The sequence below is a fragment of the Pseudomonas sp. 5Vm1k genome (genome assembly GCF_056161485.1).
The window spans coordinates 115,344-173,014 of sequence record NZ_JBSPCZ010000016.1 but is presented as its reverse complement, the minus strand read 5'-3'; the positions used below and the strand labels follow the sequence as shown (position 1 = coordinate 173,014).

The window sequence follows — 57,671 nt, the reverse complement described above, 5'->3', positions numbered from 1 at the left end:
AGTATCCGCAGGCACGACTCACGAGGTCGTCCTCTAATTCCAAAAATGACAACAAATCATGAGGCCACCATGCTTAAACACGCGGTCATTCCGTTTTTAGTCGGCGCCAGCTTGTTAGCTGCCGCACCTTTCGCCCAAGCGGCGACTAACCTGGTGTTTTGCTCCGAAGGGAGCCCGGCCGGTTTTGATCCTGGTCAGTACACCACCGGAACCGACTTCGACGCCTCTGCAGAAACCATGTTCAACCGCCTGACCCAGTTCGAGCGCGGCGGCACCGCCGTTGTTCCTGGCCTGGCGACCAGCTGGGACATCTCCACGGATGGCCTGACGTACACCTTCCACCTGCGTGAAGGCGTCAAGTTCCACACCACCCCGTACTTCAAGCCAACTCGTGAGTTCAACGCCGACGACGTGCTGTTCACCTTTAATCGCATGATTAACAAGGATGATCCGTTCCGCAAAGCGTACCCGACTGAATTCCCGTACTTCACCGATATGGGGATGGACACCAACATCACCAAAATCGATAAAGTCGACGACAAAACTGTCAAGTTCACCCTGAAAGAAGTTGATGCCGCGTTCATCCAGAACATGGCCATGAGCTTCGCGTCCGTGCAGTCCGCCGAGTACGCTGCCCAGTTGCTCAAGGAAGGCAAAGCCGCCGATATCAACCAGAAGCCGGTCGGCACTGGTCCGTTCGTGTTCAAGAGCTACCAGAAAGACTCCAACATCCGCTACACCGGGAACAAGGACTACTGGAAGCCTGACGACGTCAAGATCGACAACCTGATCTTCGCCATCACCACCGACCCGTCGGTACGTATTCAGAAGCTGAAAAAGAACGAGTGCCAAATCACTCTGTTCCCACGCCCGGCCGACCTCAAGGCGCTGCAAGAAGACAAGACTCTGAAAGTGCCTAACCAGGCTGGCTTCAACCTGGGTTACATCGCCTACAACGTGATGGACAAGATCAAGGGCAGCGATCAGCCGAACCCGATGGCCCAACTGAAAGTGCGTCAAGCACTGGACATGGCCGTCAACAAGCAGCAGATCATCGACTCCGTTTACCAAGGTGCTGGTCAACTGGCCGTCAACGCCATGCCGCCAACCCAATGGTCCTACGACACCACCATCAAGGATGCGCCGTACAACCCTGAGAAAGCCAAAGAGCTGCTCAAGGAAGCGGGCATCAAGGAAGGTACCGAGATCAACCTGTGGGCCATGCCGGTTCAGCGTCCGTACAACCCGAACGCCAAGCTGATGGCTGAAATGCTGCAGTCCGACTGGGCCAAGATCGGTATCAAGGCCAAGATCGTGACCTACGAGTGGGGCGAGTACATCAAGCGCTCCAAAGGCGGCGAAAACGGCGCGATGCTGATTGGCTGGAGCGGCGACAACGGTGACCCGGACAACTGGCTCAACGTGCTGTTCGGCTGCGACTCGCTGCAGGGCAACAACTTCTCCAAGTGGTGTGACAAGAAGTTCGACGGCATCGTAAAAGAAGCCAAGCGCACGACCGACCAGGGCAAGCGCACCGAACTGTACAAACAGGCGCAACACGTCCTCAAAGACGCTGTTCCGATGACACCTATCGCTCACTCGACGGTGTTCCAACCCATGCGCGACAACGTGCAGGACTTCAAGATCAGCCCATTCGGCTTGAACTCCTTCTACGGCGTCAGCGTCAGCAAATAAGATTCGGCAACGGCGGCGTATTTAACGTCGCCGTTGCTTTATCTGCCGGGAATGTAGGAATTCTCTGACAGCCAAAACCACTGCGGACTACCGCAGACGTTTAGGACGTGTCGGCTTTTCCTACGAGTTTTTCAGGCCTTTCCGCATTTACTGCCAGACCCACGGCCCCTACCGTCGGGTTCTGACCAGTTTATGCGTGGGCCCTCGGTTTGCTGCGTGCATTGGTTTGAGATCAATGAAGCCTCCACGTCCCTGGACGGGACGGCGGCTCATTGTTAAACACTAAAAAAGAGGGAGCGTTATGCGCCATACCTTGGTTTTATCCGCATTGCTGGGCACCGGCCTGTTGGCCGCCACTTCCATCAGCCAGGCCGCCAACAACAGCCTGGTCTTCTGCTCTGAAGGCAGCCCCGCCGGTTTCGACACGGCGCAGTACACCACTGCGACCGATAACGATGCCGCCGAGCCGCTGTACAACCGACTGGCAGAGTTTGAAAAGGGCGCGACCAACGTCGTACCGGGCCTTGCAACGAGCTGGGATATTTCCGAAGACGGCCTCACGTACACCTTCCACCTGCGCGAAGGGGTGAAATTCCACACCACGCCCTACTTCACGCCGACCCGCGATTTCAACGCCGATGACGTGTTGTTCACGTTCAATCGCATGCTCGATCCGCAGCAACCTTTTCGTAAGGCTTATCCAACCGAGTTCCCGTATTTCAACGGGATGAGCCTGAACAAGAACATCGCCAAGGTCGAGAAGACCGGGCCGCTGACCGTGGTTATGACGCTCAACAGCGTGGACGCCGCGTTCATCCAGAACATCGCCATGAGCTTCGCCGCCGTCCTGTCCGCCGAATACGCCGACAAACTGCTGGCCGAAGGCAAACCGAGCGAGATCAACCAGAAGCCGATCGGCACCGGGCCGTTCGTGTTCAAGAGCTATCAGAAAGATTCCAACATCCGCTACACCGGCAACAAACAGTACTGGGACCCGAGCCGGGTCAAGCTCGATAACCTGATTTTTGCCATCAATACCGACGCCTCGGTGCGGGTGCAGAAGCTCAAGGCCAACGAATGCCAGATCACCCTGCATCCGCGCCCTGCCGATGTGACGGCACTGAAGAACGACCCAAAACTCAAGCTCATCGAGAAGCCTGGTTTCAACCTCGGCTACATCGCCTACAACGTGCGGCACAAACCGTTCGACCAGCTCGAAGTGCGTCAGGCGCTGGACATGGCGGTGAACAAACAAAGCATTCTCAACGCTGTGTACCAGGGCGCCGGGCAGTTGGCGGTCAACGCCATGCCGCCGACCCAGTGGTCCTACGACGAAAGCATCAAAGATGCCGCCTACAACCCGGAAAAAGCCAAGGAACTGCTCAAGGCTGCCGGCGTGAAGGAAGGTACCGAAATTACCCTCTGGGCCATGCCGGTCCAGCGCCCGTACAACCCCAACGCCAAGTTGATGGCCGAGATGCTCCAGGCTGACTGGGCGAAAATCGGCCTCAAGGTGAAGATCGTCAGCTACGAATGGGGCGAATACATCAAGCGCACCAAGAATGGCGAGCACGACATCAGCCTGATCGGCTGGACCGGTGATAACGGGGACCCGGATAACTGGCTCGGCACGCTTTACAGCTGCGACGCCATTGGCGGCAACAACTACTCCATGTGGTGCGATCCGGCTTACGACAAGCTGATCAAGCAGGCCAAAGTCGTCACCGACCGCGACCAGCGCACCGTGCTTTACCAACAGGCGCAGCAATTGCTCAAGCAGCAAGTGCCGATCACGCCAGTCGCTCACTCGACGGTCAACCAACCGTTAAGCGCCAAAATCGAAGGGTTCAAGGTGAGCCCCTTTGGTCGCAACGTGTTCTCGGGTGTCAGCATCGATCAATAACCGATAAGCCTGAAACGCAGGGGGCGGATTTCGCCCTCACGCAAGCGTGTTGCCGTAATTCGCCAATCAGGCCTACAGCAAACGTTTGCGATACCTTGAATGAGTTCTAAACCAAATAGCCGGATCACCAAAAAAGACCGGCATTAAAAAAAGAAAGAAAGGAGCTTCACCCATGAAACTGAGCAGCACCGCGATTTTGGCCTTGGCCATTAGCAGCATCACCGCCACGGCTTACGCGGAAACCCAAAGCCAGGAATACACCCCGGTCACGGTCAACACCGCCAGCGCCCAAGCCGATGCACCCGGCTTCCTCGAAGGCTCCACGGTCAAAGGCACGACCCGTAACTGGTACGCCAACGAGCAACTGAAACGTGGCGGCAACTTCACCTACCGCAAAGACGGTGTAGCAACACCTACTGATCGCCGGATCAACTGGGTTCAGGGCACCATCGTCAACTTCAGCTCCGGTTTCACTCAGGGCACCGTGGGTGTCAGCACTGAATTGGCGGTCTACAACGCCGTCGCACTGGACCGTGATCGCAAGGACCTGGCGTCCAACAACGGTGGCGCACCGGGTTCGCGTCCAGGCGCCGGTAACAACCGCACCCTGACCAAAGAAGGCGGCGACGCTGAAGGTCAGTGGAGCAAACTGGGCCTGGCCAACGTCAAGTTCCGCGTGTCGAACACCACCCTGACCGCCGGTCGCCAGAACTTCAGCACACCTATCGTCGACAACATCGGCAACCGTGCGCTGCCGTCGAGCTTTGAAGGTGTGAGCCTGCACAGCGAAGAGCTGAACAACCTGTCGTTCGACGCCGGCACCTTCGATCGCGTATCGCCGCGTACTGAAGAGAGCCTGTCGAAATTCCGCTCCGAGTACACCAACAATGGCGCTGAAACCGATCGCGTCAACATCGTCGGCCTGAACTACCAGCCGTTGAAAAGCCTGAAGACCAGCCTCTACGCTTCCCAGGTTGAAGACTTCTGGAACCAGTACTACTTCGGCGCTACCCACGAACTGGGTGACAGCAACGTCCTGAGCCTGACCACCGGCCTGAACTACTACAAAACCGTCGATGCCGGCAAAAAAGAGATGGGCGAAATCGACAACGACACCTACTCCCTGTCGTTCGGCCTGACCCACCAGGCCCACAGCCTGACCTTCTCGTACCAGGAAATTAACGGTAACGAGTACTTCGACTACCTGCATGAAACCAACGGCATCTACCTGGCCAACTCCCTGCTCTCCGACTTCAACGGCCCGAACGAAAAATCGTTCCAGATCGCCTACGGTCTGAACATGGCTGAATACGGCGTGCCTGGCCTGAAGTTCAACATCTACCAGGCTCGCGGCTGGGGCATCGACGGTACTCACTACACCGGCACTGCGTATGACGTGAAGAACATGGACGGCGAACATCACTACGAATACGGCATCGGTACTTCGTACGCCGTACAGAGCGGCCCGCTCAAGGCCACCACTGTTCGTGCGACCTACACCACCCACCGTGCCAGCGAAAACCAGGCCGATGGCAGCATCAACGAGTTCCGTCTCGTGACCACCATCCCGTTCAACATTCTGTAAAAACACCAGCCAACGGCTGACTCATGAAGAGTCGGCCGTTTGGTTTTTTCCTGTTCAACCGATTGCAGAGGGTTCTTGATGAAAATGCTTCCCCTACGTGCGGCCATCGCTGCCGCGTTGCTGAGTGTCGCTGTTGGCGTCTCGGCCAAACCCTTGGTGGTCTGCACCGAAGCCAGTCCGGAAGGCTTCGATATGGTCCAGTACACGACTGCAGTCACAGCCGATGCGGTGGCCGAAACCATCTTCAATCGTCTGGCGGACTTCAAGCCCGGCACCACCGAAGTGGTTCCGGCACTGGCCGACTCCTGGGACATCAGCGAGGACGGTCTGACCTACACGTTCCACCTGCGCAAAGGCGTCAAGTTCCACACCACCGATTACTTCAAGCCGACCCGCGACATGAACGCCGACGACGTGGTCTGGAGCTTCCAGCGCCAGCTGGACCCGAATCACCCGTGGCACAAACTGTCGAGCGTGGGCTTCCCGTACTTTGAAAGCATGGGCTTCAAGGAACTGCTCAAAAGTGTCGAGAAAGTCGACGACAACACCGTCACTTTCACGCTGACTCGCCGCGAAGCACCGTTCCTGGCCGACATCGCCATGGCGTTCTCCTCGATCTACTCCGCCGAGTACGCCGACCAGTTGCTCAAGGCCAACAAGACCGGCGATCTGAACAACAAGCCGATCGGCACCGGCCCGTTCATCTTCCAGCGCTACGCCAAGGACGCTCAGGTGCGGTTCAAGGCCAACCCGGAATACTTCCGTGGCAAGCCACCGGCTGAAGCGTTGATCCTGGCCATCGCCACCGACAACAACGTGCGCCTGCAAAAGCTCAAGGCCAACGAGTGCCAGATCGCTCTGTATCCGAAGCCGGACGACATCCCGAGCATCAAAAAAGACACCAGTCTGAAAGTCGATGAAATGAACGCGATGACCGTTTCGTACATCGCCATGAACACCACCCACAAGTACATGAGCGACGTGCGGGTGCGTAAAGCCATCGACATCGCCTTCGACAAGGCCGCCTACGTCAATGCGCTGTTCGGCAAAGGCAACGCGACCGTCGCGGTCAACCCGTACCCGGACACCCTGCTGGGCTACAACCACAAACTGACCAATCCGCCACGCGACCTGGACAAGGCTCGCGCCCTGCTCAAGGAAGCCGGCGTACCGGAAGGCACCACGTTCACCCTGTTCACCCGTAACGGCGGCGGCCCGACCAACCCTAACCCGATGCTCGGCGCGCAGATGATGCAGGCTGACCTGGCCAAGGTCGGGATCAAGATCGACATCCGCGTCATGGAGTGGGGCGAGATGCTCAAGCGCGCCAAAAACGGCGAGCACGACATGGTTTCTGCCGGATGGGCGGGCGACAACGGCGACCCGGATAACTTCCTGACGCCTATGCTCAGTTGCGAGGCGGCCAAAAACGGCGAAAACTACGCGCGCTGGTGCAGCGAGAAATTCCAGACGCTGATTGATCAAGCCCGAGCTAAAGTGAACCCGGCGGAACGCGCAGCGCTCTATGAGCAAGCCCAGGAGGTCTTTAACCAGGACCAACCCTGGATCAGCATGGCCCACACCCGTATGTTCACCGCAATGCGCAACAACGTAGAGGGCTACCACATTAGCCCCCTCACCACTAATAACTTCGCCACCACCCAGGTGAAGTAGATAAGAAAACTCCCGGCGTCCCTGACCCCAGGGACGCCAGGCACGCCTAACCGGCTGATGAGGTAGCACACAAGATGTTTAGTTTTATTGCCCGCCGACTGGGGTTGTTGATCCCCACGTTTTTCGGCATCACCCTGCTGACTTTCGCGTTGATTCGCATGATTCCGGGCGACCCCGTGGAAGTAATGATGGGCGAACGTCGGGTCGACCCCGAAATGCACGCCCAGGCAATGGAACGCCTAGGTCTGAACAAACCCCTGTATGCCCAATACCTGGATTACATCGGCAAGTTGGCCCACGGCGACCTTGGCGAATCGCTGCGTACCCGTGAAAGTGTCTGGAGCGAGTTCAGCTCTCTATTCCCTGCGACCCTGGAATTGTCCATGGCCGCGTTGTTGTTCGCCGGCGTCCTGGGCCTCCTGGCCGGGGTGATTGCGGCACTCAAGCGAGGATCCCTGTTCGACCATGGGGTGATGGGCATCTCCCTGGCGGGATATTCGATGCCGATCTTCTGGTGGGGCCTGATCCTGATCATGTTCTTCTCGGTGTCCCTGGGCTGGACCCCGGTGTCCGGGCGGATCGATCTGCTTTATGACATCGAACCACGCACCGGTTTCATGCTCATCGACACCTTGCTGGCCGATGACGTCGGCGCGTTCTTCGACGCCCTGCATCACCTGATCCTGCCGGCCATCGTGCTCGGCACCATCCCGCTGGCCGTTATTGCGCGGATGACCCGTTCTTCGATGCTCGAAGTGCTGCGTGAAGACTACATCCGTACCGCCCGCGCCAAAGGCCTGTCGCCAGCGCGCGTGGTGTTCGTGCACGGCCTGCGCAACGCGTTGATCCCGGTACTGACCGTGGTCGGCCTGCAAGTCGGCACATTGCTGGCCGGTGCGGTCCTGACCGAAACCATCTTCTCCTGGCCCGGCATTGGCAAATGGCTGATCGAAGCCATTGGCGCACGGGATTATCCCGTGGTGCAAAACGGCATCCTGTTAATCGCCTGCCTGGTGATTCTGGTCAACTTCGTAGTGGACATCCTCTACGGCTTTGCCAACCCACGCATTCGTCACCAGCGCTGAGATCATCATGACCATGACCACTCCAATTCCATCGGTAGCAGTCGATCAAAGCCTGCTGTACCCGTCTCCGTACAAAGAATTCTGGCAAGCATTCTCCAAGAACAAAGGGGCCGTCGCCGGCCTGCTGTTCATGCTGCTGGTGATTTTCTGCGCGATCTTCGCGCCGTGGGTTTCCCCGCACAACCCGAGCGAGCAATACCGTGACTTCCTGCTGACCCCGCCGTCCTGGCTGGAAGGCGGGCAGATCCAGTTCCTGCTCGGCACCGATGAACTGGGTCGCGACCTGCTATCGCGGCTGATCAACGGTTCGCGCCTGTCCCTGCTGATCGGTTTGTCGTCGGTGGTGATGTCGCTGATTCCGGGCATCCTGCTGGGTCTGTTCGCCGGTTTCTTCCCGAAAGTGCTCGGTCCGACCATCATGCGCCTGATGGACATCATGCTGGCCCTGCCGTCCCTGCTGCTGGCCGTGGCGATTGTCGCCATCCTCGGCCCTGGCCTGATCAACACCATTATCGCCATCGCCGTGGTTTCGTTGCCGTCCTATGTTCGTCTGACCCGCGCTGCGGTGATGGGTGAACTGAACCGCGACTACGTGACGGCCGCGCGCCTGGCCGGTGCCGGCCTGCCACGCCTGATGTTCGTTACCGTGCTGCCGAACTGCATGGCACCGTTGATCGTTCAAGCGACCTTGAGCTTCTCCTCGGCGATTCTCGATGCCGCGGCCCTGGGCTTCCTGGGCCTTGGCGTACAACCGCCAACCCCTGAGTGGGGCACCATGCTGGCTTCGGCTCGCGACTACATCGAACGCGCCTGGTGGGTAGTCAGTCTGCCTGGTTTGACCATTTTGCTCAGCGTGCTGGCAATCAACTTGATGGGCGACGGTCTGCGCGATGCGCTGGACCCGAAACTCAAGAACGCCGCCTGAGGAGATTCAAATGTCACTGTTAGAAATCAAGAATCTCAACGTTCGCTTTGGCGACAAAAACGCCGTTCCGGTGGTCGATGGCCTCGACATCACCGTGGACAAGGGCGAAGTCCTGGCCATCGTTGGCGAGTCGGGCTCCGGTAAATCCGTGACCATGATGGCGCTGATGGGCCTGATCGAGCATCCGGGGATCGTCACCGCCGACGCCCTGAATTTCGACGGCAAGAACATGCTCAAGCTCAGCAACCGTCAGCGCCGGCAGATCGTCGGCAAAGACCTGGCCATGGTCTTCCAGGACCCGATGACCGCGCTGAACCCGAGCTACACCGTCGGCTTCCAGATCGAAGAAGTGCTGCGCCTGCACCTGAAAATGTCCGGCAAGCAAGCGCGCAAGCGTGCCATTGAACTGCTGGAAAAAGTTGAAATTCCGGGTGCCGCCAGCCGTATGGACGCCTACCCGCATCAACTGTCTGGCGGTATGAGCCAGCGTGTTGCGATCGCCATGGCGATTGCCGGTGAACCGAAACTGCTGATCGCCGACGAACCGACCACCGCCCTCGACGTGACCATTCAGGCCCAGATCATGGACCTGCTGCTGGCCCTGCAGAAAGAGCAGAACATGGGCCTGGTGCTGATCACTCACGACCTCGCGGTCGTGGCCGAAACCGCCCAGCGCGTGTGCGTGATGTATGCCGGCCAGGCTGTTGAAGTGGGTCAGGTACCGCAGTTGTTCGACATTCCGGCGCACCCGTACAGCGAAGCGCTGCTCAAGGCGATTCCGGAACACAGCCTCGGCGCCACGCGTCTGGCCACGTTGCCGGGCATCGTTCCCGGCCGTTACGACCGTCCGCAGGGTTGCCTGCTGTCGCCGCGCTGCCCGTACGTGCAGGATTCCTGCCGTCAGCAACGTCCTGGCCTTGACCCGAAAAGCAACAGCCTCGCCCGCTGCTTCTACCCGCTGAACCAGGAGGTGGCGTAATGGCCGTCGTACTTACCGCCCGCGACCTGACCCGTCATTACGAAGTGTCCCGTGGCCTGTTCAAGGGCCATGCGACCGTACGCGCCCTAAACGGTGTGTCGTTTGAACTGGAAGCCGGCAAGACCCTCGCCGTCGTCGGCGAATCGGGCTGCGGCAAATCCACCCTGGCCCGTGCCCTGACGCTGATCGAAGAGCCGTCCTCCGGCTCCTTGAAAATCGCCGGGCAGGAAGTCACCGGCGCCGACAAGGCTCAGCGTAAACAACTGCGCAAAGACGTGCAGATGGTGTTCCAGAGCCCGTACGCCTCGTTGAACCCACGGCAGAAAGTCGGTGACCAGCTCGGCGAGCCGCTGCTGATCAACACCAACCTGAGCGCTGCCGAACGTCGCGAGAAAGTCCAGGCGATGATGAAGCAGGTGGGCTTGCGTCCTGAGCACTACCAGCGTTATCCGCACATGTTCTCCGGCGGTCAGCGCCAGCGGATCGCCCTGGCTCGCGCGATGATGCTGCAACCGAAAGTGCTGGTGGCGGATGAACCGACCTCGGCGCTGGACGTGTCGATCCAGGCGCAGGTGCTGAACCTGTTCATGGATTTGCAGCAAGAGTTCAACACTGCCTACGTGTTCATCTCCCATAACCTGGCAGTCGTCCAGCACGTGGCCGATGACGTGATGGTGATGTACCTCGGCCGCCCGGTGGAAATGGGCCCGAAGAACGACATCTATGAGCGTCCGCTGCACCCGTACACCCAGGCGTTGCTGTCGGCTACCCCGACCATTCACCCGGACCCGAACAAGCCGAAAATCAAAATTGTCGGCGAGTTGCCTAACCCGTTGAACCCGCCGTCCGGCTGCGCTTTCCACAAGCGCTGCCCGTACGCCACCGAACGCTGCAGCACCGAAGAGCCGGCCCTGCGCCTGCTCGACAGTCGGCAGGTGGCTTGCCACTACGCCGAGCAGTTCCTCGACGGCGCGGCATAAAAATGTGGGAGCGGGCTTGCTCGCGAAAGCGGTGTGTCATTCGACTGCGATGTCGACTGACACGACCTCTTCGCGAGCAAGCCCGCTCCCACAGGGATTACAGCTTTACCCGTTGACCAAACCCCTTTTCCTGGATTGCGCATCAGTCTGGTAAAAGGGGTTTTCTTTTGTCTGCGATTTACGACTGGCTATCGCCCTCGTCGTCATCATCGGTGTCCGGCTCGTCGGTGGTCGAATCGTCATCGTCCTTGCTGCCGCCCTGATCTTTGTCACCGCCCTCGGATTCCGACTTGGCGATCATCAGACCGCTGCTGTCATGTCCTGGAACGCCGTTAAAGCCTTGGGGATGACTTGGATTGGCCGCCCATGCCGCCGACGTGCCAAGGGACAGCATCACCAAAACTTTAAGCAACAGCACAATGCGTTGAAAAATGCTCATAGCCGATTCCATCCTTTCTGAGATGCAGCATGGGTGCCTGACGGCGCATGACCCGAGTGCCGTGGCGCTGAATAAAATCTAGTTCCGATCGGCCGGGTTCACCAGATAGGACGCTAACGAAGGACGGGAATTGCCGTTAATGGGCAGATTGGTTTGGAATAAGGGTTATGCCGAATTCGCACCCCTGATCGTTCTCACGCTCTGCGTGGGAATGCCTCAATGGGCGCTCTGCGTCCGCTCTTGGAACGCGGAGCGTCCCGGGTTGCATTCCCACGCAGAGCGTAGGAAAGATCCCAAAACGCCAATCACCTGTGGGAGCGGGCTTGCTCGCGAAGGCGGTGTGTCAGCTACCAATGCATCGACTGATACACCGCCTTCGCGAGCAAGCCCGCTCCCACTGGGGATTTGCTTTGTCAGGGAAATCGGGGAAATAAAAAACCCCGCAGCTTTCGCAACGGGGTTTTTGGTGTAACCAATCAGCGCTTAGTGATGTTCACGCGTTGCACGGAATTTCACGTCCGGCCAGCGCTCTTCCATCAACGCCAGGTTAACTCGGGTCGGCGCCAGGTAAGTCAGGTGACCGCCGCCGTCGATGGCGAGGTTTTCCACAGCCTTGATCTTGAACTCTTCGAGCTTCTTCTTATCGTCGCAATCGATCCAGCGCGCGGAGTACACGGTGATCGGCTCGTAGGAGCATTCGACCTTGTATTCCTCTTTCAAGCGGCTGGCGACCACATCGAACTGCAGCACACCGACGGCGCCGAGGATGATGTCGTTGCTGCGCTCCGGGAAGAACACTTGCGTCGCGCCTTCTTCGGCCAGTTGCTGCAAGCCCTGGCGCAGTTGCTTGGATTTCAGCGGATCACGCAGACGCACGCGACGGAACAGTTCCGGGGCGAAGTGCGGAATACCGGTAAACCCGAGCACTTCGCCTTCGGTGAAGGTGTCGCCGATCTGGATGGTGCCGTGGTTGTGCAGGCCGATGATGTCGCCGGCAAACGCTTCTTCCAGCTGCTCACGCTCGGAGGAGAAGAACGTCAGCGCATCGCCGATCCGCACGTCTTTGCCAGTGCGCACGTGACGCATTTTCATGCCTTTTTCGTACTTGCCGGAGCAGATACGCATGAAGGCGATGCGGTCGCGGTGTTTCGGGTCCATGTTCGCCTGGATCTTGAACACGAAACCGGCGAATTTCTCTTCGACCGGTTCAACGGTGCGCTCGTTGGCAACGCGAGCCAGGGGTTTCGGCGCCCAGTTGACCACGGCGTCGAGCACGTGATCGACACCGAAGTTGCCCAGGGCTGTACCGAAGAACACTGGGGTCAGTTGGCCGTCGAGGAATTCCTGTTGATTGAATTCGTGACAGGCGCCCTGCACCAGTTCCAGCTGATCGACAAAACGATCGTACTCGTCGCCCAAATGCGCGCGTGCTTCATCGGAGTCGAGCTTCTCGATGATTTTCACATCGGTGCGCTCGTGGCCGTGGCCGGCGGTGTACACGATGATGTAGTCGTCGGCGAGGTGATAAACGCCTTTGAAATCGCGGTAGCAACCAATCGGCCAGGTAATCGGCGCAGCCTTGATCTTCAGGACGGCTTCGATTTCGTCGAGCAGTTCGATCGGGTCACGGATGTCACGGTCGAGTTTGTTGATGAAGCTGACGATCGGCGTATCACGCAAACGGCAGACGTCCATCAGCGCAATGGTCCGTGGCTCAACACCCTTACCGCCGTCGAGAACCATCAATGCCGAGTCCACTGCCGTCAGGGTGCGGTAGGTATCTTCGGAGAAGTCTTCGTGGCCCGGGGTGTCGAGCAGGTTGATCATGTGATCGCGATACGGGAACTGCATGACCGACGTGGTAATCGAGATACCACGCTGCTTTTCCATTTCCATCCAGTCGGAGGTGGCATGGCGGTCGGACTTGCGAGACTTCACCGTGCCCGCAATCGCAATCGCCTTGCCCATCAGCAAGAGCTTCTCGGTGATGGTGGTTTTACCGGCATCGGGGTGGGAAATAATGGCGAAAGTGCGGCGTTTCGCGACTTCGGCGGCCTGTTTGGTCATGGGAAATCGCCTGGCAGGTGATTCAAAAAAGGGCGGCGAGTATAGCCCAAAACGTTACCTCCGGACCACCGTTCGCCCTGTAGCAGCTGCCGAGCCTGCGAGGCTGCGTTCGGCGACAAAGTCGTCGTAAAACCAGACGCACGGTGTATCAGGCAGACCGCGACAGGTGACTTGACGACGACTTCGTCGCCGAACGCAGCCTCGCGGGCTCGCGGGCTCGGCAGCTGCTACATCGGGTAATCGAGATCAAGGGTGGCTAAATGCTGTTAATTATGGAACCTTTTAAAAGGTGGAGGCGTCCACTCCCCTGTTACAGCTCTCGTAGCAGGGTTTGAAAAACCTGCAAGTTAGCCTGACGAGGCTGCGCTTATGGCTCGATCTCATGCGGTTCTATCAGCATGAAGAGCTGCTTCTCGCGAACGTTGATATCCCGGCAGCCAGTGATGGCATTGCCACACGGGACTGCGTTCGCCGACCAAGAAAAAAAGGAGTCCGCCTGTGGCTATTCGCTATGGCAAGGGGCTTATTGGAGGTGCGGTTGTCGTCGCACTCCTGGCCCTGCTGGTCCACTGGATTGGCATCAATACGATCGAACATTACCGCGACGATTTGTTGTTTTACCTGCAAGCTCACTTGATTCTCGTCCTTGTTTCCATGCTGGCCGCCCTCATTGTGGGCATCCCCGCCGGTATCTTCCTCAGCCGCCCGACCATGGTGGGCCGCGCTGAACGCTTCATGCAGATCTTCAACATCGGCAACACCGTGCCGCCTCTCGCCGTACTGGCCATCGCCCTGGGGATTCTGGGCATCGGCAGCGGCCCCGCGATCTTCGCCCTGTTCCTCGCCTCGCTGTTGCCGATCGTGCGCAACACCTATGAAGGCCTGAAAAACGTCCAGGGTTCGCTGAAGGAAGCGGCCGTCGGCATCGGCATGACCCCGACGCAAGTGCTGTGGCGGGTCGAACTGCCCAACGCGGTGCCGATCATCATCGGCGGCGTACGCGTGGCCCTGGCGATCAACGTCGGTACCGCACCGCTGGCGTTCCTGATCGGCGCCAACAGCCTGGGCAGCCTGATTTTCCCTGGCATCGCCCTGAACAATCAGCCGCAACTGCTGCTCGGCGCGGCGTGCACCGCCCTGCTGGCCTTGCTGCTCGATGGTCTGGTGACACTCGCCAGCCGCCTCTGGCTCGAACGCGGCCTACGCCCGTCTTAAGCCTCGGCAAAGGAATAATCATGAAAGCTCTACACCTAAAAGGCATGACCTTGATATTGGGCTGCGCCCTGCTGTTGGCAGGATTTGCCCAAGCCGCTGAAAAACCGGTGATTCGCATCGGCGCCCGGGTGTTCACTGAACAAACCCTGCTCGCCGAAATTACTTCCCAGTACTTGCGCACCAAGGGTTACGACACCCAGGTAACCGGCGGTCTGGGCAGCAACCTGGCCCGCAGCGCCCACGAAAGTGGCCAGCTGGATTTGATGTGGGAATACACCGGCGTCTCGCTGGTGGCTTACAACCATGTCACCGACAAGCTCGACAGCGCTCAGTCCTACGCCCGGGTGAAAGAACTCGACGCGAAAAAAGGCCTGATCTGGCTCACGCCGTCGAAATTCAGCAACACCTACGCCCTGGCGCTGCCGGAAACCACCGCGAAGGCTTATCCGCAGATCAACACCATCAGCGAGCTGAACACGGTGATGCAGGCGGAGGCGAAGACTAATCACTTGGTCGCGCTGGACACCGAGTTTGCCAACCGTTCCGACGGTCTGGACGGCATGGTCGATCTCTACGGGATGAATCTGACCCGTAAGAACATTCGGCAAATGGACGCTGGGCTGGTCTACACCGCCCTGCGTAATGGCCAGGTGTTTGCCGGTCTGGTCTACACCACCGACGGTCGCTTGAACGCTTTCAAACTCAAGCTGCTCGAAGACGACAAGCATTACTTCCCGGACTACACCGCCGCGCCAGTAGTGCGTCAGGTCTACCTCGACGCCCATCCCAAGCTTGCCGAAGAACTCAAGCCACTGGCTGAACTGTTCGACGACGCCACCATGCGCCAGCTCAATGCGCGGGTCGATGTCGATCACGAAAGCCCTTCATCCGTTGCCGCAGATTTCCTGCGCCAGCATCCACTGAACTGAGGAGAAGACATGGAATTTCTGAACGCCTTTTCCCATCTCGATTGGCCGCTGGTGCTGCACCTGACCTTGCAGCACATCACCCTGGTCGGCATTGCCGTGACGCTGGCGATTCTCGTTGGCGTGCCGCTGGGTGTCCTGATGACGCGTTTCCCAACGCTCGCCGGCCCTTTGCAAGCCAGTGCCACGGTGCTGCTGACCGTGCCGTCGATTGCGCTGTTCGGCCTGCTGTTGCCGTTCTACTCCAAATTCGGCCAGGGCCTGGGCCCGATGCCGGCGATCACCGCAGTGTTTCTGTATTCGCTGCTGCCGATCATGCGTAACACCTACCTGGCGCTGACTGGCGTCGAACCCGGCATTCGCGAAGCCGCTCGCGGCATCGGCATGACCTTCGGCCAGCGCCTGCGCATGGTTGAACTGCCAATCGCCGTGCCGGTGATCCTCGCCGGTGTACGCACCGCCGTGGTCATGAACATTGGTGTCATGACCATCGCCGCGACCATCGGTGCCGGTGGCCTCGGTGTACTTATTCTCGCTTCAATCAGCCGCAGCGACATGTCGATGCTGATCGTCGGCGCCGTGCTGGTCAGTCTCCTGGCCATCTTCGCCGACCTGCTTCTGCAATGGCTGCAACGCACGCTGACTCCAAAAGGACTGCTCAAATGATCGAACTTCAAAACCTCAGCAAGACCTTCCAAAGCAACGGCAAAGATGTAAAAGCCGTGGACTCGGTAAGCCTGACCGTCAATGAAGGCGAAATCTGTGTGTTCCTCGGGCCATCGGGTTGCGGCAAAAGCACCACGCTGAAAATGATCAACCGCCTGATCAAGCCGACCTCCGGCAAGATCCTGATCAACGGCGAAGACACCACCGACCTCGACGCGGTGACCCTGCGTCGCAATATCGGTTATGTGATCCAGCAGATCGGTCTGTTCCCGAACATGACCATCGAGGAAAACATCACCATCGTTCCGCGCCTGCTGGGCTGGGACAAGCAGAAATGCCACGACCGCGCCCGCGAGTTGATGAGCATGATCAAGCTCGAACCCAAGCAGTACCTGAATCGCTACCCGCGTGAGTTGTCCGGTGGTCAGCAGCAGCGGATCGGCGTGATTCGCGCACTGGCGGCAGATGCGCCGCTGTTGTTGATGGATGAGCCGTTCGGCGCGGTCGACCCGATCAACCGCGAGATGATCCAGAACGAGTTCTTCGAAATGCAGCGCGCGCTGAACAAGACCGTGATCATGGTCAGCCACGACATCGACGAAGCGATCAAGCTGGGCGACAAGATTGCAATCTTCCGCGCCGGCAAGCTGTTGCAGATCGATCACCCGGACACCCTGCTGGCGCACCCGGCGGATGATTTTGTCAGCAACTTCGTCGGCCAGGACAGCACGCTCAAGCGTCTGTTGCTGGTGAAAGCCGAAGACGCGGCGGACAACGCGCCGTCGGTGAGCCCGGAAACCCCAGTGGCTGAAGCCCTGGAGTTGATGGACGAACTGGACCGTCGTTATGTGGTGGTCACAGACGGTGAGAACAAGGCGCTCGGTTATGTACGACGTCGCGACCTGCACCGTCAGACCGGGACTTGCGCTCAATACCTGCGCGAGTTCAATGCCACCGCGGCGTTCGATGAGCATTTGCGCATCCTGTTGTCGCGCATGTACGAGTTCAACCGCTCATGGCTGCCAGTAATGGATGCCGAGCGGGTGTTCTTGGGGGAAGTGACTCAGGAATCGATTGCCGAGTACCTGAGCTCCGGCAAGTCCCGTGGCGGCAAGACCAGCATCGTTTCGCCGGCCGAGACTGCTGTCGCCTGATCTGACGCCTTCGCGGGCAAGCCTCGCTCCTACAGGGGCAGTGTCGTACGCAACATCACGGCACGCCGCTCCCCTGTAGGAGCGAGGCTTGCCCGCGAATGAGCCAACTCGGTTTATCTGAATCCCGCCAAAATCCCCTCATCCGGGGAACATCACACTGTCATGCAGGTCGGTTACATCAGTAGCTGTCAGGGACCGCACGACGGAAGCGTGCAAAAACGCGACATTTTTTGTTGATCTCAAGCCCCTCACGCCCTAAAGTTCGCGCCGAACGTCCATGCTGGAAACGATCCATCCGGCTCAAGTACTGACGACGAGACAGCAAGGCCAAGGGAAGCACCATTTCCCATGGCCTTTTTGCTTTCGGCGACATGCCTTGGGAAGTAGGCGAACCAAAGTGGGGATACGGAGGACGTTCATTTGCACCCATTGTTAATTTCAGTTTGCCAGTAGGAGATCCCAGCATGTCGATCAACGTCGAAGACTATTACGCGCGCGAAACCTTCCAGAGATTGAAGGCCTTCGCCGACACCCAAGAAACCCCGTTCGTGGTGATCGACACCGCGATGATCAGCCAGGCCTATGACGACCTGCGCGCCGGTTTCGAATTTGCCAAAGTCTATTACGCGGTCAAGGCCAACCCGGCCGTCGAAATCATCGACCTGCTCAAAGAGAAAGGCTCGAGCTTCGACATCGCGTCGATCTATGAGCTGGACAAAGTGATGGAGCGCGGCGTTAGCCCCGACCGCATCAGCTACGGCAACACCATCAAGAAATCCAAGGACATCCGCTACTTCTATGACAAGGGCGTGCGCCTGTTCTCCACCGACTCCGAAGCCGACCTGCGCAACATCGCCAAGGCTGCACCGGGTTCGAAAGTCTACGTGCGCATCCTCACCGAAGGCTCGACCACTGCTGACTGGCCGTTGTCGCGCAAATTCGGCTGCCAGACCGACATGGCCATGGACCTGCTGATTCTCGCTCGCGACCTGGGCCTGGTGCCTTACGGCATCTCGTTCCACGTCGGCTCGCAGCAACGCGACATCAGCGTCTGGGACGCGGCGATCGCCAAGGTCAAAGTGATCTTCGAACGCCTGAAAGAAGAAGACGGCATTCACCTGAAGCTGATCAACATGGGCGGTGGCTTCCCGGCCAACTACATCACCCGCACCAACAGCCTGGAAACCTACGCCGAAGAAATCATCCGTTTCCTCAAGGAAGATTTCGGTGACGACCTGCCGGAAATCATTCTGGAACCGGGCCGTTCGTTGATCGCCAACGCCGGTATCCTGGTCAGTGAAGTGGTACTGGTCGCGCGTAAATCCCGTACCGCCGTCGAGCGCTGGGTGTACACGGATGTGGGCAAGTTCTCCGGCCTGATCGAAACCATGGACGAAGCCATCAAGTTCCCGATCTGGACCGAGAAGAAAGGCGAGATGGAAGAAGTCGTCATCGCCGGCCCGACCTGCGACAGCGCCGACATCATGTACGAGAACTACAAGTACGGTCTGCCGCTGAACCTGGCAATTGGTGATCGTTTGTACTGGTTGTCCACCGGCGCCTACACCACCAGTTACAGCGCGGTTGAATTCAATGGCTTCCCGCCGCTGAAATCGTTTTACGTGTAAGTACTACTGGTAGAACTGAAAAAGCCCATGACGAGTCATGGGCTTTTTTGTACCTGAAATCCGCCCCCGCCCCCCCTGTAGGAGCTGTCGAGTGCAACGAGGCTGCGATCTTTTGACTTTGATTTTTTAAGAACAAGATCAAAAGATCGCAGCCTCGTTGCACTCGACAGCTCCTACCAGCTCCTACCAGCCCCTACCAGCCCCTACCAGCTCCTACAAAGGTTTGAGGTCGTACTCCAGTTCGGCGCAGCGGTGGGCATAATCCGCCGCCAACGCTCGAATGTTCGAATCCGTTGCGCTCGCCAATGCCTTACTCGCGACCCGCAGGAAATTCAGATTCCCGCCGACCAAGGCCTTGCGCAACCAATCCAGCGCTTCTTCAATATGGCCTTCATCTGCCAACACCGCCGCATAACTGAACTGCCCACGAAAATCCCCGCCGAGCGCCGAGCGGCGATACCAGTCGCGCGCGGCCTGCGGGTCCACAGGACAAACCCGCCCCTCTTCCAGATAACGCCCCAGCAGGTTCATCGATTTCGCGTGGCCCATTTCAGCGGCACGGCGATAAAGATTCAGCGCCTGCGTCTGGTCTTCAGCCACGCCACGACCAGTGGCCAGCAGATTGGCGTAGTTGTACATCGCCCAGTCCAGGCCCTTTTCAGCCGCCAGTCGATAATGCCCCGCAGCCACTGCAGCATCGGCGGTGCAACCCCAGCCATGTTCATGACAACGACCGAGCATGTTGCGCGCCATCAGGTGTCCGCCATTGGCGGCAATCCCGAACCAGCGCACGGCCAACGGCTGATCCTGCTCGATACCCTGCCCGTCCAGCAGAATCTGCCCGAGCAATGCCTGGGCATCGAGCACGCCTTCGCGAGCAGCGAGCAGAATCGCCTGGGCTGCCCGCGCCGGACTTTCCTCAAGCATCGCTTTGAGCCGATCACCGTCGAGGACTTCCTCGCGGCGCAGTTGATAACTCATACCTCGACCCAGCGACGCAGCAGGTTGTGATAAGTGCCAGTGAGGCGGATCAGCGACGGGTGATCGGGCATGTCCTGGGTCAGTTGCTGGATGGCGCCGTCCATCTCGAACAGCAAGGCGCGCTGGCTGTCCTCGCGGACCAGGCTTTGGGTCCAAAAGAACGACGCGTAGCGGGTGCCGCGGGTAACAGCGTTGACCTTGTGCAAGCTGCTACCGGGGTACAGGACCATGTCGCCGGCGGGCAACTTGACCCGCTGGGTGCCGAAAGTGTCTTGGATTTCCAGTTCTCCGCCGTCGTAGTCCTCCGGCTCGCTGAAGAACAGCGTCGCCGACAGGTCGGTGCGCACCCGCTCAATGCTGCCCTTGGGCTGGCGCACGGCGTTGTCGATGTGGAAGTCGAAACTGCCGCCCGCCGTGTAACAGTTCAGCAATGGCGGGAAGACTTTGTGCGGTAACGCGGCTGACATGAACTGCGGATTTTTCCACAGGCGTTCGAGCATCGCTGCCCCGATTTCCTTGGCCAACGGGTGACCTTCAGGCAGTTGCAGATTGTGCTTGGCCTTAGCCGACTGGAAGCCGGCGGTGATCTTGCCGTCCGCCCAATCCGCCTGTTCCAGGGCCTCGCGAATGCGCTGCACTTCTTCTTTCGCGAACACGCCGGGAATGTGCAGCAGCATGGGACGACACCTGATGGTCAAAAGGGCGTCAATGGTATTGATTCTTATTGCCTGTGTAAAACCCCGCAGACGAACGAGACAGCAAAAACCGTAAGGATAAATTGTAAAGAATGTAAATTTGTCGCGAATAGTAACGTTTCGCAATTGATACAAATACCTGTTTACCCTATATTCCGCGGCCTCAAATCCTTGGGGAGGGGAATTCACATGTCACGCCAACAACTACAATTACCGGTCAGTTCACCACGTTTGCTCGCGTCTGCCATCGGCATGGCGATCACTGCCGGCTCTGCAGGCCACATGGTTTTCGCCGCCGAGAAGACTGACGAAAAAGCCTCGGGCAATGCGATTTCCCTGGACGCCACCAGCGTTGTTGGCGAGCAACAAGACACCTCCTACAAGACCGATACCTCGGCCTCGAAAAAGTACACCGCACCGCTACGCGAGACGCCGAAAAGCGTCACCGTGATCCCGCAACAAGTGATCCGCGACACCGGCGCTACCAGCCTGGTCGATGCGTTGCGCACCACGCCGGGCATCACCTTTGGTGCCGGTGAAGGCGGTAACCCGGCCGGCGACCGTCCGATCATTCGCGGCTTCAACGCTGAAAGCGATGTGTTCGTCGACGGCATGCGCGACCCGGCCTCCCAAAGCCGCGAGATCTTCGACGTTGAATCGGTGGAAATCAGCAAAGGCCCGGGCTCGGCCTTCACCGGCGCCGGTTCCACCGGTGGCAGCCTGAACCTGGTGAGCAAGACCGCCAAACTGGGCAACTTTTACAATGGCGGCTTCACTTGGGGTTCGGACCAGACCAAGCGCACCACCCTTGACCTGAACCAGCAGATCAACGATACCTCGGCCTTTCGCCTGAACCTGATGAAGCACGAAGCCAACGTCGCCGGGCGTGACGGCGTGGATGTCAGCCGCTGGGGCGTGGCGCCAACCTTCGCCTTCGGCCTGGGCACCGACACCCGCGTGACCGTCGGTTACTACCACGTCGAAACCGATGACATGCCGGACTACGGCGTGCCGTTGACCTTGAGCCCGAACCGCAGCAAGTACCACGTAGACAAACCGGCCAACGTCAATAAAGACAACTTCTACGGCCTCACCGGTCGCGACTATCGCCAGACCGAAAACGACAGCGGCACAATCAAGATCGAACACGATCTGAATGACGACCTGACCGTTTCCAACAGCTTCCGCATGTCCCGTTCGACACTGGACTACATCGTCACCAACCCCGACGACAGCAAAGGCAACGTGGCCAAAGGCAGCGTTTACCGTGGCGCCAAAAGCCGTAACTCGACGTCCAGCGGCTGGGTCAACCAGACCGACCTGAACGCCAAGTTCAACACCGGCGCTATCGAGCACAGCCTGGTCACCGGCCTGGAGTTTTCCTATCAGGACACCCACAACCGTCCGTACGTCCTGACCTCGACAGCCGCCGGCACTTCCTGCAACCGCGCGCTGTTCAACTCCGGCGACTGCACCAATTTGTACAAGCCAACGCCTGGGGATAACTGGTCGGGCACCATCACCGACAGCGCGGCCTTCACCGACACCGACACCAAAACCGCTGCGGCCTACGTGTTCGACACCCTGAAGTTCAACGAACAATGGTCCCTGAACCTGGGCCTGCGTTACGACAACTACCAGGTCCAATCCAGCGGTCACGCCAACGCCAGCAGCACAGCGCCAGCAAACGACTTCTCCCGTGAGAACACCAGCGACCTGATCAACTACCAGATCGGCGTGGTCTACAACCCATTGCCTAACGGCAGCGTTTACGCGGCCTACTCCACCTCCAGCAACCCATCCGGTGAAACCAGCGGCAACGGTGGCCTGGAACTGGCGGCGAACAACAGCGATCTGGACCCGGAAAAAAACCGCAACTACGAGATTGGTACCAAGTGGGACTTCTTCGGTGACGACCTGTCGCTGACCGCCGCACTGTTCCGCACCGAAAAAACCAACGCACGTATGAACGATCCGGATGGCGCCACCACCCAAGTGCTGGACGGCGAGCAAACCGTCAACGGTCTGGAACTGACCTACACCGGCAAGCTGACCCGTAACTGGAAAGTCTTCGGCGGCTACACCTACATGGACAGCGAAGTGGTCAAGACCACCCTCGCGGCCGATAAAGGCAACCACATGCCGAGTACGCCACGGAACAACTTCACCCTGTGGTCGACCTACGACCTGATCCCGGAAAAGTTGACTGTTGGCGGCGGCGCGACCTTTGTCGATTCGCAGTTCGGCAACGTCGCCAACTCGGTGGAGATTCCGTCCTACTGGCGTTACGACGCAATGGCCAGCTACGCCCTGACCAAGAACGTCGACCTGCAACTCAACGTACAGAACCTGACCGACAAGCGTTATTTCGACCAGGTATTCCAGACGCACTACGCCCACGTGGCAGCGGGCCGTACCGCCCTGCTGAGCGCGAACTTCCACTTCTGATTGCCAGCCACACCCGCAATCCCCTGTAGGAGCGAAGCTTGCTCGCGAAGGCGTCGTGTCATTCGACATCGAAACTGCCTGACACACCGCTTTCGCGAGCAAGCTTCGCTCCTACAGGAACTGCAACTGACATTAGGACCTGGCCCCGTTCATTCAATTGAACGGGGCTTTTGTGCGTAATAAAGAATGTTTCTCGACAACCCACGGCATAATGCGCGCCGTGATGAATACTTTCGAACGAACAAGGCGAGCGACGTGTTGAAGAAAACCCTGTTCCAGTTGCACTGGTTTTTTGGCATCAGCGCCGGACTGGTCCTGGCCCTGATGGGCATCACCGGGGCAACGGTGTCGTTTCAGGATGAAATCCTGCGGACACTGAATCCTTCTGTGTTGCAGGTCGAGAAGCAGGTCGCCGGCGTGCTGCCACCCGCCGAGCTGGTTGAGCGCATCGAAGCCACCTCCGGCAAGAAAGTCTCGATGCTGTGGGTCGAGACCGACAGCGGCAACGCTGCGCGCGTGATCTTCACCCCGCCACCGGGCGAACGTCGCGGAGAGATGCGCTACTTCGATCCGTACACCGCCGAGTTCCTGGGCGACGCCACCGGTCAGGACTTCTTCGGCCTGATGCTGCAATTGCACCGCTTCCTGGCCATGGGCGATACCGGCCGGCAGATCACCGGCGCCTGCACCCTGATCCTGGTGTTTTTCTGCCTGTCCGGTCTCTACCTGCGCTGGCCGCGCCAGTGGAACAAATGGCGTGCCTGGCTGACCCTGGACTGGAAGAAAAAGGGCCGCAGCTTCAATTGGGACCTGCACTCGGTGGCGGGCACCTGGTGCCTGGTGTTTTACCTGTTGGCCGCGTTGACCGGGTTGTCCTGGTCGTACGAGTGGTACAACAAAGGCCTGACTCAGTTGTTGTCCGATGCACCGCAAAACGAGCGGGTGCGCAACCGTGGCCCGGCCCCGAGCGGTCCTGCGCCGAGCGCCGATTACGCGGCGATGTGGAGCAGCATCTACAGCGCCGCCGGCCCGAACCTGTCCGCCTACAACATCCGTATGCCGCCCCTCGCCGGCCAACCGGCGACCGTGTTCTACCTGCTGAACACTTCGCCCCATGACCGCGCGCTCAACGAGATCAGCCTCGATCCCGCGACTGGCATCGTCAAACGCCACGACCGCTACAGCGACAAGAGCTTCAAGGCGCAACTGCTGACCAGCATCTACGCGCTGCACACCGGCAGTTATTTCGGCATCGTCGGGCGGATCATCCTGACGATCACCGCGCTGACCATGCCGCTGTTTTTCGTCACAGGTTGGTTGCTGTACCTGGACCGTCGGCGCAAGAAACGCCAGATCAAGGACGCACGTAACGGCCTCGTGCAACCGGGCAGCGATGCGCCGGCGTGGCTGATTGGTTTCGCCAGCCAGAGTGGCTTTGCCGAGCAACTGGCGTGGCAGACCGCCGGGCAATTGCAGGCCGCCGGGTTGCCGGTGAAGGTGCAGCCGCTGGCGAGTGTCAGCGAGCAGGATTTGCGGGATTCGAGCAATGCACTGTTCGTGGTCAGCACCTTTGGCGACGGTGAAGCGCCGGACAGCGCCCGGGGTTTCGAACGCAAAGTGCTGGGCCGGGTGTCGAGCCTGGAAAGCCTCAACTACGCGGTGCTCGGTCTTGGTGATCGCCAGTATCAACACTTCTGCGGTTTCGCCCGACGCTTGCACACCTGGCTCGGCGAACACGGCGGCAAGACCCTGTTTGCCCCGGTGGAAGTCGACAGCGGCGACCCTTACGCCTTGCGCCACTGGCAGCAGCAACTTGGCCAGTTGACCGGACAGGCGCCTGTGGACACTTGGCAAGCGCCCAGCTACGACAACTGGACGCTGGTCAGTCGTGAACTGATGAACCCGGACAGCAGCGGCTCACCGGTGTACCTGGTCGGCCTCACCGCGCCAAACACCAGCAGTTGGCTGGCCGGTGACCTGGTGGAAGTCATGCCACGCAATTGCCCGTGGGCCATCGAGCACTTCCTCGATGGTCTGGGGATTGACGGGCGCGCCAGCGTCGAACTCGACGGCCTGTCGCAACCGCTGGACCAGGCCCTCGCCAGCCGCCAACTGCCCGAGAACCGCGCACATCTGGTGGGTCTGCATGCCCAGGCGCTGGTGCAAGCATTAGTGCCTTTGGCGATGCGCGAATACTCCATCGCTTCCATTGCTGCCGACGGCGTTCTGGAGCTGATCGTGCGTCAGGAACTGCACCCTGATGACAGCCTCGGCATCGGCTCCGGCTGGTTGACCGAACACGCGCCCGTGGGCGGCAGCATCAGCTTGCGGGTGCGGCGTAACAGCGGCTTCCACCTACCGAGCGAACCGGTGCCGATGATCCTGCTGGGCAACGGCACCGGCCTGGCCGGGCTGCGCAGTTTGCTCAAGGCGCGGATTGCCGACGGCCAGCAACGGCATTGGCTGCTGTTTGGCGAGCGCAATCGCAAGCATGACTTCCTCTGTCGCGATGAGCTCGAAGGCTGGTTGATTGAGGGCGACCTGGAGCGACTGGACCTGGCATTTTCCCGGGATCAGGCCGAGAAAATCTACGTTCAGGATAGGTTGCGCGAGTCCGCCGCCGAGCTGAAGAAATGGCTGGCCGACGGCGCCGTCATCTACATCTGCGGCAGCTTGCAAGGCATGGCCTCAGGCGTGGACCACACGCTCAACGAAATACTCGGGATCGAAGAAGTAGACCGCCTGATCGAACAAGGCCGCTACCGCCGCGATGTCTATTAAGGCCACCCCTCACCCCAGCCCTCCCGAAACGTCGGACCGCCCCAAAGGGGAGAGGGAGCCGACCGAGGTGTCTTGCGCTATACATCGACCTGAAAAGCCGAGTCGAACTCAGGTATGGAAAACAGCAAAGATCAGCTAATTGGCGGAGAGTCGAACTCAGGTTTTGAACAACATGAAGATCGGCTCCCTTTCCCCTCTCCCCTCTGGGGAGAGGGCTGGGGTGAGGGGTCGATTTCAAGCCAACCCCAAAATCCCCGACTACAGTAAAACCTCCATCCCCTTCACAAGGACGTGAAGCATGCCCACCCGCCCCACCCTCGACCAACGTCAGTTCGCCCGCCATCTACGCACCAATCAAACCGACTGCGAACTCCTGCTCTGGCAGAAACTACGCGCTCGACAAATCGCCAATCTGAAATTCCGCCGACAGTTTCCGTGCCCGCCGTATGTGCTGGATTTCTACTGTGCCGAGTTGAAACTGGCGATAGAACTTGATGGAGGGCAGCACTTTGAAATAGCGGGAAAGATTCATGACCGGCGGCGCACGCTTTACCTTCAGCAACGCGGGATTGAGGTTGTGAGGTTTAGCAATCTGGAGGTGATTGAGCGGATGAGCGATGTGTTGGAGCAGATCATCAGGATTGCTGCGAATCGGATGCCGTGATTCTGATCTGGAATCCACCCCTCACCCCAGCCCTCTCCCCATAGGGGAGAGGGAGCCGACCGAGGTGTCTTGCGTTATACATCGACCTGAAAAACCGAGTCGAACTCAGGTATTGCAAACAACGAAAATCAGCTCAGCGATTTAAAGTCGAACTCAGAATTTGAACAGTATGAAGATCGGCTCCCTTTCCCCCTCTCCCCTTTGGGGCGGTCCGACGTTTCGGGAGGGCTGGGGTGAGGGGTGGATCTTGAAGCCATCCACATCAAACCGGCTGTAACTTCTGCTCAAACACCCCCACCCCATCCAGATCCCGCAACACAACACTCATCTCCCCGCTCTGCCCATCAATGTTCACCTCACCAAAAAACTGAAATCCGGCAAACGGCGAGGTGTTCTGCGCCGGTGGTGCTTTCTCGAACACCACCTCAGTCCCAAAGGTTTTATCCAGCGGATTGGGCCCGAAGCTCCCGGCATTCAGCGGCCCGGCGACAAACTCCCAGAACGGCTCAAAATCCTGAAACGCCGCGCGATCCGGGTGGTAGTGATGCGCGGCGCAATAATGCACATCCGCCGTCAGGAACACGAAATTGCGCACCTGCTGAGCCCGTAGAAAACCCAGCAGTTCAGCGATTTCCAGCTCACGACCCTGAGCCGGTCCCGGGTCGCCGTTAGCCACCGCTTCCCAACGAGCGACACCCGGACTGACTTCACCATCCGGCACGCCGAGGCCTATGGGCATGTCAGCGGCGATGACTTTCCATTGGGCTTGTGAACCTTTCAATTCGCGCTTGAGCCAGTCCAGTTGCTCACGCCCGAGGAACGGTTTTTCACCGCCCAAGTTGTCATCATTCGCCCCGCGATAACTGCGCATATCAAGCACAAACACATCGAGCATCGGCCCATAACTGAGCTTGCGATAAATCCGCCCGCCGTTGTCGGCACTCTGCAAACGCATCGGCGCGTATTCGAGCCAGGCCTGGCGCGCGCGGCCGACCAGGCTGTGGATATCTTTGCTCTTGTAGCGCTCGTCCAGTTGCTTGCCCGGCGACCAGTTGTTCACCACTTCGTGGTCGTCCCACTGCCATATCTGCGGCACTTCGGCGTTGAAGCGGCGGATGTTTTCGTCCATCAGGTTGTAGCGATAATTGCCGCGATATTCGTCGAGGGTTTCGGCGACTTTGCTCTTGGCTTCGCTGGTGATGTTGCGCCACACCCGACCGCTCTCGGTGGTGAGTTGCGCCGGCACCGGGCCGTCGGCGTAGATGGTGTCGCCGCTGTGGATAAAGAAGTCCGGCAGGCGCAGGCGCATGGCTTCGTAGATGCGCATGCCGCCGATGTCCGGGTTGATGCCGAAGCCCTGGCCGACGGTGTCGCCGCTCCAGACAAAACGCAGATCGCGCCGGGTCGTCGGCACGCTGCGCAAGTGGCCGAACCAGGGTTCGCTGCTGGTTCCATTTTGGGCGTCTTCGAAGTGCACGCGATAGAAGATCGCCTGGTCGGCGGGCAGGCCAGTGAGTTCGACACGAGCGGTAAAGTCAGTGCGCAAATCTGCCAGGGGCGAAACAAAACGACGCGGGTTGGTGAACAGACTGCGGGTGTCCCATTCCACCACCATCCGTGCGGGACGGTCGCTGCGGCTCCAGACCATCGCCCGGTCGCCCAGCAGGTCGCCGGACTGCACGCCGTCGGTGAGCTGCGGCCGATCCTGGACCGAAGCGATCACCGTCGGCGCCAGCCCTGGCAACAACAGCCCGGCGCCGACCGCTTGCATGACACGACGGCGGCCGAGGTTGAATTCGCTCATGGTGTTCTCCCTGAAAAAGGGAAACTTAAGCATGTATGCATGACGCCCGTGTGAAACGCGCTCCCTTGTAGGAGCGAGGCTTGCCCGCGAAGGCGATCTGACAGTCAGCACATCTGTTGAATGTTAAAACGCCTTCGCGGGCAAGCCTCGCTCCTACAAGGGTTGGGTGTCAGAGGGTATGAGGTTGGGTGTCAGGCCTTGGCGGGCTCCAGCGCCAACTCCACCTCTTCCGGCCGTTTGAGCAATGCATACGCCACCGCAGTCAGCAAACTCCCAGCGACGATGGCGAGCAGGTACAACAGCGCATGGTTGATCGCATTCGGAATCATCAACACGAACAACCCACCATGCGGCGCCATCAGTTTGCAGCCGAAATACATCGACAACGCACCAGTCAACGCACCGCCGGCAATGCTCGCCGGAATCACCCGCAACGGGTCCTTGGCAGCAAACGGAATCGCGCCTTCGGAGATAAAGCACAACCCCAGCACCAACGCCGCTTTACCGGCCTCGCGCTCGGTCTGGGCAAACTTGCGACGAGCAATGAACGTCGCGATACCCAGGCCAATCGGCGGCACCATACCGGCAGCCATGGTCGCGGCCATCGGTGCGTAACTCTGCGACGCCAGCAGCCCCACCGAGAACGCATAAGCGGCCTTGTTGATCGGCCCGCCAAGGTCAACGCACATCATGCCTCCGAGCAACACACCGAGCAGGATCGCGTTGGTAGTGCCCATGCTGTCGAGGAAGTGCGTGAGCGCTAAAAGCATCCCCGCCACCGGCTTGCCAACCACATAAATCATCACCAGCCCGGTGAACAGACTCGCGAACAACGGGATGATCAGGATCGGTTTCAGCGCTTCAAGACTCTGCGGCAAACGTGCATAACGATTGATCGCCTTGGCCGCGTAACCGGCGATAAAACCGGCGAGAATCCCGCCGATAAAACCGGCCCCCAACGTACTCGCGAGCAGACCACCGATCATCCCTGGCGCCAGGCCCGGACGGTCGGCAATCGAATAGGCGATGTAACCCGCCAGCAACGGCACCATCAGCTTGAACGCAGTCTCTCCGCCAATTTGCATCAATGCGGCGGCGAGCGTTCCCGGCTCCTTGAACGCGGTGATGCCGAACACGAACGACAAGGCGATCATCAAACCACCCGCCACCACCATCGGCAGCATGAACGACACACCGGTCAACAAGTGTTTATAGACGCCGGTCTTCTCTTGTTTGGCCGGGACTTTCGAACCACTCGACGCAGTTTCCTGCTTGCCTTCAGCCAACGCTTTATTGAGCGTCGCTTCGGCTTGCTTCAAGGCGATGCCGGTGCCGCAACGGTAAATCTTCTTGCCGGCGAAACGCTCGGTGGCGACTTCGATATCGCAGGCCAGCAGCACCACGTCAGCGTCGGCAATCGCCGCCGCGCTCAATGGATTGCGTGCACCCACCGAGCCCTGGGTTTCCACTTGCAGGTCGTAGCCCAGACGCTTGGCCGCTTGCTGCAAGGCTTCGGCCGCCATGAAGGTGTGGGCAACGCCCGTCGGACACGCGGTGATCGCCACCAGACGCGGGGCGTTTTTAGCGACGACGGCAGGCTCGGCGACGGCTTCGGCGGTGACGTAGATTTCAGCCTCTTGCGCACCACGACGCAGCACCGCTTCTACATCTTGCAGGGCCTGGGCCGGGGTGCTGCGGAACACTCGTTTGCCGACAAATCGCGACATGTCCACAGGGGCGCTGGTCACCAGCAACACCCATTCGGCGGACTCAATGGTGGCGGCCGACAACTGACGTTCCGGGTGCGCTGCATCGTTGACTTCGACGCAGGTGCTCCAGCCCTGACGCTGCGCTGCGGCATCGAGCAACCGCGCGCACAGCACACTGGTGACCATGCCGTTCGGGCAGGCCGTAACAATGGCTAACTTCATGACAACCCCTCTTATTGTTCTGTCAGGAGGCGCACGCGCACACCCTGTTCGAGCTGCGTCAACTGCGTGGCATCACTGATGCCGAAACCAATCTGCGTGACCGCCATCGCCGCAATCGCGGTGGCGGTGCGCAAGGTCTGTTCAGGCGTGTCGGCACTGAGCAAACCGTGGAGCATGCCCGCCAACAACGAATCGCCGGCGCCCACCGTGCTGACCACACTGACCCTGGGCGGCGTGGCATGCATCGCCGCGCCAACACTGAACCAGTTCACCCCGTCGGCGCCGTGGGAAATCACCACGTGCTCGATGCCTTGAGCATGCAAGCGGTTCGCGGCTTCGGCCTGGGCCGCCACCGACACCACGTCGCAATCGAGCGCATCGGCGAGTTCTTCGGTGTTGGGTTTGATCAGCCACGGCCCGGCAGCCATGCCGGCACGCAAGGCTTCGCCGCTGGTGTCCAGGGCCACGTTCAAACCGAGGTTTTTCAGGCGCACGATCAGTGCCTGCAGCCATTGCGGGCTGACGCCACGGGGCAAACTGCCCGCGACCACGACCGCGTCGTGCCCCGGCGCAATCTGGTCCAGCCGATCGAGCAACGCTTGCTGCGCCGCTTCATCGACCTGCGGGCCCGGGCCGTTGATGTCGGTGATGCGCCCGTTGCTTTCCGCCAGTTTGATGTTGCTGCGGGTTTCGCCGGGGACGCGAATGAACGCGTCGACAAAACCACGTTTGGCAAACAGCGTTTCGAACGCCTGGAGATTGTCTTCGCCGAGAAAGCCACTGACCGTTAGTTGATGCCCGAGATCGGCCAGCACCTGCGCCACGTTCACGCCTTTGCCGGCAGCGTGGGTGTGCATCTCGTCGCTGCGGTTGACCTGACCGGGGGCAAGCACTGGCAACTGGACGGTGAGGTCCAGCGCCGGGTTAAGGGTCAGGGTTAGAATCTTGGCCATTACAGGGCCTCCACTAATGCGCGCACTTCATTGGCGCTGCCCACGGCCAAAGCCTGCTGGGCGAGAGTTTGGGTCTGGGCCAGGCTGAGTTCGCGGATGCGTGCCTTGACCTCGGCGATGCTGCGGCCGGACACGCTGAGCTCATCCACACCGAGGCCGACCAGCACCGGCACCGCCAGCGGATCGGCTGCCAGCTCGCCGCACACGCCGACCCATTTGCCATGGGCATGGGCCGCGCGCACGGTGATGTCGATCAGTTGCAGCACCGCTGGGTGCAAGCCGTCAGCCTGGGCCGACAGCGTCGGATGGCCACGGTCGATGGCCAGGGTGTATTGGGTCAGGTCGTTGGTGCCGACGCTGAAGAAATCGACTTCCTTGGCCAGCACCGGAGCGAGCAACGCCGCCGACGGCACTTCAATCATGATCCCCAGTTGCAGGTCTGCAACCGGAATTTCCAGGCGCAGACGCTCGGTCATGTCCCGGGCCTGGCGCCACTCATCGACGCTGCCGACCATCGGGAACATGATCCGCAATGGACGATTGTCGGCGGCACGCAGCAAGGCGCGCAATTGCGCTTCCATGATGTGCGGACGTTGCAGAGTCAGGCGTATACCGCGCACACCGAGGAACGGGTTTTCTTCCTTGGCGATCGGCCAATACGGCAGCGGTTTGTCGCCGCCAACATCAAGAGTACGAACCACCAACGGGCGGCCGGCCAGGCCATCGAGGACGCGACGGTATTCGACTTCCTGGGTCGCCTCGTCCGGCGCTTGCGAGTGCGCCATGAAAATCAGTTCGGTGCGCAGCAAGCCAATGCCTTCGGCACCCTGCTCCACCGCGCTGGTGACACCGGCGCTTTCACCGATGTTGGCGAACACTTCCACGGCGTGGCCGTCGGTGGTCAGCGCCGGTTGATGGCGTTGCTCAGCGGCGGCTTTCAACCGCAGTTCGCGGGTGTCGCGTTCTTCGGTGGCGCGTTGCAAGGTCGCGGCATCGGCGTCCACGTGCAGGCGACCGCGTTGACCATCGATCAGCAACGGTGTGCCCGGCGCCAGCAGCAACACCGCCGCACCGGCACCGACCAAAGCTGGAATCCCCAGGGCACGAGCAACGATGGCGCTGTGAGCAGTGGCGCCGCCACGGGCGGTAAGGATGCCGGCGACGCGCGCCGGGTCGAGACGGGCGACGTCGGACGGACCGACCTCGTCCATCACCAGAATGTACGGTTGCTCCGGTTCGCTTGGGGTTTCGACGCCACACAACTGCGCCAACACCCGGCGACCAATATCCCGCAAGTCAGCGGCGCGCTCGGCGAGCAAGGCGTCTTGCAGGGATTCCTGTTGCTTGGCAGCGGCTTCGATCACCGCCATCCACGCCGCTTCGGCGCTCTCGCCTTGCTTGAGGCGCGTGTCGACTTCGTCGGTCAATTCCGGGTCGTCGAGCATTTCCTGGTGGGTGATGAAAATCTCGCGAATCGCCTTGGATTTGCTGCGCTCGATCAAGCCTTCGATGTCGCGACGGACATCGGTCAGCGCTTGTTTCAGGCGTTCGCGCTCAACGGCGGCGGACTCACCGCGCAGCGGGTAATCAATGGCTTGCAGCACTTGAATGTGCGCCGGGCCGATGGCAATGCCGGGGGCGGCGGCGATGGCCTGGACCAGACTGCCAGAGGCCGGCGCGAGCAGTACTTCGGCCACGTCTGCCATCACTTCGCGTTGCTGGCTGACTGGCGGCAGCGGCTCGACTTCTTCGCCGAGGCCTTCTTCGATGGCCGCCAGCAACGCCGGCAAGGCATCGGCAGCGATGCTCGGTTCGGCGATGAACTCCAGCACCTGACCACGGCGGGCGCCGAGGCTGAGCAGCTTGCTCAAACTTTTCACCGACACGGCGCTGTCCTGGCCATCGACGATGCGCACGCGGATCTCGCCTTCAAAACTTTTCGCCAACTGCGCGAGGATCTTCGCCGGGCGCGCATGCAAACCGTGGGCATTGGCCAGGGCGATGCGCGCGCTCGGCCAGTCGGCGGGCACTTCACCGCCCAGTACTTCAAGGACTTTACGACTGCTGGTGGCGCGGCCCAATTCGTGGCCACGGCCTTCGATCAGCAACGCACACAGGCGTTCGAGCAAGGCTTGATGCGCCTCGCCGAGACTGGCCAGGCAGAACAGACCGCTCAATGGCTGACCGAGGTAACGCATCGGTTTGTCCGGTGTGACAAAGGCCAGCCCCGGACGCTTCACGGTTTGTTCGCTGTGCAACCACCACAGGCCATCACCCAGGGGCAGCGCTTCGACTTGTTGCAGCACCGCGGAGAAACCGTTGCTCACGCAATCGGCCTGACGCAGCAAACGGGCGCCGCGCCAGACCAGTTCTTCAAAATCATCGGCAGACACGCCGAGGCCGATCATCTGCGCATCCAGCGCCAGTTCTTGTGGCGCACCTTGCAGCAGCTTCAGCAACGCTTCGGCGGAACTGGCGCGACGCAGGGCCTGGCCCAGATCGGTTTCGCCGAGGGCGCGAGTCAGCAGTTGCAGCAGACGAAGGTGTTCATCAGATTTGGCGGCGATGCCGATCGCCAGGTAGACGATGTGGCCATCGCCCCAATCCACGCCCTCCGGGAACTGCATCAGCCGCACGCCGGTAGAAAACACCTGGTCACGGGTTTCCGGGGTACCGTGGGGGATGGCAATACCTTGGCCGAGAAAGGTCGAGCCCTGGGCCTCACGCGCCTGCAAACCGGCGAGATAACCTTCTGCTACCAGACCATCGGCGACCAGATGCTGGGCCAGCAGGTGTAACGCGGCCGACTTATCCACAGCCGACTGGCCCATGGATATCTGCTCTATGGTGAGCTCGAGCATGCTTTCTCCTTTTTGGCGCCTTGGGACGCCAGGTATTGTTTTGAATGATTCAGCTTAGGCCCTTGGTGATAACTTTTGGCGGTTTCGCGGCAGAACCGGCCAAAGGAACCTATAACGCAGAAAATACGCCTGCTGAAACGTTTAATCTAGAATGATTGGCACGTTACTCGATAATGTCTCATCCTTGAAGTCCAACTTGTCGGATGCGTTGCGACAATAGTCGTCTGCCTGAATCGGGTAGGATTGGCGAAAATGTCGGGGCAAGCTCGAAAAAACAAGGAAATCCCGAGTTGAAACTCAGTGATATCGCACAGTTGGCCGGTGTGTCCGTTACCACCGCCAGTTATGTCATCAATGGCAAGGCCACTCAGCAACGCATCAGCAGCGCCACTGTCGAGCGTGTGCGTGCCGTGGTCGAGCAACATGGCTTTACACCCAACCCTCAGGCCGCCGGGCTGCGCAGTCGGCACACCCGTACCTTGGGATTCATCCTGCCGGACCTGGAAAACCCCAGTTACGCGCGGATCGCCAAGCTCCTGGAGCAAGGTGCCCGGGCACGAGGCTATCAGCTGCTGATCGCCAGTTCCGATGATGCACCGGACAGCGAACGGCAATTGCTGAAGCTGTTCCGTGCCCGGCGCTGTGACGCCTTGATCGTCGCCAGTTGCCTGCCAACGGACGACGACAGTTATCGGCAGTTACAAGCCAAAGGCATCCCGATCATCGCCATCGACCGGGTCATGGAGCCCGAGCATTTCTGCTCGGTGATCAGTGACGACCGCGAGGCCAGCCTGCAACTGACCCGCAGCCTGCTCGAACCGGTGCCCAAGCAGATCGCGCTGATCGGCGCTCGCCCGGAACTGAGCATCAGCCAGGAGCGGGCCGCTGGTTTCAAAGAGGCGCTGGCCGGGTTCAAAGGCGAAATCCTGATCGAACACGGCGAGTCGTTCAGTCGCGAATGCGGCAAGCAGTTGATGGAGGAATTGCTCCAGCGTCTGGGCCATTTGCCGGATGCGCTGGTGACCACGTCCTACGTGCTGCTTCAGGGCGTGTTCGATGCCTTGCACGACTTCCCGCTCAAGACTCGTCCGCTGCGCCTCGGTACGTTCGGTGATACCCAGTTGCTGGATTTCCTGCCGTTGCCGGTCAACGCCATGGCTCAGCAACATCAGTTGATCGCCGACAAAGCGTTGGAACTGGCCCTGGCCGCCATCGAACAATCGGATTACCAACCTGGCGTGCAGGCCATCGCGCGGACCTTCAAGCAGCGCATCCTTCAGGACTGAGCCGTGGAGCTGATCGACAGCCACACACATCTGGATTTTCCGGACTTCGACACCGATCGCATGGCGTTGCTGGCCGAAAGCCGCGCCCTCGGGGTGCGGCGGATGGTGGTGTTGGGGGTTTATCAGGGCAATTGGCAGCGGGTCTGGGATTTGGTGCAGAGCGATCCGGATCTGCACGCAGCGTTCGGCTTGCATCCGGTGTATCTGGACGAGCATCGCCCCGAAGACCTGACCGCGCTCGGCGACTGGCTCACCCGCCTGGCCGGTCATCGGCAGGTGTGCGCGGTGGGCGAGATCGGTCTCGACTACTTCATCGAAACCCTTGATCGCGAGCGCCAGCAGGCGTTGTTCGAGGCGCAGCTGCAACTGGCGGTGGATTTCAATCTGCCGGCGCTGATCCATGTGCGCCGCAGCCATGCGGCAGTGATTGCCACGCTCAAGCGCTTTCGCTTGAAACGCGCAGGCATCATCCACGCCTTCGCCGGCAGCAAGGAAGAGGCGCGGGAATACATCAAGCTCGGCTTCAAACTGGGTCTGGGCGGTGCCGCGACCTGGCCTCAGGCGTTGCGCATGCACCGCGTGCTTGCGCAGCTGCCACTGGATGCGGTGGTGCTGGAAACCGATTCACCGGACATGGCGCCCGTCATGTTCCCCGGCCAGCGCAACAGCCCGGCGCACTTGCCGGCGATCTGCTCGGCACTGGCCGACATCATGGCGATCAGCCCCGAACAACTGGCAGCCGTCAGCACGGCCAATGCGTGCGAGTTGTTCAACTGGTAGTCAGTCGAAGTGGGCCTTGGCCGCCTCAAGCGTCAGTGTGATGTGTTGCCGGTGCCGGGCAAACCGGACGACGGCGAAGTAGACCAAAATCGCCAGCAGCGAAAAATTCAGTTGCTCCATCACACTGAGCAGTCCGATCCATTCCATCACCAACGCCACCAGCAACGCGGTGCAGACCATGATCAATGTGCTTGCGCGCAACAAGGCCAGGGAGTCGAGCGACTTGAAGCGCTTGATCTGTTGGGGATCGCTCAATTGCAGGGCTTTTTCGCAGTGCGAACAGGTAAACGTCTCGCTTATCGCGATGGCGTTGAGTTGCCAGGGCTCAAGTAACAGCATGCGTTGACAATGGGCGCAACGGCCCAGGATTCCAATTGTGGCGACAGACATAACCGAGCTTCCTCAAGGCAGGTCTAAGAGGTGGATCTTCCTTCATTGAAGACCAAAAACCAGAGTCCGCAGGGAAACAGGAAATACCGCACCGCAAAAGGGAATAAGTACTACAGATTGTTCGCAGATATGTAGGAGCGAAGCTTGCTCGCGAAGACGGTGTGTCAGCCAACTTCAATGTTGAATGTACGGCCGCTTTCGCGAGCAAGCTTCGCTCCTACAGGGGGGTTGCGGTGCTGATTAGACCCGGAACGCGCTGATCAACTGTTTCAACTCCACCACCTGCGCCGACAACGCGCGGCTGGCATTTTCGGTCTGGTGCGCGCCCTCGGCCGTGCGCTCGCCGGCACGGTTGATTTCGACGATGTTCTGGTCGATGTCATGGGCCACGGCAGTTTGCTGCTCCACGGCGGCGGCAATCTGCTGGTTCTGGTCGACGATCATGCCTACTGCGCCGAGGATATTTTCCAGGGCTTGCTGGACCTTTTCCGACTGGCCCACGGTGCCATTGGCCATCTGATGACTGACGCCCATGGCTTTGACTGCCGCGCCAACACCGCCGTGGAGCTTGGCGATCATCTGCTCGATTTCTTCGGTCGATTGCTGGGTGCGCTTGGCCAATGTACGAACCTCATCCGCCACCACCGCAAAACCACGCCCCTGCTCCCCCGCCCGCGCCGCTTCGATGGCCGCGTTCAGTGCCAGCAGGTTGGTCTGTTCGGCAATGCTTTTGATCACATCGAGCACGCGGCTGATGGATTGGCTGTCACTGGCCAACTGATTGATCACCAGCACCGACTGATCAATCTCCCCGGCCAGTGCCGCTATGCTGCCCTGCTGGGACTCCACCAACCCGCGCCCGCTGAGGGTTTCGTCGTTGACGCTGTGAGCGCTGCTGACCGCCGCTGCGGCACTGCGCGCCACTTCCAGCGAGGTGGCCGACATCTGGTTCATGGCGGTGGCGACCTGTTCGATCTGACTGCGCTGCCCGGCCACGGCCTGGTTGCTCTGGGCAGAAACGCTTTCCACCTGCCCGGCCTGGCGTTCGACTTCGCCGACGGTGTGGCCGACCCGCTCGATCAAGTCGTGGATTTTCTTCACCGTGCCGTTAAACACCTCGCCCAACTCGCCCAGCTCATCGCGGCTGTGGGCGCTGAAGGTCACGGTCATGTCGCCGGCCGCCACTTTGTCCATCACCGCGCCCAGGCGCTTGAGGGTTGTGCGCGTCGAGTAGTAAAAACCGCCGTAAAGGTAAAAGATCAACACAAACACCACCGACAACGCCACGGCCTGCATGACCATGTGGGTGCGGTTCTGCTCCAGCCGCTGCTGTAACTGGCTGCCGAGGAACTTCAGGGTTGCTTCATTGAGCTGGTAGGTCTGGTCCATCAGGCCGGTGACCTGATCGTAAAACCCCTGCCACGGCGCATCGAGCGTATCGGCCATCACCACTTGCTCTTCGAACAGCTCGCTAGCCTTTTTCAGGGATGCCTTGCTGCTGTCAGCCTGAGCGGCCAGGGTTTCATTCGCGGCTTTGCTTGAGCCCAATGCATCGTGCAACTTGAGCCCGTATTCGGCCTGAAGTTTTTCGATCTGCGCCAGCAACTCTTCGAAACGGGTGCTCGATGCCGAGTTGAGAAAGCCCTGCCCCAGGGAAAACGAGCCCATGGCCCGGCCTTCGCCGAGAATCTGGGTCACCGGCGGGGTGACATTGGTAATGAGTTCGCTGAGCTGGCGCATGTCGCTCTGAGTGTCGCGACTCAGGCCGGCCTGACTGGCGATGATCTGGCTGAGGATTTGCGCATTGCCGAGCAATTTGCCGATCAGCGCACTTTTGCTTTGCAGGGAGTTTTCTGCCTGCTGGGCCTTGAACGCGGCGATCATTTCTTCGCGTTTGCCATCAAAGACCTTGATCTGCTCGGGGTCGGTGCTCATCGCCGCCAACTCTTGTAAACGGGTCAGGATGCTTTGTTCCAGCGCCGTGACCTTCGACTCCACGTCACCGGCCTTGCCGGACTGGCCAAGGATGACATTGATTTGCACCAAGTTATTCAGGGTTTCCAGATCCCTTCGCAGGGTCAGGCTGCCGCCCAATAGGTCGAGGCTTTGCAGTTCGACCCGGGTGCCCTGGAATTCACGATAGGAATCGCGCACCAGGTAGAAGTTGGTCACCAGCATCGGCACCAGGAACAGCACGCTGATCAGACTGAACTTCATGCCGAAACTCAGGCGGTTCATCAGCGCGACAGCGGGATAGAGCAAGCTCTTCACTGTGAAGTCTCCCTTGGATTTCTTATTTTTATTGGCAGGCGCACAGATACAGCAGATAGCCACTATTGGGCGCTATCTCTGTATAGCTCAAATCGAAGGGAGGTTTTGTAACTTAAGGTTAACGGCAGAATGCAGTCTTCAGGACTGATGAACTTCTGTGGCGAGGGAGCTTGCTCCCGCTCGGTTGCGAAGCAGCCGCAAAATATTGGGGGCGCTTCGCACCCAAGCGGGAGCAAGCTCCCTCGCCACAATGATCTTTGGAGGCCTAAGGCAGGACCGTCCACAACGCAAACCCGGCATACCAAAGCACCGCCGCACGCAGCAGCAGTTCCCAGATCTGATCCAGGCTGTTGATGCCATCCGGCCCGACCACCGGTGCCGGAATCTCCCCGGCCACCAGCCCGACCTTTTCGATCAACTGGGCAGCGCTGATGTTCCAGTTCAGCAGTTCGTGCAGCATCACCCGACCGACCGCGACAAAGTTGCCGACCAGGGCAAAACTCGCCGCCAACAGCCGCACCGGAACCCAATCGAAGGCGTGACGCAGTTGCGCGGCGCGTTCGATCACTGCCGGGTTCTGCGAGTGCTCTTCGGCCAATGCGAGCAAGCGATAGCTCAGCGCGGCCACCGGCCCCAACAGGAAGTACCAGAAAATTACTGCGAAAAAGCTCTGGTAAGCCTCCCACAACAGATGCCCTTGAACCCGTTCCAGCAGTTGCTCGCCACTGTCGGCGCAAATGTCGAGATCGCGCTTGGCCACATGGGCGGCGGCTTGCAAGTCTTCCCGACGCCAGGCGTCACGAAACGGTCCGAGACCGCCCAGCAAATCACCACGACCCAGGCTGTAAATCACCACCAACAGGTGCACTGGCAGCGCCAGCAAGCCATACGCCAGCGGGTCCAGCACCACCAACAGCAAACCGAGCAGCGCCACCGGCAGCAATACCAACAGCACCAATACCAGCCATGGACGATCCTTCAGTCGTGGGCTGGCTTCAAGCTTGTGCAGCTCGCGCACCCAACCGCCATCACGTTGAACCCGATGGCGCAGTGCCGAGAACTTCTCGATCCAGACGGCCAACAGCAACACCAGAAAACTCATTGTTGTTCCTCTTTTGCCAAAGCGGCGCGGTAGCGTGCCCAATCGAACGCCGGTCCGGGGTCGGTCTTGCGCCCGGGTGCAATGTCGCTATGCCCGCAAATGCGCTGCGCGGTAATGCCGGTGAATGTGTTTTGCAGCTGTCGGGTGAGCGCCGTCAACGCCTGATATTGCGCGTCGGTAAACGGCAGATCATCCGTGCCTTCAAGCTCGATGCCCACGGAAAAGTCATTACAGACTTCTCGTCCTTCAAAATTCGAGACGCCGGCATGCCAAGCGCGCTCAAGACAGGAGACAAACTGAGTGACAGTGCCGTCACGCTCGATCAGAAAATGTGCAGACACCCGCAGGTCAGCGATCCCTTCAAAGTAGGGATGCTCCGTGACATCCAGGCGATTCTGGAAAAATTCCTGCACCTTACCGGTGGCGAACTGCGCCGGCGGCAGACTGATGTTGTGAATCACCAGCAGGGAGATTTCATCCGAGGGGCGCGCATTGAAGTTGGGCGAGGGGCATATGTTTACGCCCTGGCACCAACCGCTCGCGGGGTCCAACTGCATACAGGTTCCTTCAACGACGACCGTGTTGGCGCCCAGTATGCCGCGATAGACCCTCGGCGCGCGATCACTTGGCGTGATTGAGACGCCGCAAGTTGCCGATCACCGATTCCAGGGCCCGATCGAACAGCAACGTATCGTCCAGGGTACGCACCGCACCACGGCGAAATTCGAGGGCTAGCCCGGTGCGGCTGCGCTCCAGCACTTTCATCCCGGTGCGGTTGACGAAAATGTACTTGCCGGTGGCTTCAATGATCGCCGCGAGTTTGCAGCGCAGGGTATTTTCTTCGTCTTCCTGAAACTCGACCCAGCAACCCAGACGCAATTGATCGACCTGAAGCAGACCGACATCGTCCGCAGGCAAACGTACCGAGGCCGTCTCGACCGGCCCTTCATCAGCAGTGCGCAGAACGATTTCCTCGCGGACTTCGATCATCAGTGGCACATCAGCCTGCTCCGGTGCCAGCGCTGGCCGCTCGAACAGTTGAACGTGCAAGGCTTCCAGCTCACTGAAGAATTCGCTGGTGGCGAACGGATCGAACGCCGAGCTGCTCAGGCCATCGCGCAGGGATTTCAGCAACCCCGGCACCAGCGACAGCAGCCGCAGGCTGGCATCGGCTTCGTCATGGCGCTGAACACTCCAGATCAATTGCGCCATGGTTTGCACATCGGCATGCCATTCCGCGGACTGATCACCGTGCTTGAGGCAGGTCAGCAACAGCACCTTGCTCCAGGCGTCCTGGACGAACGCCACCACACCTTGCGGCAGCAACTTGCCCAACAAGGCCTCATTCAACGCCTGTTCGACCCGTTGACGGGCCAGCTCGGTTTTGGCCCGACCTTCTTCGGCGTCGCGGGTGCGCTGCTCCAGCAGCTCGCTGCGCCGGCGCTCGTCACTGGTGAACGCCAGGAAGTCCGCCAGCAACTCGGAGAAAATCGCAGGGTCGTCGACAAAGTCATTCAACAACCGCTGCACCACTTGTTCGATGCGCAGGTACAGCGTGTCGCGCTCATGATCGTCGCACTCGCCCCAGCCCATGGCCGCAGCGGCGATTTCGTTGAGCAGGCGCCGCGCCGGGTGACTGCTGCGGCTGAAGAAGCTCTTATCGAGCACCGCGACTTTCAGCATCGGAATCTGCAAGCGTCCGATCAACGCCTTGAGAGAGTCCGGCAGGTTGCGGTCATCGAGGATGCATTCGAAGAGCATCGCAATCAGATTGATCACGTCCTCGTCAGCGACCCCGACCACCCGCGACTTACCACTTTTGACGCTGACCCGGGTCAGCAGTTGTTCGAGCTGGTTGCGCAGGTCGAAGTCATCCTGAGCCGCCAGGGCCGGGACGTATTGCTGCAAATGCGACAGCAGGCGCAGCAGGTCACGGGTGGAAATCGGCTGGGCCGGGGTGCTGGCTTCGAGTGTCGGTGCAACGCTGCCGCGCACGTGGAACAGCAGCTCCTGCAACGCGGCAAAGACTTCTTGCACGCTGTCATCAATCTGCGTACTGCCGGGCCGTGCAGCCGCCTCTACGGGTTCGGCATGGGCACTGGCCGCCGCACGATCAGCCGCGCGGCGCGCCGGGGCTGGCTTGAGCTCGGGCAGCACGCCGGTGGCGATCAGCAGTTGGTTGGCTTCGGCGTAGAGCTGATCGGCGCTGCTGAGCACGTAGCGCTCAAACAGTTTGAGGATGATCAGCTTGACCTTGATCTCCACGCCCAGATTGCGCCCGGCCTGCAGGAAATACTCGCAGAGCATCGCCGGGCCCAGCGGGTTGTGCTGTTCGAGCAGTTCCTTGCCCAAGAGCGCGCTGAGTCGGGTGGTCAGTTGATCAAGGGCGAAACCTTCACGGTTCAGCACCTTGCTGACCATGCCTTCCACGGCCACGTTGCGCTCCAGATCGTCATTGGGCAGCGATGCGCCTGCATCGAACGCAAAGGCCTGGGGCAAGGCTGACTGGGTGATGTCGTATTGAGTGAGGCTGACGAAAGCTTCGAAGAATTGCTCCAGAAACCCGCGCTCAATGCTTTTGCGCTTGAGGCGCAAGTCGCGCATGGCCTCGAAAAAGATGTTCTGTTCGACGTCGTTGCGGGCCCGGTCAGCCATTTCGAACAGGGTGTCGTCGGCGTTATCGAACAATTCCTGCAAACCATGCCTGAGCTGTTGCGCAGCCTTGTCGCGAACCTGAAGCAGAATCACAGGCAGGCGGGCGAGCGGCGAGTGAGTCGCCTGGTCGGTAGCTGCCTTGTGCAAAGGCACTACATTCCCGTCGTTGTGCATCCAAGCCTCCTGAAACGGTGATTCTTCGGTTCGGTAAGAAAGATCGACTGCGCAAGCCGCACGGCCGGCGCTCAACGGGGAACACTGCCCACCCGCTGTCATTCAATAATCGGGGACCCAAAGGGACGTCAAAGCTATGACGTCAAATGCAAGGCGGATTATCTGCAAAACACGCCGCTTGTGCCAGCAGACTCTACGTTTCACATTGAAATAGACGTACAGGGCAGACCCTTGCTTAGCGGCAAATGCTCACACGAATCGACCAAATGCAGGTTCAGAGCGATTCGAGTACCTGCGATACCTTGGGTTGCTCCGCGCCATGGCCCTATAATCGGGCCACTTTGTTTGTGGAGCCCGTTATGCCGAATCTACGTCTCGCCGATTTGACCGCCGAAATCGAAGCCAACGTGCGCCGTGCGTTGCTCGAAGACATCGGCAGCGGCGACATCACCGCGCAGCTGATCCCGGCCGAGCGCCTGGCCAAAGCCACCATCATCACTCGCGACGCGGCCGTCATTGCCGGCACCTCTTGGGTCGATGCCGTTTTTCGGCAACTGGACCCGCGCGTTGCGGTGCACTGGCAAGTGCGCGATGGCGAACGGGTGCAACCCAATCAGGCGCTGTTCCACCTCGAGGGCCCGGCGCGTTCGCTGCTGACGGGTGAGCGCTGTGCGCTGAATTTCCTGCAATTGCTGTCCGGCGTGGCGACTCGTGCGCAGTTTCTGGCAGATTTTGTCGCCCAGACTCAGGTGAAGCTGCTTGATACCCGCAAAACCTTGCCGGGGCTGCGTCTGGCGCAAAAGTACGCCGTGACTTGCGGTGGCTGCCACAACCACCGCATCGGCCTGTATGACGCCTTCCTGATCAAGGAAAACCATATCGCAGCCTGCGGCGGCATCCCTGAAGCTATTAAAGCCGCGCACAAGATTGCCCCGGGCAAGCCGGTGGAGATCGAAGTCGAAAGCCTGGATGAGCTGAAGGAGGCCCTGGAGGCCGGTGCCGACATCATCATGCTCGACGAACTGAGCCTGGATGACATGCGCGAGGCGGTGCGCCTGAACGGCGGCAAGGCGAAACTGGAGGCCAGCGGCGGGATCAACGAAAGCACGTTGCTGCCGATCGCCGAAACCGGGGTGGATTACATCTCCATTGGTGCAATGACCAAGGATGTGAAGGCTGTGGACCTGTCGATGCGACTCAGCCTCTGATTAAACAATGTGGGAGCGGGCTTGCTCGCGAAAGCGGTGTACCAGACGACAATGATGTCGATTGACACACCGCTTTCGCGAGCAAGCCCGCTCCCACAGGTGTTTCACATTTGTTGGGTCAGACCACCAGATTATTCATCTCGCAGTACTCTTCCCACTCGACGCCCAACACTTCGGCCGCCTCTTTGTGCAGAACCAGGCGCGCCGCCTCAAACTCTTCCGCAGTTGAGGTGTACTTGAGCGTCAGCTCCCAAGGCTGCAGGCCCTGGGATTCCGCTTCATCCTCGAACGCCCACTGGATCTGGTCTTTCTGATCGTCGGCCGGCAGGTCCTTGATCTCATCGGCTAGCTGGGGCGACTCCAGCAGGTACTTCTTCAGCGCTTCTTCGTGTCTGGCTTCTTGGGTCAATTCTTTAACAGTCATGTCGTTCTCGCTGATCTGGGGAATGGAAGATGGATCTGGATCATCAAGGATCTCTCTGACGCAAAAAACCGCGTAAAGCCCGGTTTGTCTGGCCTTCAGAACCATTCGGGATCATCTGAAAACAGCTCGGTGGTGCTCATGCAAGCACCGAATATAGGACCTTTGGCTGACGATTTATATGCATGTTTACATCAAATCTACAAAAAAGCGGATGCCCTTCATTTTGTACGGCCCTCAGGAACATGTTTCGAAAACCGAAGTCATAGCGATGTGCCATATAGGCACTTCACAAGGAACTCAGGTGATGCGTAATTTCCCAAAGCGTTCGTCTACCCTGTTTGCAACCGGCATGGCTGCCCTGCTGCTCGGCAACCTGGCGCTGGCCGATGCGGCTCAGGCTATCGAGCTTAGCTCAGACAGCCCTTCGTATAACGATACCCTCAGTGCCACCCACAACTCGTATGGCAAAACCGTACTGGTCAGAACCAATCTGGGTGTCAATGAACTGGAAAAGTTACAGGACACCGTTAAAACCAACACGGCTGAAATCGACACTCTGAAGAAAACCGTCAGCGAACAAACGCGCCTCATTGAAGAACTCAGACGCAACACCGGCACAAGCTCCGGCTCGAGCAGCAATGAAATTTCCAACCTCAAGCGTACCGTCGAGGAACAGGATAAAGACCTGAAGGAGCTTACCAAGCAGATGGAGGAGTTCAAGCGCAACACTGGCTCAAGCTCCAGTTCCAGCTCGAGCGATGTGTCCAACCTCAAGCGCACGGTCAGCGATCAGGACAACGACCTGAAGAAGCTGGCCAGTCAGGTGGAAGACCTCAAGCGCAGCGCCGGATCGAGTTCCAGCTCTAGCTCCAGCGACCTGTCCAACCTGAAGCGAGAAGTCAGCGATCAGGACAATCAACTCGATCAGCTCAAACGCACGGTCGAAGACCTGAGTCGGAAGGTGAAATAACAACAGCAGTGGTGCCCGAGACAGGAGTCGAACCTGCGACCTTCGCGTTACGAGTGCGCTGCTCTACCAACTGAGCTACACGGGCGGTGAGCTAAACCTAGCACAGCTTTCGCGAGTCGCAACCGCCAGCCCCGCCTCGGTTTATAGCAGACAAAAAAAGGCCCCGTCGTTTTCACGGCGGGGCCTTTTTTACAACGTTGAAGCGCTCAGGTGCGGGGTAATTAAACGCCCGACGCCTTGGCTGCTGCTACGTCTTTGATGGACAGCTTGATACGGCCGCGGTTGTCCACGTCCAGTACCAGTACTTCCACTTCCTGACCTTCTTTCAGGATGTCGGTCACTTTCTCAACGCGAGCGTCGCTCAACATGGAGATGTGAACCAGACCGTCCTTGCCAGGCAGGATGTTGACGAATGCGCCGAAGTCGACGATGCGCTCAACCTTACCGACGTAGATCTTGCCGATTTCAGCTTCTGCGGTGATACCCAGAACGCGCTGACGTGCAGCTTCAGCAGCTTCTTTGGTTTCGCCGAAGATCTTGATCGAACCGTCGTCTTCGATGTCGATCGAAGCCTTGGTCTCTTCACAGATCGCACGAATGGTCGCGCCGCCTTTACCGATAACATCACGGATTTTGTCGGTGTCGATTTTCATCGCGATCATGGTCGGAGCATTTTCCGACAGTTCGGTGCGGGATTGACCAATGATCTGGTTCATCTGACCGAGGATATTCAGCCGCGCTTCCAGGGCTTGGCCCAGAGCGATTTCCATGATTTCTTCGGTGATGCCTTTGATCTTGATGTCCATCTGCAGCGCGGTAACACCTTTGGCGGTACCCGCTACTTTGAAGTCCATGTCGCCGAGGTGATCTTCGTCACCCAGGATGTCGGTCAGGATGGCGAATTTCTCGCCTTCTTTAACCAGACCCATGGCGATACCGGCAACCGGTGCCTTCATCGGAACACCAGCGTCCATCAGGGCCAGAGAAGCGCCGCAGACCGAAGCCATGGAGCTCGAACCGTTGGACTCGGTGATTTCCGACACAACACGAATGGTGTACGGGAACACGTCGGCAGCAGGCAGCATGGCTGCAATCGAACGACGGGCCAGACGGCCGTGACCGATTTCGCGACGACCAGCGCCACCCATGCGACCACACTCACCTACCGAGAACGGAGGGAAGTTGTAGTGCAGCATGAACGGGTCTTTTTTCTCGCCTTCCAGGGTGTCCAGCAGTTGTGCGTCACGGGCGGTGCCCAGTGTTGCAACGACCAGAGCCTGGGTTTCGCCACGGGTGAACAGAGCCGAACCGTGGGTTTTAGGCAGAACACCGACTTCGATGTTCAAAGGACGTACGGTCTTGGTGTCGCGACCGTCGATACGTGGCTTGCCGTTTACGATGTTTTCGCGAACGGTGCGGTATTCGATTTCGCCGAAAGCCGCTTTGACTTCGCTGGAAGAAGGCTGGCCTTCTTCACCGGACAGCTTGGCAACAACCTGGTCTTTCAGCTCACCCAGGCGAGCGTAACGGTCGGCCTTGATGGTGATGGTGTAAGCCTGGGAGATCGCGTCGCCGAACTCGGCACGGATAGCGCCCAGCAGAGCAGTGGCTTCTGGCTGTGGAGTCCAGGTCCAGGTTGGCTTGGCCGCTTCGGCAGCCAGTTCTTTAACGGCGTTGATCACAACCTGGAACTCGTCGTGAGCAAACAGTACTGCGCCCAGCATCTGGTCTTCGGTCAGCTCTTTGGCTTCCGATTCAACCATCAACACAGCTTCCGAAGTACCGGCAACGACCATGTCCAGGCTCGAAGCTTTCTGTTGTTCGTAAGTCGGGTTCAGCAAGTAGCCGGTGCTTTCGTGGAACGCAACGCGTGCACAGCCGATAGGGCCATCGAAAGGAATGCCGGAGATAGCCAGGGCAGCCGAGGTACCGATCATCGCAGCGATGTCCGGATCGGTCTTCTTGCTGGTGGAAACGACGGTGCAGACTACCTGCACTTCGTTCATGAAGCCTTCTGGGAACAGCGGACGGATCGGACGGTCGATCAGTCGGGAAGTCAGGGTTTCTTTCTCGGAAGGACGGCCTTCGCGCTTGAAGAAACCGCCAGGGATCTTACCGGCAGCGTAAGTCTTTTCCTGGTAGTGAACGGACAGAGGGAAGAAGCCCTTGCCTGGATCGGCTTGCTTGGCACCAACAACGGTCACCAATACGCTGACGTCGTCGTCAACGGTGACCAATACTGCGCCGGAGGCCTGACGGGCGATACGGCCAGTCTCGAGGGTAACGGTCGACTGACCGAACTGGAATTTTTTGATTACCGGGTTCACGGTGTCCTACCTTCTTTGTGGCTCTTGGGGAACTTGTCTTCTTGCGAAATTCTTGGGCAATGTCGGGAATCGGCCCAACGCCTGTCCAGGGTAAAACGTGTATCCAGATAAAACTTGAGGCTGGGAGCCTGCCATGCACCAGCGGGAATCCCACTGATACACGGCAGACAACCAACCTCTAGCGCAATCGCTTATTAGCGACGCAGACCCAGGCGACCGATCAGAGCCTGGTAACGACCCAGATCCTTGCCTTTCAGGTAGTCCAGCAGCTTACGACGCTGGTTTACCATGCGGATCAGACCACGACGGGAGTGGTGATCTTTACCGTTGGCCTTGAAGTGACCTTGCAGCTTGTTGATGTTGTGGGTCAGCAGTGCAACTTGCACTTCTGGCGAACCAGTGTCACCAACAGCTTGCTGGTAGTCAGCTACGATTTGAGCTTTTTCTTGAACGTCGAGAGCCATGAGGCAATCCTTTTATCAGGAAACTGTTTCAAAGAAACAGCTTCAACAGGCCAGGGACAAATCCCTGTATCTAAAAATGAGTAGTGACCGTGCCTGTTAACAGCCACCCTCGTTCGGTCATTCTGACCGAATCAGTCGACGCGGCGCGATGCGCCCGTCTTCGCTCACTTCACCGATACCGATGAAACGACCGTTGTGATCCTGTACCCGTACCATGCCGAACTTCGGTGCATCCGGGGCTCGTACCGGTTGGCCGTTAAGCCAGTAGAACGAGCTGTGCTCCGAGAATTGCAACAACGGCCAATCCAGCAAGCCGCTGTCCGATGGCATCAGGAAGCGATCAACCGCTTCGTTGCCGCCTTCGGCGTGTACGGCTTCCAACTCTTCAAGCGTGACAGTCTGCGCCAGCGTGAAAGGCCCGGCCTGGGTACGTCGCAGTTCTGCAACGTAAGCGCCACAACCGAGTTGCTCACCAATATCCTCCACCAGGGTGCGGATATAGGTGCCTTTGCTGCAATCCACCGCAAGCCGCGCAGTATCACCCTCAAAGGCCAGCAATTCCAAGCGCGCAATAGTAACAGAACGCGGTTCGCGCTCCACTACTTCGCCTGCACGGGCCAGCTTGTACAGCGGCTGGCCATCACGCTTGAGCGCCGAGTACATCGGCGGTATCTGACTGATTTGCCCACGAAAACCGGGTAATGCAGCTTCGACATCGGCGCGACCAACGGTCACCGGGCGTTCCAGCAAAACCTCACCTTCGGCATCCGCCGTGGTGGTGGTCTTGCCCAGTTGCGCCAGGGTTTCATAGGCCTTGTCGGAGTCGAGCAGGTATTGCGAGAACTTGGTGGCCTCACCGAAGCACAACGGCAGCACGCCGGTGGCCAGCGGATCGAGACTGCCGGTGTGCCCGGCCTTCTCTGCGTTCAGCAACCAGCGAACCTTCTGCAACGCCGCGTTGGAGGTGAACCCCAGCGGCTTGTCGAGCAGGATGATGCCGCTGACGTTACGACGGATACGTTTGACCTGAGCCACCGATTACTCCTTGGCGTCTTCGGGTTCAACCGCGACCGGGTGCTGATTGTCTTCAGCCACCGCACGCTCGATCAGGGCCGACAGGTGCGCGCCGCGCACGACGCTTTCGTCGTAGTGGAAGTGCAACTGTGGAACGCTACGCAACTTCATTTCACGAGCCAACTGCATGCGCAGGAAGCCGGCGGCGGAGTTGAGCACTTTGATGCTTTGCGCGATGTCTTCGGCATTGTCCTGCCCCATCACGGTGATGAAGATCTTGGCGTGACCGACGTCACGGCTGACTTCAACAGCGGTAATGGTGACCAGGCCGACGCGCGGGTCTTTGACTTCACGACGGATCAGCTGTGCCAGCTCACGCTGCATCTGATCGCCGATACGTTGGGTACGGCTGTATTCTTTTGCCATGTCTTGTTACCTGTTACTGCCTCACGGTGAAACCCGTGGGGTCTGAAAGCGGCAAACGCCCGGCCTGACAAAAGCCAGACCGGGCGTTGCGTTTAGAGTCCTGACGCCGTGCCGCGCACTTGCATGCGACGGCTCGCCGTGGCCCTTGAAGTGCGCGAGTTAGAGGCTGCGAGCAACCTGAACCTTCTCGTAAACTTCGATCTTGTCGCCAGCTTTGACGTCGTTGTAGCTCTTGACGCCAATACCGCATTCCATGCCGGCACGTACTTCGGAAGCGTCATCCTTGAAGCGGCGCAGGGATTCCAGCTCGCCTTCGAAGATAACGATGTCTTCACGCAGTACACGGATTGGACGGTTACGGTGAACAACACCTTCGATAACCATGCAACCGGCGATCGCGCCAAACTTCGGCGAACGGAACACGTCACGCACTTCAGCGGTACCCAGGATGTTCTCGCGAACATCGCTGCCCAGCATACCGGTGAGGGCTTTCTTGACGTCTTCGATGATGTCGTAGATCACGTTGTAGTAACGCATATCCAGACCTTCCTGCTCGACGATCTTGCGAGCGCCAGCATCGGCACGCACGTTGAAGCCGAACAGTACAGCGTTGGAGGCCAGCGCCAGGTTAGCGTCGGACTCGGTGATACCACCGACACCGCCACCAACAACACGCACTTGCACTTCGTCGTTACCCAGGCCGTTCAAGGCACCGTTCAACGCTTCCAGCGAACCACGGACGTCGGATTTGAGGACGATGTTGAGCGTCTTCTTCTCTGCCTGACCCATGTTTTCGAAGATGTTTTCAAGCTTGCCAGCGTGAGCACGGGCCAGTTTGACTTCGCGGAACTTGCCTTGACGGAACAGAGCCACTTCACGGGCTTTCTTCTCGTCCGACAGCACGCTCATCTCGTCGCCAGCGTCCGGGGTACCGTCCAGGCCGAGGATCTCGACAGGGATGGAAGGACCGGCTTCTTTGATTGGCTTGCCGTTCTCGTCGAGCATGGCACGTACACGGCCGTAGTTCGAACCGACCAGAACCATGTCGCCTTGGCGCAGGGTACCGTCTTGAACCAGAACGGTAGCAACCGGGCCACGACCTTTGTCGAGACGCGATTCAACCACAACACCACGACCTGGGGCCGAAGGGGTTGCCTTCAGTTCCAGAACTTCGGCTTGCAGCAGAACAGCTTCGAGCAACTCGTCCACGCCAGTACCGACTTTCGCCGAAACCGATACGAACGGAGTGTCGCCGCCCCACTCTTCCGAGGTCACGCCGTGAACCGACAGTTCGCTACGGATGCGATCGAGATCAGCGCCCGGCTTGTCGATTTTGTTCACTGCAACGACCAGAGGAACACCGGCAGCCTTGGCGTGCTGGACCGCTTCAATGGTCTGCGGCATTACGCCGTCGTCCGCTGCAACGACCAGGATCACGATGTCAGTTGCCTTGGCACCACGAGCACGCATTGCGGTAAACGCAGCGTGACCCGGGGTGTCGAGGAACGTGACCATGCCGCGATCAGTTTCAACGTGGTATGCGCCGATGTGCTGGGTGATACCGCCGGCTTCGCCAGCAGCTACCTTGGCACGACGGATGTAGTCGAGCAGCGAGGTCTTACCGTGGTCAACGTGGCCCATTACGGTCACAACCGGCGCACGGGAGAACGTCTCACCTTCAAACTTCAGGGACTCGGCCAGGGAATCTTCCAGGGCGGTGTCGCTGACCAGGGTCACTTTGTGGCCCAGCTCTTCGGCAACCAGTTGGGCAGTTTCCTGATCCAGTACCTGGTTGATGGTCGCTGGAGTACCCAGTTTGAACATGAACTTGATGATTTCAGCAGCCTTGACCGACATCTGTTGGGCGAGATCGCCAACAGTGATGGTCTCGCCGATCTGCACATCACGCACGACAGGGCCGGTTGGGCTCTGGAAACCGTGAGCGTTGCGTTTCTTCAGCTTGGCCTTGCCGCGACCACCACGACGGAAGCCATCGCTTTCTTCGTCGGTAGTACGTGGCGCAACACGTGGAGCAGGCGCTTTCTCTTTGACCGAAGCACGATGCGGAGCGTTTTTGCGCTCGCCATCGCCACCGCCGCTGCGACGATTGTTATCGTCTGCACGTGGTTTGTCCGGACGACGTTGATCGTTCGGCTTGCGGTCCGCAGAAGGGGCCGGTGCAGCCGCCACGACCGGTGCGCTTTCGCGAACTGGCTCGGCAACCGCAGCAGGCGCTGCGACAGCATCGTTAGTAGCGTTTTGCGCAGTAGCAGGCTGGCGACGTGCTTCTTCTTCGGCGCGACGCTTGGCTTCTTCTTCAGCCTTCTGACGGGCAGCATTTTCTACTGCACGACGTTCTTCCAGTTCGCGTTTGCGCTCGGCTTCAATTTCTTCCGGGCTGCGCTGTACGAAAACTTTCTTTTTACGGACTTCAACGCTGATGCTTTTGCTGCCAGCAACACGCAGGGTGCTGGTGGTTTTACGCTGCAGCGTGATCTTGCGTGGTTCTTCCACTTTCGCCTTGTGGCTGCTTTTCAAGTGAGTCAGCAAAGATTGCTTCTCACTGTCAGTCACATGTTCTTCGGCGGCGGTGTGCGGCAGACCTGCCTCACGCATCTGCTGCAACAGGCGCTCTACCGGTGTTTTGACCTCATCGGCCAGTTGTTTCACCGTGACTTGCGTCATGCACTTCTCTCCTCAGGCCGCGCCTAATTACTCGAACCAGTGGGCTCGGGCGGCCATGATCAACTTGCCGGCACGATCATCGTCAATGCCGTCGATGTCGAGCAGGTCGTCAATAGACTGCTCGGCCAGGTCTTCGCGGGTAATTACGCCGCGCACCGCCAGTTCCATCGCCAAATCCTTGTCCATACCCTCAAGCGAGAGCAGGTCTTCGGCCGGATGGGCGTCTGCCAGCTTTTCCTCAGTAGCGATGGCTTTGGTCAACAAACGATCCTTGGCGCGAGCGCGAAGCTCGTTGACGGTTTCTTCGTCAAAGCCGTCGATGTTGAGCATTTCTTCCAACGGTACGTAGGCAATCTCTTCCAGGCTGGTGAAGCCTTCATCTACCAGCACCTGTGCCAGGTCTTCGTCGACTTCCAGCTCGTCGATGAAGTTGCGCAGGATGTCGCCGGTTTCTGCTTGCTGCTTAGCCTGGATGTCCGATTCGGTCATCACGTTCAGGGTCCAGCCAGTCAACTGGCTAGCCAGACGCACGTTCTGACCACCGCGACCGATGGCCTGAGCCAGATTGTCTGCGCCAACGGCGATGTCCATTGCATGGGCATCTTCGTCAACGATAATTGCCGCCACTTCAGCCGGCGACATTGCATTGATCACGAACTGAGCCGGGTTATCGTCCCACAGAACGATGTCCACACGCTCGCCGCCCAATTCGCCCGACACTGCCTGGACGCGCGAACCGCGCATACCGATGCAAGCGCCTTGCGGATCAATGCGTTTGTCCTTGCTGCGGACCGCGATCTTGGCGCGCGAACCCGGGTCACGGGACGCAGCCATTACTTCGATCAGGCCTTCAGCGATTTCCGGCACTTCGATGCGGAACAACTCGATCAGCATTTCCGGCGCGGTACGCGACAGGATCAGCTGCGGGCCGCGGTTCTCGGTGCGGATTTCCTTGAGCAGCGCACGCAGACGCACGCCAACCCGGAAGGTTTCGCGAGAGATGATGTCTTCACGAGCCAGCAACGCTTCAGCGTTGTTGCCCAGGTCGACGATCACGTTGTCGCGGGTTACTTTCTTCACGGTGCCGGAGATGATTTCACCCAGGCGCTCGCGATAAGCGTCAACAACTTGCGCGCGCTCGGCTTCGCGAACTTTCTGCACGATGACTTGCTTGGCAGTCTGTGCAGCAATGCGGCCGAACTCGATGGATTCGATTTTTTCTTCGACTACGTCACCGACCTGAGCGCCAGGATGCGTTTCGGCAACCTTGCTCGGCCAGGTTTCGATGGCCGGATCGTCCAGATCTGCTTCTTCGACGACCGTCCAGCGACGGAATGTCTCGTAAGCACCGGTGTGGCGATTGATTTCCACACGCAGATCGACTTCGTCCTCGAAACGTTTTTTGGTAGCAGTGGCCAGAGCCAGCTCCAGCGCTTCAAAAATTACGTTTGCCGGTACGCCCTTTTCATTGGATACCGACTCAACAACCAGCAGTACTTCTTTGCTCATCGTACGCCTCGCCTTTCGCAAGCCATTGGATCCGCGGGATCCGCGTCTCAGTCAAAACTGGGAATAATGTTGGCCTTGTCGATCATATCGATCGGCAACAGGAACTCATGGTCTTCTACCTGCACCACGACGTCCTGCTCTTCTACACCGCGCAGAAGGCCCTGAAAGTTGCGTCGGCCTTCGAAAGGCGAGCGCAGCTTGATCTTCACTTGTTCACCGGCAAATTTTGCAAACTGCTCAATAGTGAACAGTGGGCGTTCCATGCCAGGCGAGGAAACTTCAAGGGTGTACTCAACGGCGATCGGATCTTCAACATCCAGGACACCGCTGATCTGGCGGCTGACGATGGCACAATCGTCCACCAGCACGCCGCCTTCTTTATCGATATAAACGCGCAACATTGAGTGGCGACCTTGAGCCGAAAACTCAATACCCCAGCATTCATAGCCTAGGGCCACGACCACCGGGGCCAGCAAGGCCTGCAACTCTTCTAGCTTGCTCGACACCTGAACCCCCTCGTGCATGTATGTGCATGCTATGCAAAATAAAAAAATGGGCGAAACGCCCATCCTTGAAACGCCGTCGAACAGCGGCGTTGAAAGTGTCCAGCTAACAAAAAGCCCCTTAAAAGGGGCTCCTTAAACTGGTTGCGGGGGCCGGATTTGAACCGACGACCTTCGGGTTATGAGCCCGACGAGCTACCAGACTGCTCCACCCCGCGACAAAGCTGGGGCGGAAGTATACGACCGATCCCTAACAGGGTCAATGTAACCTTCCACCTACAAGAAAGCCCGCAACAGCGGGCTCTCCTGATAATTGGTACCGAGAAGGGGACTCGAACCCCTACACCCTATGGGCACAACCACCTCAAGGTTGCGTGTCTACCAATTCCACCACCTCGGCAATACTACGTTTGAAACCCTTCTTACTTTTGCTCTTGAGCTGGAGGCACGTCAGTCGCTGGAGTAGCCGACTTTTGCTCTTGAAGCACCGGGACATCATCAGAAGCCGGTTTTTGCTTTGGAACTTCCAACACTGCTGGATTTGGTAAACCTACTTGAGTCAGCTGGTGAGCTTTCTCTTTAGCAAAGTAACCTAACCCTAAGCTGGTTATGAAGAAACCTGCGGCAAGTATAGCAGTAAACTTACTAAGAAAGGTAGAGGAACCTTGGCTTCCGAACACAGTATTTGAAGCACCTGCTCCGAAAGACGCGCCAGCATCCGCACCTTTACCCTGCTGCAGCAATACCAGAGCAACTACGCCCAATGCACCCAGCAGATGAAAAACGACTACGACTGTTTCCAGCATTTTTTCAGTTTCCCGCGGCGCGACAAATCGCACCGAACTCATCTGCATTCAGGGAAGCCCCACCAATGAGCCCCCCATCGATATCCGGCATGCCGAACAGTTCGACCGCATTGGCCGCCTTCACGCTGCCGCCGTATAGAAGCCGCACACCTTGTGCGACCTCAGAATTCTCTGCCGCCAACTGAGCACGAATGGCTGCATGCACATCCTGCGCCTGTTGCGGCGAAGCAGTCAGCCCGGTACCAATGGCCCAGACCGGCTCGTAAGCAATTACTGCCTTTGCAAAAACTTCGACACCCAGCTTCTCTATGACGCTGCCTAGCTGATGCCCGACAACCTCAAGCGTTTTACCGGCTTCGCGCTGCTCAAGGGTTTCCCCTATACACAACACCGGAATCAAGCCACATGCCTGTGCCGCTGCAAACTTGCGAATGAGTGTTTCATCACTCTCGCCGATGATCTGGCGCCGCTCGGAATGCCCGACGAGCACCAGGGAGCAACCTTCATCAGCCAGCTGACTCGGTGCAACTTCACCGGTCAACGCACCTTGCTTGGATTCCACCGCAGCGTTCTGCGCGCCGACCTTGATCGACTTGCCTTCCAGACCATCAATCACTTGATTGATATGCAGGAAAGACGGGAATACCGCAACATCAACACCGCTCGGCAAGGCCAGATTACCCAAGCCTTTGATCAGCTCAGCGACGCTGGCGCGGGTACCGTGCATCTTCCAGTTACCAGCTACCATAGGGCGACGCATGCTGTACCTCGTCGGTCAAAGTGGGCGCAGATGTTACCCAACACAATCATGGCTGGCAAGCCGAATTCAGGCAGAAACTTCAGTAACCAGTTTTGCCAGCTCTTCAGCGTAACCACGAACCAGTGTTTCGTCCTCGCCTTCGACCATGACCCGCACCAGCGGCTCTGTCCCAGACTTGCGTAACAGCACACGCCCACGACCGGCCATAGCCTGGGTGACGCGCTCACTGGCCTCTTTGACCGACGGATGATCGAGGGGGCTCGCCCCACCACCGAAACGGACATTGATCAGCACCTGTGGACATTTGCGCAGCGCCTGGCGGGCCTGAGCCAACCCTTCGGAGCGAGTCTTCAGCGCCATCAGCACCTGCAACGCAGCGATAATTGCATCACCGGTTGTGGTGTGGTTGAAGCAGACGATATGCCCGGAGTTCTCACCACCGACCATCCAGTTGCGCTCCAACAGATCAGCGATCACATAACGGTCACCGACATTGGCGCGCACAAAAGGAATCGCCAGATCCGCCAGAGCCAGTTCCAGCCCCAGGTTGCTCATCAACGTACCGACAACACCGCCCTGCAACTTGTCACGCTCATGCAGATCGCGCGCAATAATGAACAAAAGCTCGTCGCCATCGACGATAGCGCCAGTGTGATCAACCATCAGGACCCGATCACCATCACCGTCAAAGGCGATACCGAGATCGGCATGCTCGGCCAATACGGCGGCTTGCAGCTGGCCCATATGGGTCGAACCGCAATTGTCGTTGATGTTCAGGCCATTCGGCTGAGCCGACAGCACGACAACATCGGCACCCAGCTCACGGAACACGCTAGGCGCCACTTTGTAGACCGCACCATGGGCGCAATCGATCACGATCCTCAGGCCCGCGAAGCTGGTGCCGGTCGGGACGCTGCTCTTGCAGAATTCAATGTAACGACCCGAAGCGTCATTGATGCGCGAAACCTTGCCGATCTTGCTCGATTCAACCACGGTCATCGGGGTGTCGAGCAATTCTTCAATCATCAGCTCGACTTCATCCGGAAGCTTTGTGCCCTTGCCGGAGAAAAACTTGATGCCATTGTCATCATGAGGATTGTGCGAAGCACTGATCACGATGCCGGCCTCGGCGTGGAACGTCCGTGTCAGATAGGCGATAGCGGGGGTCGGCATCGGCCCCAGCAACATCACATCGGCGCCTGCCGACGTAAGCCCGGCCTCCAGCGCCGATTCAAACATGTACCCGGAGATACGCGTGTCCTTGCCGACCAGCACCTTGCAGGCACCCATCTTGCGGAATGCCATACCGGCCGCCCAGCCAAGCTTCAGCATGAAGTCCGGAGTGATTGGATATTGGCCGACCCGACCACGAATGCCGTCGGTACCAAAATATTTCTTACTCATAAGTGCTCCATCATTCTTATTCGGCTGATTCCACTGCAGCGATCATCCGCACCACGTCAACTGTTTCGGCCACATCATGGACACGCAAGATACGCGCGCCTTTGACCGACGCCAGCGCTGCAAGTGCCAGACCACCAAAAAGGCGCTCTCCAACCGGACGATTCAACGCCTGTCCAATCATGCTCTTTCGCGAAACCCCGACCAACAGGGGCCGCCCCAAGGCATGCAAGGCGTCCATATGTTTAAACAAGCTTAGATTGTGCTGCAGGGTTTTCGCGAAACCGAAACCCGGATCAAGGATGATCCGCTCAGCCGGGATCCCGACTGCAGCACATTGCGCCATGCGCTCGACAAGGAACTCGCCAACTTCTTTCGTCACGTCACGATACTGCGGGTTGTCTTGCATGTCGCCCGGCTCGCCGAGCATATGCATCAGGCATACCGGCAACCCCGTGGCCGCAGCTGCATCCAGGG

General features: G+C 59.0%; 45 protein-coding genes and 3 tRNA genes (1 of these 48 only partly in view). 20 read left to right on the top strand and 28 right to left on the bottom strand.

Annotated elements, in window-relative coordinates; genetic code table 11:
• Nucleotides 1-69: 69 nt before the first annotated feature.
• From ACWIKB_RS26480 to ACWIKB_RS26445, 8 genes are all read left to right on the top strand, one after another.
• Nucleotides 70-1,695 carry an ABC transporter substrate-binding protein gene (locus ACWIKB_RS26480; protein ID WP_403021789.1) on the top strand — a complete coding sequence of 542 codons (1,626 nt, stop codon included), beginning with the start codon at nt 70-72 and terminating at the stop codon, nt 1,693-1,695.
• Between the two features lie 301 nt (nt 1,696-1,996).
• Nucleotides 1,997-3,598 (top strand): ABC transporter substrate-binding protein, encoded by a 1,602-nt coding sequence (locus tag ACWIKB_RS26475; protein WP_475270430.1) that lies wholly within the window; start codon nt 1,997-1,999, stop codon nt 3,596-3,598.
• Between the two features lie 172 nt (nt 3,599-3,770).
• On the top strand, nt 3,771-5,183 hold the full coding sequence (locus ACWIKB_RS26470; RefSeq protein ID WP_475270429.1) for an OprD family porin: 1,413 nt from the start codon (nt 3,771-3,773) through the stop codon (nt 5,181-5,183).
• Nucleotides 5,184-5,261: 78 nt separating this feature from the next.
• Entirely contained in the window at nt 5,262-6,857 is a 1,596-nt protein-coding gene (locus tag ACWIKB_RS26465; RefSeq protein ID WP_475270428.1) for an ABC transporter substrate-binding protein, read from the top strand.
• A 74-nt stretch (nt 6,858-6,931) separates the two neighbouring features.
• Nucleotides 6,932-7,942, top strand: coding sequence for an ABC transporter permease subunit (locus tag ACWIKB_RS26460; RefSeq protein WP_475270427.1), 1,011 nt, complete (start codon nt 6,932-6,934; stop codon nt 7,940-7,942).
• 13 nt (nt 7,943-7,955) lie between these two features.
• On the top strand, nt 7,956-8,867 hold the full coding sequence (locus tag ACWIKB_RS26455) for an ABC transporter permease subunit (protein WP_475270439.1): 912 nt from the start codon (nt 7,956-7,958) through the stop codon (nt 8,865-8,867).
• Nucleotides 8,868-8,877: 10 nt separating this feature from the next.
• Nucleotides 8,878-9,846, top strand: coding sequence for an ABC transporter ATP-binding protein (locus ACWIKB_RS26450; RefSeq protein ID WP_475270426.1), 969 nt, complete (start codon nt 8,878-8,880; stop codon nt 9,844-9,846).
• Complete coding sequence (locus ACWIKB_RS26445; protein WP_046045819.1) at nt 9,846-10,826, top strand: peptide ABC transporter ATP-binding protein; 981 nt, start codon at nt 9,846-9,848, stop codon at nt 10,824-10,826. Before ACWIKB_RS26450 ends, ACWIKB_RS26445 begins: the two co-directional genes overlap by 1 nt.
• Before the next feature lie 178 nt (nt 10,827-11,004).
• On the opposite strand, the gene ACWIKB_RS26440 is transcribed toward ACWIKB_RS26445, so the two are convergent.
• Together ACWIKB_RS26440 and ACWIKB_RS26435 are read right to left on the bottom strand one after the other, a co-directional pair.
• Nucleotides 11,005-11,265, bottom strand: a complete 261-nt coding sequence (locus tag ACWIKB_RS26440; protein ID WP_475270425.1) for a hypothetical protein — start codon at nt 11,263-11,265, stop codon at nt 11,005-11,007.
• Between the two features lie 483 nt (nt 11,266-11,748).
• Complete coding sequence (locus ACWIKB_RS26435; protein ID WP_475270424.1) at nt 11,749-13,332, bottom strand: peptide chain release factor 3; 1,584 nt, start codon at nt 13,330-13,332, stop codon at nt 11,749-11,751.
• A 498-nt stretch (nt 13,333-13,830) separates the two neighbouring features.
• Here ACWIKB_RS26435 and ACWIKB_RS26430 point away from each other — a divergent pair, with 498 nt between their 5' ends.
• The 5 genes from ACWIKB_RS26430 to ACWIKB_RS26410 all read left to right on the top strand — a co-directional run bounded on the left by ACWIKB_RS26430 (nt 13,831) and on the right by ACWIKB_RS26410 (nt 18,921).
• On the top strand, nt 13,831-14,547 hold the full coding sequence (locus ACWIKB_RS26430) for an ABC transporter permease (RefSeq protein ID WP_129438555.1): 717 nt from the start codon (nt 13,831-13,833) through the stop codon (nt 14,545-14,547).
• Between the two features lie 20 nt (nt 14,548-14,567).
• The gene (locus ACWIKB_RS26425; RefSeq protein ID WP_475270423.1) at nt 14,568-15,476 is read left to right on the top strand and encodes a glycine betaine ABC transporter substrate-binding protein; all 909 of its coding nucleotides are present in this window, start codon (nt 14,568-14,570) and stop codon (nt 15,474-15,476) included.
• A gap of 9 nt (nt 15,477-15,485) precedes the next feature.
• Nucleotides 15,486-16,139: an ABC transporter permease gene (locus ACWIKB_RS26420; RefSeq protein WP_054049996.1), complete on the top strand. Its 654-nt coding sequence runs from the start codon at nt 15,486-15,488 to the stop codon at nt 16,137-16,139.
• Nucleotides 16,136-17,293 (top strand): osmoprotectant ABC transporter ATP-binding protein OsmV, encoded by a 1,158-nt coding sequence (locus ACWIKB_RS26415; RefSeq protein WP_121733608.1) that lies wholly within the window; start codon nt 16,136-16,138, stop codon nt 17,291-17,293. Before ACWIKB_RS26420 ends, ACWIKB_RS26415 begins: the two co-directional genes overlap by 4 nt.
• Nucleotides 17,294-17,757: 464 nt before the next feature.
• Nucleotides 17,758-18,921, top strand: a complete 1,164-nt coding sequence (locus ACWIKB_RS26410; protein WP_475270421.1) for a type III PLP-dependent enzyme — start codon at nt 17,758-17,760, stop codon at nt 18,919-18,921.
• A 213-nt stretch (nt 18,922-19,134) separates the two neighbouring features.
• Here ACWIKB_RS26410 and ACWIKB_RS26405 read toward each other — a convergent pair whose 3' ends face one another.
• A complete protein-coding gene (locus ACWIKB_RS26405) occupies nt 19,135-19,902 on the bottom strand; it encodes a tetratricopeptide repeat protein (protein WP_475270419.1) in 768 nt (255 codons plus the stop codon).
• Nucleotides 19,899-20,579 carry a Fe2+-dependent dioxygenase gene (locus tag ACWIKB_RS26400; protein ID WP_290025532.1) on the bottom strand — a complete coding sequence of 227 codons (681 nt, stop codon included), beginning with the start codon at nt 20,577-20,579 and terminating at the stop codon, nt 19,899-19,901. Before ACWIKB_RS26400 ends, ACWIKB_RS26405 begins: the two co-directional genes overlap by 4 nt.
• A gap of 207 nt (nt 20,580-20,786) precedes the next feature.
• On the opposite strand from ACWIKB_RS26400, the gene ACWIKB_RS26395 reads away from it, so the two are divergent.
• The 3 genes from ACWIKB_RS26395 (at nt 20,787) to ACWIKB_RS26385 (ending at nt 26,490) form a co-directional block, all read left to right on the top strand.
• Nucleotides 20,787-23,045, top strand: coding sequence for a TonB-dependent receptor (locus ACWIKB_RS26395; RefSeq protein WP_475270418.1), 2,259 nt, complete (start codon nt 20,787-20,789; stop codon nt 23,043-23,045).
• Nucleotides 23,046-23,300: 255 nt separating this feature from the next.
• Nucleotides 23,301-25,826, top strand: a complete 2,526-nt coding sequence (locus ACWIKB_RS26390) for a PepSY domain-containing protein (RefSeq protein ID WP_475270417.1) — start codon at nt 23,301-23,303, stop codon at nt 25,824-25,826.
• 298 nt (nt 25,827-26,124) lie between these two features.
• Nucleotides 26,125-26,490, top strand: coding sequence for an endonuclease domain-containing protein (locus ACWIKB_RS26385; RefSeq protein ID WP_475270416.1), 366 nt, complete (start codon nt 26,125-26,127; stop codon nt 26,488-26,490).
• Nucleotides 26,491-26,752: 262 nt separating this feature from the next.
• On the opposite strand, the gene ACWIKB_RS26380 is transcribed toward ACWIKB_RS26385, so the two are convergent.
• The 4 genes from ACWIKB_RS26380 to ptsP form a co-directional block, all read right to left on the bottom strand.
• Complete coding sequence (locus tag ACWIKB_RS26380) at nt 26,753-28,294, bottom strand: alkaline phosphatase D family protein (RefSeq protein WP_475270415.1); 1,542 nt, start codon at nt 28,292-28,294, stop codon at nt 26,753-26,755.
• A 191-nt stretch (nt 28,295-28,485) separates the two neighbouring features.
• The gene (locus ACWIKB_RS26375) at nt 28,486-30,225 is read right to left on the bottom strand and encodes a PTS fructose-like transporter subunit IIB (RefSeq protein WP_475270414.1); all 1,740 of its coding nucleotides are present in this window, start codon (nt 30,223-30,225) and stop codon (nt 28,486-28,488) included.
• An 11-nt stretch (nt 30,226-30,236) separates the two neighbouring features.
• Nucleotides 30,237-31,178 carry a 1-phosphofructokinase gene (pfkB, locus tag ACWIKB_RS26370; RefSeq protein WP_475270413.1) on the bottom strand — a complete coding sequence of 314 codons (942 nt, stop codon included), beginning with the start codon at nt 31,176-31,178 and terminating at the stop codon, nt 30,237-30,239.
• A complete protein-coding gene (gene ptsP, locus ACWIKB_RS26365; RefSeq protein WP_475270411.1) occupies nt 31,178-34,039 on the bottom strand; it encodes a phosphoenolpyruvate--protein phosphotransferase in 2,862 nt (953 codons plus the stop codon). The genes pfkB and ptsP overlap by 1 nt, the downstream gene beginning before the upstream one ends.
• Nucleotides 34,040-34,329: 290 nt before the next feature.
• On the opposite strand from ptsP, the gene cra reads away from it, so the two are divergent.
• Both cra and ACWIKB_RS26355 read left to right on the top strand, forming a co-directional pair.
• Nucleotides 34,330-35,325: a catabolite repressor/activator gene (gene cra / locus ACWIKB_RS26360; RefSeq protein ID WP_475270410.1), complete on the top strand. Its 996-nt coding sequence runs from the start codon at nt 34,330-34,332 to the stop codon at nt 35,323-35,325.
• Nucleotides 35,326-35,328: 3 nt separating this feature from the next.
• Entirely contained in the window at nt 35,329-36,105 is a 777-nt protein-coding gene (locus tag ACWIKB_RS26355) for a TatD family hydrolase (protein WP_475270409.1), read from the top strand.
• Here ACWIKB_RS26355 and ACWIKB_RS26350 read toward each other — a convergent pair whose 3' ends face one another.
• The 5 genes from ACWIKB_RS26350 to ACWIKB_RS26330 all read right to left on the bottom strand — a co-directional run bounded on the left by ACWIKB_RS26350 (nt 36,106) and on the right by ACWIKB_RS26330 (nt 42,697).
• Complete coding sequence (locus tag ACWIKB_RS26350) at nt 36,106-36,495, bottom strand: hypothetical protein (protein ID WP_475270408.1); 390 nt, start codon at nt 36,493-36,495, stop codon at nt 36,106-36,108. It lies immediately after the preceding gene.
• Between the two features lie 240 nt (nt 36,496-36,735).
• Nucleotides 36,736-37,440 (bottom strand): methyl-accepting chemotaxis protein, encoded by a 705-nt coding sequence (locus ACWIKB_RS26345; RefSeq protein WP_403022014.1) that lies wholly within the window; start codon nt 37,438-37,440, stop codon nt 36,736-36,738.
• Nucleotides 37,441-39,031: 1,591 nt separating this feature from the next.
• A complete protein-coding gene (gene ampE, locus ACWIKB_RS26340) occupies nt 39,032-39,868 on the bottom strand; it encodes a regulatory signaling modulator protein AmpE (protein ID WP_475270407.1) in 837 nt (278 codons plus the stop codon).
• A complete protein-coding gene (ampD, locus tag ACWIKB_RS26335; protein ID WP_475270406.1) occupies nt 39,865-40,425 on the bottom strand; it encodes a 1,6-anhydro-N-acetylmuramyl-L-alanine amidase AmpD in 561 nt (186 codons plus the stop codon). Before ampD ends, ampE begins: the two co-directional genes overlap by 4 nt.
• Nucleotides 40,426-40,489: 64 nt before the next feature.
• Complete coding sequence (locus tag ACWIKB_RS26330; protein ID WP_475270405.1) at nt 40,490-42,697, bottom strand: DUF1631 domain-containing protein; 2,208 nt, start codon at nt 42,695-42,697, stop codon at nt 40,490-40,492.
• A 359-nt stretch (nt 42,698-43,056) separates the two neighbouring features.
• On the opposite strand from ACWIKB_RS26330, the gene nadC reads away from it, so the two are divergent.
• On the top strand, nt 43,057-43,905 hold the full coding sequence (nadC, locus tag ACWIKB_RS26325) for a carboxylating nicotinate-nucleotide diphosphorylase (RefSeq protein ID WP_475270404.1): 849 nt from the start codon (nt 43,057-43,059) through the stop codon (nt 43,903-43,905).
• Between the two features lie 118 nt (nt 43,906-44,023).
• On the opposite strand, the gene ACWIKB_RS26320 is transcribed toward nadC, so the two are convergent.
• Entirely contained in the window at nt 44,024-44,329 is a 306-nt protein-coding gene (locus tag ACWIKB_RS26320) for a DUF6388 family protein (protein WP_475270402.1), read from the bottom strand.
• Between the two features lie 178 nt (nt 44,330-44,507).
• Here ACWIKB_RS26320 and ACWIKB_RS26315 point away from each other — a divergent pair, with 178 nt between their 5' ends.
• Nucleotides 44,508-45,299 (top strand): hypothetical protein, encoded by a 792-nt coding sequence (locus ACWIKB_RS26315; RefSeq protein WP_475270401.1) that lies wholly within the window; start codon nt 44,508-44,510, stop codon nt 45,297-45,299.
• 9 nt (nt 45,300-45,308) lie between these two features.
• On the opposite strand, the gene ACWIKB_RS26310 is transcribed toward ACWIKB_RS26315, so the two are convergent.
• From ACWIKB_RS26310 to folP, 14 genes are all read right to left on the bottom strand, one after another.
• Nucleotides 45,309-45,384: transfer RNA gene (locus ACWIKB_RS26310), tRNA-Thr, on the bottom strand.
• A 136-nt stretch (nt 45,385-45,520) separates the two neighbouring features.
• Nucleotides 45,521-47,626: a polyribonucleotide nucleotidyltransferase gene (pnp, locus tag ACWIKB_RS26305; protein ID WP_046045794.1), complete on the bottom strand. Its 2,106-nt coding sequence runs from the start codon at nt 47,624-47,626 to the stop codon at nt 45,521-45,523.
• Nucleotides 47,627-47,820: 194 nt separating this feature from the next.
• Nucleotides 47,821-48,090, bottom strand: a complete 270-nt coding sequence (gene rpsO, locus ACWIKB_RS26300) for a 30S ribosomal protein S15 (protein ID WP_003176135.1) — start codon at nt 48,088-48,090, stop codon at nt 47,821-47,823.
• 117 nt (nt 48,091-48,207) lie between these two features.
• Entirely contained in the window at nt 48,208-49,125 is a 918-nt protein-coding gene (truB, locus tag ACWIKB_RS26295) for a tRNA pseudouridine(55) synthase TruB (RefSeq protein ID WP_475270400.1), read from the bottom strand.
• Nucleotides 49,126-49,128: 3 nt separating this feature from the next.
• A complete protein-coding gene (rbfA, locus tag ACWIKB_RS26290; RefSeq protein ID WP_475270399.1) occupies nt 49,129-49,530 on the bottom strand; it encodes a 30S ribosome-binding factor RbfA in 402 nt (133 codons plus the stop codon).
• Nucleotides 49,531-49,689: 159 nt separating this feature from the next.
• Entirely contained in the window at nt 49,690-52,215 is a 2,526-nt protein-coding gene (infB, locus tag ACWIKB_RS26285) for a translation initiation factor IF-2 (protein ID WP_169371653.1), read from the bottom strand.
• Nucleotides 52,216-52,242: 27 nt separating this feature from the next.
• Nucleotides 52,243-53,724 carry a transcription termination factor NusA gene (gene nusA / locus ACWIKB_RS26280; protein ID WP_008024459.1) on the bottom strand — a complete coding sequence of 494 codons (1,482 nt, stop codon included), beginning with the start codon at nt 53,722-53,724 and terminating at the stop codon, nt 52,243-52,245.
• 47 nt (nt 53,725-53,771) lie between these two features.
• Nucleotides 53,772-54,230, bottom strand: a complete 459-nt coding sequence (rimP, locus tag ACWIKB_RS26275) for a ribosome maturation factor RimP (protein WP_010463487.1) — start codon at nt 54,228-54,230, stop codon at nt 53,772-53,774.
• Nucleotides 54,231-54,368: 138 nt separating this feature from the next.
• Nucleotides 54,369-54,445: transfer RNA gene (locus tag ACWIKB_RS26270), tRNA-Met, on the bottom strand.
• A 96-nt stretch (nt 54,446-54,541) separates the two neighbouring features.
• A tRNA-Leu gene (locus ACWIKB_RS26265) sits at nt 54,542-54,627 on the bottom strand.
• A 22-nt stretch (nt 54,628-54,649) separates the two neighbouring features.
• Complete coding sequence (gene secG, locus ACWIKB_RS26260; protein ID WP_201194393.1) at nt 54,650-55,033, bottom strand: preprotein translocase subunit SecG; 384 nt, start codon at nt 55,031-55,033, stop codon at nt 54,650-54,652.
• A 4-nt stretch (nt 55,034-55,037) separates the two neighbouring features.
• Nucleotides 55,038-55,793 (bottom strand): triose-phosphate isomerase, encoded by a 756-nt coding sequence (gene tpiA / locus ACWIKB_RS26255; RefSeq protein WP_475270397.1) that lies wholly within the window; start codon nt 55,791-55,793, stop codon nt 55,038-55,040.
• A gap of 66 nt (nt 55,794-55,859) precedes the next feature.
• Nucleotides 55,860-57,197: a phosphoglucosamine mutase gene (gene glmM / locus ACWIKB_RS26250; protein ID WP_475270396.1), complete on the bottom strand. Its 1,338-nt coding sequence runs from the start codon at nt 57,195-57,197 to the stop codon at nt 55,860-55,862.
• A gap of 16 nt (nt 57,198-57,213) precedes the next feature.
• On the bottom strand, nt 57,214-57,671 hold the 3' portion of the coding sequence (folP, locus tag ACWIKB_RS26245; RefSeq protein ID WP_475270395.1) for a dihydropteroate synthase. Its footprint extends 394 nt past the window's final position; the window shows 458 of its 852 coding nt (coding positions 395-852); its start codon lies beyond the right edge, outside the window; the stop codon is at nt 57,214-57,216.

Excerpts from the sequence above, each read along its gene's own strand:
- secG (WP_201194393.1), bottom strand. The coding sequence starts at position 55,033 with ATGCTGGAAACAGTCGTAGTCGTTTTTCATCTGCTGGGTGCATTGGGC.
- ACWIKB_RS26435 (WP_475270424.1), bottom strand. The coding sequence starts at position 13,332 with ATGACCAAACAGGCCGCCGAAGTCGCGAAACGCCGCACTTTCGCCATT.
- glmM (WP_475270396.1), bottom strand. The coding sequence starts at position 57,197 with ATGAGTAAGAAATATTTTGGTACCGACGGCATTCGTGGTCGGGTCGGC.
- ACWIKB_RS26315 (WP_475270401.1), top strand. The coding sequence starts at position 44,508 with ATGCATGTTTACATCAAATCTACAAAAAAGCGGATGCCCTTCATTTTG.
- ACWIKB_RS26405 (WP_475270419.1), bottom strand. The coding sequence starts at position 19,902 with ATGAGTTATCAACTGCGCCGCGAGGAAGTCCTCGACGGTGATCGGCTC.
- ACWIKB_RS26330 (WP_475270405.1), bottom strand. The coding sequence starts at position 42,697 with ATGCACAACGACGGGAATGTAGTGCCTTTGCACAAGGCAGCTACCGAC.
- rbfA (WP_475270399.1), bottom strand. The coding sequence starts at position 49,530 with ATGGCAAAAGAATACAGCCGTACCCAACGTATCGGCGATCAGATGCAG.
- ACWIKB_RS26410 (WP_475270421.1), top strand. The coding sequence starts at position 17,758 with ATGTCGATCAACGTCGAAGACTATTACGCGCGCGAAACCTTCCAGAGA.
- ACWIKB_RS26385 (WP_475270416.1), top strand. The coding sequence starts at position 26,125 with ATGCCCACCCGCCCCACCCTCGACCAACGTCAGTTCGCCCGCCATCTA.
- ACWIKB_RS26440 (WP_475270425.1), bottom strand. The coding sequence starts at position 11,265 with ATGAGCATTTTTCAACGCATTGTGCTGTTGCTTAAAGTTTTGGTGATG.
- ACWIKB_RS26460 (WP_475270427.1), top strand. The coding sequence starts at position 6,932 with ATGTTTAGTTTTATTGCCCGCCGACTGGGGTTGTTGATCCCCACGTTT.
- ACWIKB_RS26345 (WP_403022014.1), bottom strand. The coding sequence starts at position 37,440 with ATGTCGGCCACCTCGCTGGAAGTGGCGCGCAGTGCCGCAGCGGCGGTC.
- ACWIKB_RS26465 (WP_475270428.1), top strand. The coding sequence starts at position 5,262 with ATGAAAATGCTTCCCCTACGTGCGGCCATCGCTGCCGCGTTGCTGAGT.
- ACWIKB_RS26380 (WP_475270415.1), bottom strand. The coding sequence starts at position 28,294 with ATGAGCGAATTCAACCTCGGCCGCCGTCGTGTCATGCAAGCGGTCGGC.
- ACWIKB_RS26470 (WP_475270429.1), top strand. The coding sequence starts at position 3,771 with ATGAAACTGAGCAGCACCGCGATTTTGGCCTTGGCCATTAGCAGCATC.
- ACWIKB_RS26350 (WP_475270408.1), bottom strand. The coding sequence starts at position 36,495 with ATGTCTGTCGCCACAATTGGAATCCTGGGCCGTTGCGCCCATTGTCAA.
- rpsO (WP_003176135.1), bottom strand. The coding sequence starts at position 48,090 with ATGGCTCTCGACGTTCAAGAAAAAGCTCAAATCGTAGCTGACTACCAG.
- ACWIKB_RS26480 (WP_403021789.1), top strand. The coding sequence starts at position 70 with ATGCTTAAACACGCGGTCATTCCGTTTTTAGTCGGCGCCAGCTTGTTA.
- ACWIKB_RS26395 (WP_475270418.1), top strand. The coding sequence starts at position 20,787 with ATGTCACGCCAACAACTACAATTACCGGTCAGTTCACCACGTTTGCTC.
- tpiA (WP_475270397.1), bottom strand. The coding sequence starts at position 55,793 with ATGCGTCGCCCTATGGTAGCTGGTAACTGGAAGATGCACGGTACCCGC.
- ACWIKB_RS26450 (WP_475270426.1), top strand. The coding sequence starts at position 8,878 with ATGTCACTGTTAGAAATCAAGAATCTCAACGTTCGCTTTGGCGACAAA.
- ACWIKB_RS26375 (WP_475270414.1), bottom strand. The coding sequence starts at position 30,225 with ATGAAGTTAGCCATTGTTACGGCCTGCCCGAACGGCATGGTCACCAGT.
- nadC (WP_475270404.1), top strand. The coding sequence starts at position 43,057 with ATGCCGAATCTACGTCTCGCCGATTTGACCGCCGAAATCGAAGCCAAC.
- ACWIKB_RS26415 (WP_121733608.1), top strand. The coding sequence starts at position 16,136 with ATGATCGAACTTCAAAACCTCAGCAAGACCTTCCAAAGCAACGGCAAA.
- ACWIKB_RS26400 (WP_290025532.1), bottom strand. The coding sequence starts at position 20,579 with ATGCTGCTGCACATTCCCGGCGTGTTCGCGAAAGAAGAAGTGCAGCGC.
- ptsP (WP_475270411.1), bottom strand. The coding sequence starts at position 34,039 with ATGCTCGAGCTCACCATAGAGCAGATATCCATGGGCCAGTCGGCTGTG.
- ACWIKB_RS26475 (WP_475270430.1), top strand. The coding sequence starts at position 1,997 with ATGCGCCATACCTTGGTTTTATCCGCATTGCTGGGCACCGGCCTGTTG.
- ACWIKB_RS26320 (WP_475270402.1), bottom strand. The coding sequence starts at position 44,329 with ATGACTGTTAAAGAATTGACCCAAGAAGCCAGACACGAAGAAGCGCTG.
- ACWIKB_RS26425 (WP_475270423.1), top strand. The coding sequence starts at position 14,568 with ATGAAAGCTCTACACCTAAAAGGCATGACCTTGATATTGGGCTGCGCC.
- ACWIKB_RS26420 (WP_054049996.1), top strand. The coding sequence starts at position 15,486 with ATGGAATTTCTGAACGCCTTTTCCCATCTCGATTGGCCGCTGGTGCTG.
- ACWIKB_RS26455 (WP_475270439.1), top strand. The coding sequence starts at position 7,956 with ATGACCACTCCAATTCCATCGGTAGCAGTCGATCAAAGCCTGCTGTAC.
- ACWIKB_RS26445 (WP_046045819.1), top strand. The coding sequence starts at position 9,846 with ATGGCCGTCGTACTTACCGCCCGCGACCTGACCCGTCATTACGAAGTG.
- infB (WP_169371653.1), bottom strand. The coding sequence starts at position 52,215 with ATGACGCAAGTCACGGTGAAACAACTGGCCGATGAGGTCAAAACACCG.
- pfkB (WP_475270413.1), bottom strand. The coding sequence starts at position 31,178 with ATGGCCAAGATTCTAACCCTGACCCTTAACCCGGCGCTGGACCTCACC.
- nusA (WP_008024459.1), bottom strand. The coding sequence starts at position 53,724 with ATGAGCAAAGAAGTACTGCTGGTTGTTGAGTCGGTATCCAATGAAAAG.
- ampD (WP_475270406.1), bottom strand. The coding sequence starts at position 40,425 with ATGCAGTTGGACCCCGCGAGCGGTTGGTGCCAGGGCGTAAACATATGC.
- ampE (WP_475270407.1), bottom strand. The coding sequence starts at position 39,868 with ATGAGTTTTCTGGTGTTGCTGTTGGCCGTCTGGATCGAGAAGTTCTCG.